28 protein-coding genes are annotated in these 42364 nt (G+C 64.6%); 8 read left to right on the forward strand and 20 right to left on the reverse strand.

What is annotated here, in order from left to right:
- The 8 genes from ACM6UT_RS21155 to ACM6UT_RS21190 form a co-directional block, all read right to left on the reverse strand.
- Positions 1-917, reverse strand: a 917-nt coding sequence (locus ACM6UT_RS21155; protein ID WP_416799315.1) for a DUF2493 domain-containing protein, incomplete at its 3' end; no start/stop codon positions are given.
- Between the two features lie 306 nt (positions 918-1223).
- On the reverse strand, positions 1224-2267 hold the full coding sequence (locus ACM6UT_RS21160; protein ID WP_107394281.1) for a DUF7146 domain-containing protein: 1044 nt from the start codon (positions 2265-2267) through the stop codon (positions 1224-1226).
- Positions 2268-6623, reverse strand: coding sequence for a strawberry notch-like NTP hydrolase domain-containing protein (locus tag ACM6UT_RS21165; RefSeq protein ID WP_416799316.1), 4356 nt, complete (start codon positions 6621-6623; stop codon positions 2268-2270).
- Positions 6624-6746: 123 nt separating this feature from the next.
- Positions 6747-7391 (reverse strand): antitoxin of toxin-antitoxin stability system, encoded by a 645-nt coding sequence (locus tag ACM6UT_RS21170; protein WP_107394283.1) that lies wholly within the window; start codon positions 7389-7391, stop codon positions 6747-6749.
- The gene (locus ACM6UT_RS21175; RefSeq protein ID WP_107394284.1) at positions 7375-7803 is read right to left on the reverse strand and encodes a hypothetical protein; all 429 of its coding nucleotides are present in this window, start codon (positions 7801-7803) and stop codon (positions 7375-7377) included. The genes ACM6UT_RS21170 and ACM6UT_RS21175 overlap by 17 nt, the downstream gene beginning before the upstream one ends.
- 115 nt (positions 7804-7918) lie before the next feature.
- On the reverse strand, positions 7919-10054 hold the full coding sequence (locus ACM6UT_RS21180; RefSeq protein WP_416799317.1) for a ParB/RepB/Spo0J family partition protein: 2136 nt from the start codon (positions 10052-10054) through the stop codon (positions 7919-7921).
- A 161-nt stretch (positions 10055-10215) separates the two neighbouring features.
- A complete protein-coding gene (locus tag ACM6UT_RS21185) occupies positions 10216-10743 on the reverse strand; it encodes a hypothetical protein (RefSeq protein WP_107394286.1) in 528 nt (175 codons plus the stop codon).
- The gene (locus ACM6UT_RS21190) at positions 10743-11705 is read right to left on the reverse strand and encodes an ArdC family protein (RefSeq protein ID WP_107394287.1); all 963 of its coding nucleotides are present in this window, start codon (positions 11703-11705) and stop codon (positions 10743-10745) included. The genes ACM6UT_RS21185 and ACM6UT_RS21190 overlap by 1 nt, the downstream gene beginning before the upstream one ends.
- A gap of 356 nt (positions 11706-12061) precedes the next feature.
- Between ACM6UT_RS21190 and ACM6UT_RS21195 the strand changes: the two genes are divergently transcribed.
- The gene (locus ACM6UT_RS21195; RefSeq protein ID WP_416799318.1) at positions 12062-12436 is read left to right on the forward strand and encodes a thermonuclease family protein; all 375 of its coding nucleotides are present in this window, start codon (positions 12062-12064) and stop codon (positions 12434-12436) included.
- Between the two features lie 4 nt (positions 12437-12440).
- Here the strand turns inward: ACM6UT_RS21195 and ACM6UT_RS21200 are convergent, their stop codons facing one another.
- From ACM6UT_RS21200 to ACM6UT_RS21240, 9 genes are all read right to left on the reverse strand, one after another.
- Positions 12441-12623: a hypothetical protein gene (locus tag ACM6UT_RS21200; protein ID WP_129609364.1), complete on the reverse strand. Its 183-nt coding sequence runs from the start codon at positions 12621-12623 to the stop codon at positions 12441-12443.
- A gap of 21 nt (positions 12624-12644) precedes the next feature.
- Positions 12645-13877 (reverse strand): patatin-like phospholipase family protein, encoded by a 1233-nt coding sequence (locus ACM6UT_RS21205; RefSeq protein ID WP_129609363.1) that lies wholly within the window; start codon positions 13875-13877, stop codon positions 12645-12647.
- Positions 13874-15967, reverse strand: a complete 2094-nt coding sequence (locus ACM6UT_RS21210) for a ThiF family adenylyltransferase (RefSeq protein ID WP_416799319.1) — start codon at positions 15965-15967, stop codon at positions 13874-13876. The genes ACM6UT_RS21205 and ACM6UT_RS21210 overlap by 4 nt, the downstream gene beginning before the upstream one ends.
- Before the next feature lie 174 nt (positions 15968-16141).
- Positions 16142-17275, reverse strand: coding sequence for a ComEC/Rec2 family competence protein (locus tag ACM6UT_RS21215; protein WP_416799320.1), 1134 nt, complete (start codon positions 17273-17275; stop codon positions 16142-16144).
- Between the two features lie 144 nt (positions 17276-17419).
- Positions 17420-17983: a hypothetical protein gene (locus ACM6UT_RS21220; protein ID WP_107394291.1), complete on the reverse strand. Its 564-nt coding sequence runs from the start codon at positions 17981-17983 to the stop codon at positions 17420-17422.
- 22 nt (positions 17984-18005) lie between these two features.
- Complete coding sequence (locus tag ACM6UT_RS21225) at positions 18006-18920, reverse strand: sensor histidine kinase (protein WP_129609361.1); 915 nt, start codon at positions 18918-18920, stop codon at positions 18006-18008.
- Positions 18921-19061: 141 nt separating this feature from the next.
- Positions 19062-22484 (reverse strand): UvrD-helicase domain-containing protein, encoded by a 3423-nt coding sequence (locus tag ACM6UT_RS21230; protein WP_416799321.1) that lies wholly within the window; start codon positions 22482-22484, stop codon positions 19062-19064.
- A complete protein-coding gene (locus ACM6UT_RS21235) occupies positions 22484-25141 on the reverse strand; it encodes a PD-(D/E)XK nuclease family protein (RefSeq protein WP_416799322.1) in 2658 nt (885 codons plus the stop codon). The genes ACM6UT_RS21230 and ACM6UT_RS21235 overlap by 1 nt, the downstream gene beginning before the upstream one ends.
- Before the next feature lie 22 nt (positions 25142-25163).
- On the reverse strand, positions 25164-25307 hold the full coding sequence (locus ACM6UT_RS21240) for a hypothetical protein (protein WP_416799323.1): 144 nt from the start codon (positions 25305-25307) through the stop codon (positions 25164-25166).
- Between the two features lie 129 nt (positions 25308-25436).
- Between ACM6UT_RS21240 and ACM6UT_RS21245 the strand changes: the two genes are divergently transcribed.
- The 7 genes from ACM6UT_RS21245 (at position 25437) to brxL (ending at position 38960) form a co-directional block, all read left to right on the forward strand.
- Positions 25437-26318, forward strand: coding sequence for a WYL domain-containing protein (locus tag ACM6UT_RS21245; protein ID WP_107394295.1), 882 nt, complete (start codon positions 25437-25439; stop codon positions 26316-26318).
- A gap of 135 nt (positions 26319-26453) precedes the next feature.
- The gene (locus ACM6UT_RS21250) at positions 26454-27296 is read left to right on the forward strand and encodes a hypothetical protein (protein WP_129609359.1); all 843 of its coding nucleotides are present in this window, start codon (positions 26454-26456) and stop codon (positions 27294-27296) included.
- On the forward strand, positions 27283-27828 hold the full coding sequence (locus ACM6UT_RS21255; RefSeq protein WP_107394297.1) for a DUF1788 domain-containing protein: 546 nt from the start codon (positions 27283-27285) through the stop codon (positions 27826-27828). The genes ACM6UT_RS21250 and ACM6UT_RS21255 overlap by 14 nt, the downstream gene beginning before the upstream one ends.
- Before the next feature lie 11 nt (positions 27829-27839).
- Complete coding sequence (gene brxC, locus ACM6UT_RS21260) at positions 27840-31262, forward strand: BREX system P-loop protein BrxC (protein ID WP_416799324.1); 3423 nt, start codon at positions 27840-27842, stop codon at positions 31260-31262.
- A gap of 3 nt (positions 31263-31265) precedes the next feature.
- On the forward strand, positions 31266-34640 hold the full coding sequence (locus ACM6UT_RS21265; RefSeq protein WP_416799325.1) for an Eco57I restriction-modification methylase domain-containing protein: 3375 nt from the start codon (positions 31266-31268) through the stop codon (positions 34638-34640).
- On the forward strand, positions 34637-36910 hold the full coding sequence (gene pglZ, locus ACM6UT_RS21270; RefSeq protein ID WP_416799326.1) for a BREX-1 system phosphatase PglZ type B: 2274 nt from the start codon (positions 34637-34639) through the stop codon (positions 36908-36910). The genes ACM6UT_RS21265 and pglZ overlap by 4 nt, the downstream gene beginning before the upstream one ends.
- 1 nt (position 36911) lies before the next feature.
- A complete protein-coding gene (brxL, locus tag ACM6UT_RS21275; RefSeq protein ID WP_416799327.1) occupies positions 36912-38960 on the forward strand; it encodes a protease Lon-related BREX system protein BrxL in 2049 nt (682 codons plus the stop codon).
- Positions 38961-38992: 32 nt separating this feature from the next.
- Here brxL and ACM6UT_RS21280 read toward each other — a convergent pair whose 3' ends face one another.
- The 3 genes from ACM6UT_RS21280 to ACM6UT_RS21290 all read right to left on the reverse strand — a co-directional run bounded on the left by ACM6UT_RS21280 (position 38993) and on the right by ACM6UT_RS21290 (position 42146).
- The gene (locus ACM6UT_RS21280) at positions 38993-40036 is read right to left on the reverse strand and encodes a nucleotidyl transferase AbiEii/AbiGii toxin family protein (RefSeq protein WP_107394302.1); all 1044 of its coding nucleotides are present in this window, start codon (positions 40034-40036) and stop codon (positions 38993-38995) included.
- Positions 40033-40701 (reverse strand): DUF6088 family protein, encoded by a 669-nt coding sequence (locus ACM6UT_RS21285; protein ID WP_416799328.1) that lies wholly within the window; start codon positions 40699-40701, stop codon positions 40033-40035. Before ACM6UT_RS21285 ends, ACM6UT_RS21280 begins: the two co-directional genes overlap by 4 nt.
- A gap of 116 nt (positions 40702-40817) precedes the next feature.
- The gene (locus ACM6UT_RS21290) at positions 40818-42146 is read right to left on the reverse strand and encodes a tyrosine-type recombinase/integrase (protein WP_107396120.1); all 1329 of its coding nucleotides are present in this window, start codon (positions 42144-42146) and stop codon (positions 40818-40820) included.
- Between the last annotated feature and the right edge of the window lie 218 nt (positions 42147-42364).

The raw sequence follows: 42364 nt of genomic DNA on the forward strand, positions 1-42364 counted from the left end.
CCGCCGAACCTGCAGACCGGGATACCGAGCTTCTTCGCCTTGTCGGCGAGATTGTCCTGGATGCCGGTGCCGGGGAAGACCATCACGCCGATCGGCAGCACTTCGAGCATCTGATCGTTGCGCTTGAAAGGCGCGGCGCGACCGTGTTTCGTCCAGTCGGGCGCGAAACCGATCTGCGGCACGCCGCGGTGGTCGGCCCAGCGGGAGGCGATCTTCTCGGCACCCTTCGGCGATTTGCCGTGCATCAGAACCATGTCGGGATGCTTGGCGTGGACCTGGTCGAGCTTCGCCCAGATCAGCCGGTGATCGTTGAATTCGAGCCCGCCCGTGACTGCGATCTTCGGACCGGGTGGCAGGAGAACTTCTTGCTCGGCGCGCTTTCTGGCGGCGAGGAAGTCGCGGCTGTCGATCATCGCCGAGGTGAGATTGCGGTGGTTGACCTTCGAGCCGTTGCGCGGGAGCCAGGGTTTGCCGGCGTGACGCTCGTAGTGCTCGCCGGCCTGGTCTCGCATCAGCTCGAACGCATCCTGCCGCTCGACCAGCGTCCTGCCTTCCGCGATGAGGCGCTCGAGTTCGACCGATTTGACCTCGGTGCCATCCTGCTCCCGCTGGGACCGGCGCTGCGCCTGCTCATTGTCGTCGAGGTCGCGGGCAATCCGCTCGGCGGCGCGGTGGAAGACGTTGACGGTAGACCAGAGGAGATCGTCCAGGTCGGGCTCGAGGCGGGTGTCGCCCAAGGTGACGATCAGGGCGTCAAAGATGTCGGCGATGGCGCCGGCGACGATATTGCCCTCGGGGAGCGGTCGCGGATCGGGTTCGTCCGCGAAGGGACGGTAGCCGTAGAGCTGGAGTTCGGTCAGGACGTGGTCGGTCGAGGAAGAGGTGTGGTGCGGTTCATGGTCGTCATGCTCGCTCATGGGATGCTCCGTCGGTTGGACCGCGACCGTCGCGGCCTTCATGGCGACGAAGCCGTCGGGCGGGCCGGACTGGCACCCGGAGCGACAGCGCAGGGCCGAAGCGCAGCGGAGGGCCGAAGGGGCCGACTATTTTGGCTCGCGATGGAAAGGCCCGAAGGGCCGCCGGAAAATAGTCGGCTCCAAGGTTGCCTGGCCGGACCGTTTGACGGCCGATCGCCCTCTCGAAGGCCGAGGCGCGGTCCTCTTTCGATGGGTGAGCATCCGGCGACGCGGTTGACGGCGGGTCGCCCCGCACCCCCGTTCCGGCTACGCTGCCAGCCCCATGAAGCGGGCGACGTCCTGCGGCGCGATCTGGAGGCGGATTCCTGCCTGCAGCGCATCGATGCCGAGCACCCGCAGATCCTCGTTGAAGTCCCCGAGCGCTGGCGAGAGCACGATCGCCTCGATCCCGGCCTGTTCGGCTCGGTCGATCAATGCCGCCATCGCGCCGTCGCCCGCCGGATCGTCGTCGCGCGCGATGTAGAGCCGGCGCAGGATGTCCGGAAAGAGGATGGCTGAGAGATGGGCGGCCGAGAGCGCGGCCACCATCGGCATGGTCGGCAGGACGCATCTGAGCGACAGCATGGTCTCGATGCCTTCACCTGCCGCCATCACGTCCTGCGTCACGCCGAACCGGACCGCATGGCCGAGAAGGTCGCCCATTGCCCGCCTCGGCGTGTCGATCGGCGCCTTGCCGTCGCCATCGGGAGAAAGCCAGGTGCGATGCGCTCCGGTGATCCGGCCTGCGAGGTCGGTGACGGAGGCGATCATCGCCGGCCAGGTCTCGGTCGGCAAATACTCGTCGGGCCGATAGTAGCAGCGCGGGTGGAAGCGGAGTGATCCGGTTCCGTGCAAAGCCGTGATGCCGCGTTTCCGTAAGTACGCTTCTGCGACTGTGCCCGTAATCGGCTGCGACATGGCGAAGAGCCGTCGCGCGGCCTCCGACGATCCGGTGGGCGCCGTCGTTGGCCGCCGTTGACGGTCCGGTTCGGGTTCGGGACGCGGCAGGCTCAGGAAGGCCCTGGCCTCATCGGCAACGTCTTTGAAATCGGTGAGACCGCAGCTTTCTCGGATGACGTCGAGCAGGTCGCCATGTTCCGCGCTTGCGGCATCGGTCCATTTCCCCGCCGCGCCCTTGCCGGACTCCGGCCCGGTGAGTCGGACGAACATGGAGCGGCCGGGCGTGTTGCGCACATCGCCGACCAGCCAGTAGCGGCCCTCGCGATGACCGGCGGGCAGATAGTGCCGGCACACCGCCTCGGCCTGGCGGGCAAGTCGTCGCGCCAGTTCGGATGCGTCGTGGCGAGCCATTTACGCAGCCTCCCGTTCGGAGACGCGCTCGACCGGGTAGCGCTCCAGCACCTTCGCCAGCACAACGGCGCCGCTCGCATCGGTCGGTACGAACATGCGCAGCTTCCACGAAATGATCTCGTGGAACAGGCCGTATGCGCCGAGCCGGTCACGCATGGTGTCGGTGAAGCCCGACAACTCGATGCGATGGGCGCCCATGACGCGAACCCGGCGCAGTTGAAGTCCTTCAGCAAGGTCGAGGATCGTCCTGCCGTCGATCAGGGCCGCGAAGGCATCGTCCGGCGTCAGCGTCGTGGCGCCGGTGGCGGTCGCTTCCGCAACCCATGCCGGTGAAACCCGGCGGCCGACGATGCGCTCGCCGTCATCGGTCTGAAGCCGATAGACGCGCGTCGACTCGTGCGGCAGGCGCTTCCAGATCGGCAACAGCAGGCCGGCGACGACATGGATGGTGCTGTCGGAGAATTCCGGCACCTCGGCCAGCTCAGCGTTCCAGGCCTTTGCGAACGTGACTTCATCGGCCTCGATCCAGTGCGTCTCGCCCATCATCTTCACCGGGATGTTGTGCGCCTCCATCGGCCGGATCAGGCGGACGCGCCGTTCGATCTCGCCATCGTCGAGCATCACGCTGCTGGTCGGGATCCGAACGGCCGCCCGGCCCGAACGCTCGTTGACGAGCAGCACGGCGCGACGATCCGAGAGATGGGCCAGGGCCTGGTCGAGCGCGACCGGCCGGTTGCGTTCGCGCTGGGTGATGGTCAGCAGCCGGGTTTCCGCGCCGGTGCCGGGATGGACATGGATGGTGCGCCGGCCGGTGACGACGAAGCTCTCGGCCTTGAGCGTCTCCAGCCCCATGTCATAGGTGCCAGATGCAATGGCGCCTTCGATCCTGGCATTCAGAAGCTGCTCGAATGCTGTGAACAGGATGCCCTGAAGTTCGATGGTCAGCGCCAGCAGGCGATTGAGGAAGGTGGTGATCGGCGGTAATTCGTCCTTGATGCCGTTCGCGTCCATGAGCGAGAGGCCGGTGGCATCCTCGAACATCTGAAGCGAACAGCCCTCGACCTTGCCACGCACCAGCAGCAGGTAGAGCTGCCGCAGCGCGTCGCGCGCATAGGGGCTTTCCAGATTGTCCTCGGGCCGGAACAGGCCCTGGCCGCCGGTCTGGCGCTGGCCGCGCGTGATCGCGCCGAGGGTGTCGAGCCGCCGCGCGATCGTCGACAGGAAGCGCTTCTCGGCCTTCACGTCGGTGGCGATCGGCCGGAAGAGGGGCGGCTGCGCCTGGTTGGTGCGGTTGGTCCGCCCCAGGCCCTGGATGGCGGCGTCGGCCTTCCAGCCCGGCTCGAGCAGATAATGGACCCGCAGCCGCTGGTTCCGCGCCGACAACTCGGCATGGTAGCTGCGGCCCGTTCCGCCCGCGTCGGAGAAGACGAGCACACGCTTCTGGTCGTCCATGAAGGCGGCCACATCGGCAAGCGAGGCCGAAGCGGCGCGATTCTCGACCATCAGGCGGTCGATACCGTTTGCGCCGGTCTTGCGCACGATGCGGCGGGAGCGGCCGGTGACTTCCGCCACCGTGTCGGTGCCGAAATGCTGTACGACCTGGTCGAGCGCGCCGGGAACGGGCGGCAGGGAGGCGAGCTTCTCGATCAGGCGATCGCGGCGGGCGACAGCCTCGCGGCTTTCAACCGGCTGGCCGTCACGGAAAACCGGCCGGGACGACAGGTTGCCCTCGCTGTCGGTGAAGGGTTCATAGAGCTGCACCGGGAAGCTGTGCTGCAGGTACGACAGAACATATTCGCGAGGCGTGATGTCGACCCGGACGTCGTTCCATTCCTCGGTCGGAATTTCCGCAAGGCGCCGTTCCATCAGCGCCTCGCCGGTCGAGACGATCTGGATGACCGCGGCGTGACCCTGTTCGAGATCGCGCTCGATCGAGCGGATCAGCGTCGGCGTCTTCATCGAGGTCAGCAGATGGCCAAAGAAGCGCTGCTTGGTGGATTCGAAGGCGGAGCGCGCCGCCGACTTCGCCTGCCGGTTCAGCGTGCCATGCTCGCCGGTGATGTTGGCGGCCCGCATCGCCGCATCCAGATTGTTGTGGATGATGGCGAAAGCCCCGGCATAGGCGTCATAGATGCGCGTCTGCTCCGGCGTGAGCTGGTGCTCGACCAGCTCATATTCGATGCCGTCATAAGAAAGCGACCGGGCCGTGTAGAGACCGAGCGCCTTGAGATCGCGCGCCAGAACTTCCATCGCCGCCACGCCGCCGGCCTCGATCGCCTCGACGAACTCGGTCCGGGTCGTGAAGGGGAAATCCTCTCCGCCCCAGAGGCCGAGCCGCTGCGCATAGGCGAGATTGTGGACGGTGGTCGCGCCCGTGGCGGATACATAGACCACACGGGCATTGGGCAGCGCGTGCTGGAGGCGAAGGCCCGCACGTCCCTGCTGCGAGGCGGCCTGTTCGCCGCGGTCGCCCTTGCCGCCGGCGGCGTTCTGCATGGCGTGGCTTTCGTCGAAAATGATCACTCCGTCGAAGTCGGAGCCCAACCATTCGACGATCTGCCGGACTCGCGAAAGCTTCTCGCCGCGCTCGTCGGACCGCAGCGTGGAATAGGTGGTGAATAGGACGCCTTCCTGGAGCATGATGGGCTTGCCCTGCGGGAAGCGGGACAGCGGCGTCACCAGCAGCCGCTCCATGCCGAGCGCCGACCAGTCGCGCCGCGCGTCCTCGATGAGATCGGCCTTGGAGATCCAGACCGCCTTGCGACGCCCTTGCATCCAGTTGTCGAGGATGATGCCGGCCGACTGGCGCCCCTTGCCGGCGCCGGTCCCGTCGCCGAGCATGAAGCCGCGCCGGAATCGCACGGCATTCGGCGCATCGTCACGCGCGGCCGAGACCATGTCGAAGGTCTCGTCCACGGTCCAGGACCCGGCGAGGAATTCGCCATGGGCCTCGCCGGCATAGATCACGGTCTCGAGCTGGGCGTCCGACAGGAGACCATCGGTGACGATGTTGGCCGGCAGGCGCGGCCGATAGCTGGGCTTGGGCGGCGCGACCGAGGCCATCGCGGCCGACTGCACCAGCTTGGTCGGATGGACCTGAGAGCCGGGAATACGGATCGACTGAAGAGCGTATTCCTCATAGATCGCGTCCGTCAGCCGGGCGCCCTCGGCCGGCGTCCAGTCCACCGTCTCATAGTCGAGCTCGACGCCGTCGGGCTCGGCAAGGCTGGTCGGAACGGGAGTGGATGGCCGTGCGGCATATCCCCGAACGATGCGCGGAGCGGTGGTATTCGTGATGGAGGGAATGGCGGAAACGCCTGAGGAAGCGGCGACCGCCAGCCGTGCCGGAACATGCGTGTCGATCCAGCCAAGCAGCGTGGCGACGTCGGGCGCGACGCCTGGCGGGACCGGGAACACCGCCGGATCATCGGCAGGCAGCTTGTCGATGACGGTCAGGCGCGTGTCGATGGTGGTGCCGTGCCTGGCATAGACCGAGCCGTCGATGGCGGCGGTGAACACCACGCGCCCGCGTGCCTGCAGGCGAATGAACGCCGCCACCCAGGCCGGGTTGTCGGGAGAAAAGTTTGCGCCGGTGATCGCGACCAGCCGCCCGCCGTCGGCCAGGCGCGCCAGTGCCGAGGCGACATGACGACAGGCGGCATCGGCCATCCGGCCCGAGACGTTCGCCATCGCCGAGAATGGCGGGTTCATCAGCACGACGGACGGCACGACGGCCGCATCCAGATGATCGTCGATCTGCGCGGCATCGAAACGGGTGACGGGATTGGCCGGAAAGAGGTGGGAGAGGAGACCGGCGCGGGTCTCGGCCAGCTCGTTCAGGATCAGCGATGCGCCCGCGATCTCAGCCAGGATGGCGAGCAGGCCGGTGCCGGCAGAGGGCTCCAGCACGCAGTCGGCGGCGGTGATCGACGCGGCGGTCGCAGCTGCGAGGCCGAGCGGGATCGGAGTGGAAAATTGCTGGAAGGTCTCGCTCTCGGCCGAACGGCGCGTGTGGGTGGGAAGAAGGCCGGCGATCTTCGCCAGCATCGGCAGCATGGCAGCCGGAGAGCCGGCTTTGCGGGAAAGCGCCTTTCCGTATTTGCGCAGGAACAGCACGGTCGCCGCCTCGCAGGCGTCATAGGCGGTCTTCCAGTCCCAGGCGCCGGTCGCATCGGAGGCGCCGAAGGCCGTCTCCATGGCGGTGCGCAGGACGCCCGCGTCGATGCGCTGGCCGCGTTCGAGATGGGGGAGAAGAAGCCGCGCCGCCTCGGCCATGCGAGCGGCCGGATCGGTGACAGGGGCGAGCGGGATAGACGTGGCCGCAAGGGCGGCCGCGGATGCGGAGACAGTGGTCATGGAGGGAACCTCGAGGAGAGCGGGACGGGACGAACCGGCTGGCGCTCTCTCTCGACCGCACCGGCTCGAACCCGTCCCGGCGGCCCTCTTCCTCTGACCGGACCGATGATGGACCGTTGGCGCTTAGCCGAAGCGTCGCCCGGAAGCGGTGAAGGTGTAACCGTTGGCGATGATCGCCTCGTCGACCACGGCGTCCGAGGTCTGGTATTCATATTCCCGTTCGAGCTGGCGGTAGAGCCAGCGGGCGAGATCGCGCAGCGCCTCCGTCACGGCCTCCCCCGCATCGGCGGTCATGTCCTGGCAGGTCGGACTATCGCGCTCGACCGAGATCGCCATGCAGTATTCGTGATAGTAGTGGCCGCGATGGGTGGCATCGGCGCGAAGCTGATAGAAGTTCCGCTTCTGGACCGCCTGCAAGGCGTCCGCTATCCGGTGAAGCTCGCCATCTTGCGGCGCGTGCGCCCTGATCGTGTGAGCGGCGCCTTTCACATGGGAATAGAAGGCCTCGAAGCAGGCGCCATCGCCCTGCGACCAGAAACCGCGAAAATAAACGCACGGCTTCTGCCGCGTGCCGCCGCCATCGAGGCGCACGGCGCGGGTCTTGAGCCGGACCCCAAGAATGGCGCAGATCGCCTCGAAGTCCTCGTAGACAAATTCGTACCAACCATCGGTGTCCATGCTTTCGCGGAACCAGGCGCGCGCCTTCTCCTGCGCCTCCACGGACAGCTCGCCGAGCTGATAGACGGTGGTTTCAACGATCCTCGGCATCGTCCGACCCTCCCCCCACGAGCATGTCGGCGAGCCATCCGTGCGTGCCAATCCACGCGACGGACTGGCCGGCGCCGAGATCGAGCACATGCGCGCCGCCGCCGAAGGCATCGGTGCGCGGACGCGAGCAGGTGTTGGCGTATTGGAAACCCCAGCGGCCGGTGAGGCCGAAGGTTTTCGCACAGAGCAGCACGAAGTCGATGACGCGCTGCGGGTCGCCGGTCACGTCATCGCGGATCCAGAGCTGGGTGCCGCCATGTTCGGGCTGGATCGAAAGCTGGAAGCCGTCGGAGGGCGGGTCTTCCGCCACGCCGTCGTCGGACAGCCTGTTGTAGAGGTCGAGCGCGCGGGCTGCGTTCTGCGGCGTGCCGACATCAAGCAGGCATGAGAAATGAGTGAAATAGTCGGCCATGCGAGGCTCCTGAAGCGAGAGGAGCCCGGCTGTTTCCCGTTGCGGAGGGCCGGGCTCGGATAAGCGGATGGGGTGAAGGGATGCGAGGCGGCCGGGGCCGCCCCGCCTGGTTCGGCTATTCCGCTGCGATCATGCGGGCCGGGTCATCCTCGCCGTCGGCGCTGGTGGAAGACTCGTCGTCATCGTCGGAGAGGAAGTCCGGCAACGCCTCGGTTTCTCCCTCCGTCGTCGCCACGTCAGGAGCCAGCTCGGCACCGGCAAGGCGCAGCGGCTCGGGCAGCCAGCCGGTGTCGGCGAGCAGCCGCTCGGCTTCCTTCGCCATATCGCCCTTCTTCAGATGGTCGATGAGCTGCGCGGCCCGTTCGCCCGCGCCTTCGCGCACGGCTTCGAGGATGCGCGCCTTGGTGACGCGGCCGAGATAATTGCCGACGGTCGGACGCCAGCCCGCCACGGCCATGTCGAGGCCGGTGGCCCGGGCAAGGTGATCGGCCTCGGCAAGGCGCAACTGAACCCCATGCGCGGAGATCGCGCCGCCACCATAGCGGTCGGCCCGCTCATAGAGCGCATTGACGCCGAACGATGCGCAATGGGCGAACAGTTCGGCCTGCTCGGTGCCGGCGAGCGCGGTAAGCGCATCCCAGAGGTCGGCGACGTCAGCCGGCAGGCGCGCTTCCCAATCCTTGTGGCGCGCTTCGATCGCACGCGCATAGGGCATGTCCCGCAGTTCCGGCGACTGCGCCTGAAACACCGTGCCGCGTACCGCGACTTCCATCGCGACGCTGTGGGCGCTGTAGCGCGAGAAGACGTCGCGGCAGAACTTGTGCAGCACGGCCAGGAAGGCGGTCGCCGGGTCGCCCGCAAGCTTGTCCCTGAGCGCCAGCGTGCGCTCGGCGGTCAGCTCCATCACGAGACGGTCCGGCAGGGGCTTGATGGCGTCTTCCTCCTCGTCATCCGCCTCGATGGGCTGTCCGCCGATGCTAATGATCGTCCGCTGGCTGGAACCGTCCCCGTCGGGATCGCCCGCCGTCTTGCCGTCACCATCCTCGCCACCATCGGTGGCCGGAGCCTCGTCCTCGGGCTTCACATAGCCGCGGTCGACGAGCAGCGAGCCGTCGGAATCGATGCTGACGAAAACGCCGGCGCGCGCGATATCGGCCGGATCGTAGCGGACGGGACGGGTTTCCAGGGCGTCGATGGCGGTCTCGATCTCGCCCAGGCGCTCATCGACCTCTTCCGGCAGCTCGTCCGCGTCCTCATATTCGGCCTGGAGCTTGTCATACTCGGCGCGCAGGGCATCGAGGGTCGCCTGTTCCTCGGTCGTGCGATCGATCGGCGTGCCTTCCAGTTCGCGCAGGCCGTGGGTCACGCCATAGGGGAAGCTGACGGCAACCTCGATCCACTTCCAGCCTTCATTGGCGATCTCGTCGGCCATGACCTTCAGCTTCTCGGCGGCCAACCGGTCGAGCAGCGCCGCATCCTGCAGCCATCCGCCATCGTCGGACTGGAACAGGTCGCGCAGGACGATGCCGCCAGCCGCCTCATAGGCGTCGATGCCGACGAAGACGGCGCGCTTGTCGGAAGCGCGCACCGTCGATTCCGTCAGCATGCGGCGGATCTGATAGGGCTCCTTCGACCAGCTACTGCGGAGCGCCTCCCAGACCTGTTCCTGGCGGCTATGGTCGGGGGAGACGGTGAAGGCCATCAACTGCTCGAGCGACATGCCGTCCTCGGCATAGGTTTCGAGCAGCGCCGGCGAAACGGACGCGAGCCGCAGCCGCTGCTTGACGACGTTGACGGGCACGAAGAAGGCGGCTGCGATTTCCTCCTCGGACTGGCCCTTCTCGCGAAGGGTCTGGAAGGCGCGAAACTGGTCGAGCGGATGAAGCGGGGCGCGCTGGCAGTTTTCAGCGAGCGAATCGTCCTCGGCGAGGATGCCGGAGGCTGGATCGCGCACCACACAGGGCACGGGCGCGGTCTTCGTCAGGCGCTTCTGCTTGACCAACCGTTCGAGCGCGCGGTAGCGGCGGCCGCCGGCCGGGATCTCGAACATGCCGGTTTCCTTGCCTTCGGCGTCGAGCACGGGGCGGACGTTGAGGCCCTGAAGCAGGCCGCGCCGGGCAATGTCCTCGGCCAACTCCTCGATCGAGACGCCGGCCTTCACGCGCCGGACGTTCGACTGGCTGAGCACCAGCTTGTTGAAGGGGATGTCGCGCGAGGACGACAGGGTGATCTTCTGAACGGCAGTAGCCATCGGGATTTTCTCCGCGACGGGCGGCCGAAAGCCTCTCTCCCGGCCTCCAACCCGTCACGAAAATCCCCTCGGCCCTCTTCCTCTCGCGGCGGCGAAAGCGAAGGCCGAGGGGTGAAGGAGGAAGGAACCGCAGCCCGTGCGCTACAGACACCGGCATCCGGTCAGCCCTTGGGACGGGGACGCTCCGCCACGGCGGCCAGGACATCGTCGAGCAGTCCCTCGGCCGCCCGCAGCGCCCGTTCGGGCGAGATCGGCGCCGGGTTGCGCTTCGCCAGCTCGCGGATGCGATGACAGCGATAGTAGGGCGACAAGATCCGCGTCAGCATCCGCACCTCCGGGTGGCGCCGATGCAATCCGAGCCGTTCCGCGGCGGCCAATGCCTTGACCAGATCGTGCCGGACCTCATGGCGGCACCGGTCATCGTTCCACCCCCGGAAATGCAGGTAGGATTTCAGCGACAGTTCGACGGCGCATCCGATGAGATGAAAAAGGACCTCGCGCGAATGGGAATCGCCCGCCGCACGCAGGCGATGCGCCCCGGCGAGGAACTCAGCCGCATTGTCGAAGAGATATTTCCCTCGCCAGCGTGTCGATGGCTTGCGCGCCCGCGCGGATGCATCACCGGCCGCGGGGGATGACGCAGCCTTCTGCCGGTGGCCTCGCCGGCGCGATGGAGACGGCGCGCGCATCAGGCTGCCTCCCGCTCGTCGGCGTCGGCGGGCACTGGAGCAGGCCGCCCATCTTCGGGCACAAACTTTAGCAGCCAGTCGGCCGCCTTGCTGGCCTGCGACGCCGCACGGACGATGGCGCGATTGTCCTCGCGCAGGACCTCGGCCCAGGAGCCGATGTAGTCGGCGTGGCGCACGGTCGGCACGATGCCGAGCGCAGCACAGCAAAATGCCGCTGAAATCTCGGCTATCATCTCCTCGAAGGCGTACTTCTTCGTGCCAAAGGAACCGGAAAGGTCGCGATTCAGGCGATGCGGCGCCCCGCTGGCATGGGAGCATTCGTGCAGGGCCGTCCGATGCCAGTTGATGGGCTCGAAGAAGGCCTGGGGCGGCGGGACCATCACATAATCGTGCGCCGGCACATAGAAAGCACGGTTACCTCCGATACGGAAATCGATCCCGCTCGCCTTGATCAGCGCCTCCACCTTCGGCTCGATCAGGCCGGGTTCGGGCGGCGGCGCGACAATGGCGAGGTCGTCGGGCAGGCCCTCGCATTGCGACAGGTTGAAAACCGTGAAGCGCTTCAGGAACGGGATCGCCTGGGCTTCTTCGCCGGTCTCCCGCGACCGCTTCTTCTCGTCGTCGGGAATGAATCGATCAGCATAGACAACCGTCGTTCCGCGCTCACCTTTACGCACATTCCCGCCGAGAGAGAGGGCCTGACGGAAAGTCAGCCAGCTCTGGCCGGGGAAGCCACGCTCGATCACAGCACCCCAGAGGATCAGCACATTGATGCCGGAATAAGCTCGGCTGGTGGCGGCGTTTTTCGGCATGGCGAGCGGCGCTTTCGCCGCTGCCGTGCCCCAGGGCTGGATCCAGGGTAGCCGGCCGGCCTCCAGCTCGGCGAGGATCTTTCCGGTGATTTCGTCATAGAGGCTCGTCCGGTCGGAGCCGGAACGGGCGCGAACAGCATGTCTGGACATCGCAGGTCTCCGCGACGGGCGCCGGAGGCCTCTCCTCCAGCCCTCAACCCGTCACGGCAAACCCGGTCCGCACTCTCACTCTCGCCCGTTCAAAGGCGTAGAGACGCAGAAACGTATTCGCGGCATTTACGACTTGCCCCTATTCTCGCGTCAGGGATGGAAGCCCGGAGGGGGAAGACCCGCTTGTCGGGGCTTCAGCTTTGCCGACAGCCCGGCCCGAAGGGCGACGTCCACCCCCTCATGGTGGGGCGCTCGACGAGGCGAACGGAATTGTCTTCGCAGCTTGAACCGACTATCCGGATCAATCCGGCGGATCGGTCGGGATCGTGTCGGTCGGTGTTCCGCAAACTCTGCAGATGATGATGAACAGCCACATTGTCATTCAAGTCATGCTTTGCGTGCTGTCCTGCGAGCCGGCGGAAATCCGGGTCTGGGACGGAGATTCTATACGGCTGGGGCCGACCAGCCGGGCGGAGTCCGTGCGCATTTTCAACATCGACGCTCCTGAGATCGACGGTCAATGCACTTACGAATCCGAACTGGCCCAGCAGGCGAAGCATAGGCTCGCCGAGATCATGGAAGGTAGGCGCGTCGAGCTGTTCCGGCAGGGGAACGATCGATACGGCCGCACGCTTGCGGTGATTCAGGTCGACGGCGCGGACGTCGGCGACCAACTGGTTCGAGAAGGTCTCGCCCGGACATGGAGCGGCAGGCGAGAGGCGTGGTGTTAGCTCCTCAATAGGCTGCCGCAAGGCTGCCGCAGCAGCCGGACCCCTTGCGATCGATTGCCAGTTTCATGTCAATGATGGCTCGCTCGACGCAGGTCGGATCCGACGGGGCAAAGTTGATCGTCGTAATCTTGCCATTCAGCACTTCAGCAACTGTCGGACGGCAACTGCATTTCGCGCTGAAGATCATCTAGTCCCTTGATTGTGAAACTCATGGGTTTCCTGCCCGCGAAACGTTGCGACCGCCTTTCTGTCCGGAGTACTGTGCCAGATTCGCTGCATCGATGTTTGCGGCGGGCGCTTTCGTTACAAGACCTGCAGCGCGCAGGCTGGCATCGGCCCCGGCGTAGCCGACCTTTAGCAACAGTTCGATTTCGGAAGGAGAAAAGGGATTGAGGCGGGTCCGCAGGCGGGCTGCCAGCAATGCGGCGTCGTCCGGAAGCGAAACCGCATCCTCGAGGCCGTAGGCGCTGATCGGGGTCTCGATGCTCCAGAAGGCAACATGACGCTGTTTGAGATTGTGAACGCCAAAGAGCAGGCGCTTGCGGGAGTTTTCCGCCTGCTGCTGGACGATGTTAAGGACCCGATAGACTTGGCCGAACCAACGGCCCGTCGGTGAGCCAAGTTCAGGCATGGTGGCGCCGGCATTGCTGACCAGAACGGTGCGGCAGCGGCGCCAGATGCGTTCCAGACCGAGATTGTCGTACACGCCGCCGTCGGTCAGCACGGCCTGCTGCGTGAAAGGTGCCTTGTGTAGATCGGCCCCGTCCATCGGTTTGACGCTGCCGCTCTCAAAGTTGAGCCGGACGGGCGATAGGAACGGCGGAAACGCGGACGATGCAGCAATGACGCAGGATAGAGCCAGACGCGGATGGTCGATCCGACCGACGCGGTGATCAGCGGCGTAGTCCTTGGCAAACCTCCATCCGCTTCCGGTCTGAAGATTGGTTGCCATGAACGTGAAGCGCGGCTTATCGGGGAGGTCCTGCAGGGTCGCTCCACCGAACAGGTGGCGGTCATAGGCTTTGGCCACTTCGCCTGCTGCGGTGAAGCTTGGAAGGAGACCCAGAAGAATCGCCTTCACATCGACGCCGACGGTCGCAAAGCGGGCGATCGGACCGATGACCTGTTCATCCAGGTTCATCGCGCGACCATTCGCGTCAAAGTTCAGCCGGGACCATGCCGTGCCGAGTACGCCTGCCGTGATGGAGCCGCCCGAGACGCTCGCGATCTCACGCAGGCGCGGCAGGAAGCCGAACTCATTGAGCCGCACCAACGCGCCCGCGTGATAGAGCATGGCACGGTAGCCGCCGCCGGACAGGCACAGACCGATGACATCCTCGACTTTGCCTCCGGTCAGAAAATCGTTGCGTCCGGCCTGGGCCTCGAAAAGGCCCTGAAGATCACTACGCTGTGGTGTCGCCGGAGCATCCGCTCCTGTCACGACGCGCCTCCAGCATCCGTGAGACCTGCACCGCTGACGGCAAACGTAAAATGCCCATCCTGCGCCGCAATCGCCATGAGCCCCGGCAGACCTTCGTTCTCCAGTTCCTGCCCGAGCCAGAGAAGCTGGACGATGTCGGTGCTGCTGGGCATGGCTGACGCGCGGTCGGGGTGCGAATGCCATTCCCCGACATAGCGAAGTTGATACAAGGTCGCGGCAACCGCCGCGCTGACCTGTCCGGCTAGATCGGCGACGCCGCGTTCAAATCCGGTTTGCGAGGCGCGGCTGTCCTCCGGGGCCGGGAGCGCGTGTGCGATGTGGACCGATTGACGGCTCATATCCGCGATTCCCAGGAGAACCCCGCCCGTTTCATTCGGCAGCTTCGCGTGCCGCATGGTGGCAAGACGATCAAGGAGGTCTGCGTCATAGGAGACGGTCCATGCACCGAAGGAGACACGGGTGACTGCCGCGCCCTTTCGCTGAACACGCTGGACTTCCCCCGTGGTGGACAGAGTCCAGATGGTGATGGCGGCACCATCGTCCGCCAGCGCTGACGCGATACCCTTGGCCGCGAGCGCGCTCAGGATGGCGGCATTGCTTGCCGGAATGCGGTTGGTCAGAGCTCGGCAGGATCCGGTGTAGCGCACGCCGGGACCGTCTGTGCCGAGATGTCTCGCCAGAGACGGCTCCGTCAGTATGAACCGGTGATACTGTGCCTCCAGATCGCGCAGGGTGAGCGCGCGGTCAGCGCTTTCGGCGAGAAGGACGACTGCGGTTCCGGCGGGATTGAAGAAAGCGCAGACGCGGCGCGCCGTCACATCCGGCAGATCGGACAAGTGCCGGGAGACCGCAACGGACGCGGAAGCATCAATGATAATATCGGCGTCCTTCAGTGCGGCCGCGAACTTGGGCGCAGCCTGGTCATCCGGCTTCAGCACGTTGCAGGCAATGGCCGCCACAGGTTCGCCGAGGAGCCCCGAAAGCCGGTGTGCGAGCGCGGCGGCCTTTGGTGCGCCGATATCTGTGGCAAATAGGGCGTGGCGCACGAGATTGTGCGGCAGGAGATGATCCTCATCGATGATCGTCCATTCAAACGCGCCCTCGCGCGCGAGATCGGCAGAGAGCTGAGAGCCGAGAGAACCTGCACCGATCAGGACCGCACGACGGCGGTCGGGCCCTGCGTGACCCGCAACGGCTGCGGCGAGATCGCGGTTCAGCGCGAAATGCACCTGAGCCGGCTCGATGCGTGACGGGTCGGAGCTGGCTGCTCCTTCCGGAAAGGCCAGCATGTAGCCGCGCTTATCACCGACGCCGGTATTGTTGGCATAGAGCACGCCGAGCGCGACCCCGATGTCCCCGGCGGTGTCGTAGGTCAGGAACGCGCGGACGTCATTGACGCCGGGCCGCTCTCCGACAGCGATCGGAAAGGCGACCACAATGGCGAGCCGCGTTGAAAGGCGGCGCACATGGTCCGGACCAAGGCCTTTCCATGTCTTCAGGCGCGATTTCAGTTGGTCAATGAGGCGGATGCCGTGCGGCTCAAGCTCGGCAGCAAGTGCCGTGAGCGTGTCCGGCGCATGACGAAGCCGGGCCATGGCCTGCGGCTCGGCCTGAAACGCCAGCACCGTGAAGGCTGGGGGATGAGGATCATTCGGCACGGCGGGGCGCGAGATGATAAGGTTCTCGTTGTCGGGCCGTATCATGCCCGCTAGTTCGATAGGCTCCTGTCCTTCGATCAGCGCGGCGGCAGGAAGTATCAGGCCGATTTGCGAGCTGAAGAACAACGGATCGGGTGGTTGCGCCGGGTCGTGCAATTCGCCCCGCGCTGCCCTGGCGAGCCAAAGCTGAATACGACGCGCGATGTCCTGGGCGGACACAGTCAGTCGGGCTTCAGCCCATGGGCGGTCATCTATGCACAGGGCACAAGGGCCGCCCGGCGGCGACCAGTTCTGATGCAGCGTATCGGGGAAGTCCGGACGCAGCGATACAACGCTGAACGGACCCTCGGTGAAGGGGAATACGACGGCAACGGGTTCAACGGCCTTGATCGGGTAGGCCAGGTCCTGTGGACGTTCGACATCGACATCCAAGGCTACTGCGGCGTGGCCGCTTTCGGATGACTGTCGCAGGCCAGCAAGGGTGATACCGGGCAGCGATCCCTGCACGGCGAGGGACGCCAGTTCTCTTGAGAGAACCGGCGTCAGTTCACCGATGTCGGCGACTTCAGCACCGAAGCTGGTCCACCACGCGTGCAAGGTCATGCGCTAGCCCGCCCGCGCCGGGGTCGAGATCACGCTGGCCGCACCGACCGTTGCCGACACCGACAGCAGCGTCGCGCCCCGCTCGGTGATTTCGATGGTCGAGGGCTTGGGCTTGCTTGATGAGGGCAGGTCCATCGTGACCTTGAAGGCTCCGTCCTTCATATTGGCCACACGCTTGTAGTAGTTGGCCGCTTCTCGGTGCGGCGGCTGCACATCTTTGTCTTCAGCGCTGCCCTTCACCGGGATCGACTTGCTGGTGGACATCATCGTGCAGCGCGGCTGACCCTGTGCTTCGTACAGCCATTTCACGTCGGGGGTGGGCTTGGTCTCGTCCTCACCTTTCTCGGGGCCAATTGACAGGTACGAGCAGTGATGCGGGATCTTGAAGATATCCCAGCGCAGCCGATCTTCCCGCTTGTGACGCCTTGTGGTCTGCACGATTTGATCGATGGAATCGTAGTTGATGTCGGACATGAACAGCGCGTGAGTTTCACGCGAACCTTCAAGGAAGGTCGCCTGGAACACGACGCTGTCCTGGTTGCGGTCGACGATTCCGTTATCATCCTGCCGCCAGCCGAACGGGCTGTGGATGAAGAACTGCACCCGCTCCGGCCCGGCAGTCGAGAACCCCGGCACGAGCTGCCCTGCATCGGTGATAAGATGCGCGCGCGATTCCAAGGTCAGGCCGTTCTTCTCCAGCCACTCCTTCAGTTTCGCGGGTCGGGAGAACACGCGGATGCCGTAGCCCTCCTTGAGGCGGTAGCGGGCCTCCTGCCGGATGATGCGCGCGCTGTCCTGGCAACCTTCTTCGAGGATGGCGGCAGCAGGGACCCACAATTCCCGGATTTTGATGCGGCCTTCACCCTGATACTTGGCGGCATGGTCAAGCCAGAAGAAATCCCCGGACCCGCAGCAATGATCGTCGTCGAGGTGGGTAAACAGCACGACATCGTAGTAGTCGCGCTTGGCAGCGCGCAGGTCAGACTTCAATTCGGTCGGCAGATCGATGCGCCGATCCCATGGGTCTTCGGGGTTGCGCATGTCGGCATAATCCACAAGCAGCTTTCGGCCGTCGGCAAGATCGAAGCGCGTGCAGTCGGCATTGCCGAGCGGATGAAATGTGAGTTTAGCGGTCATGGGGTCCTTCTTCCTGCTCTGCCCTTGCGGGCGTTGTGATGCGCCGCCTGGGCTTGCGCTTGTGCGGCTCGGTTGTGTTTGGCATTTGCATCGTCCTCCCTTTCGATCTCGTTCAATGAATCTGTTTAACGGCTCTCAAAAAAATTACCCGACAGGGCAGTAGACAAATTCGACGCCGCCAGTGTCGGCGGCGCTTTCGCGCCTGAGAAGAAAGCCCTGTTCCCAGAGTTGCTTGAACTTCATGCTGGCATTCGCGATCGAGAGGTTCCTTTGCGCCGCAAATTCTGCCGCGCGTGTCTGCGGACGGCTCATCGCGAACTGAAACGCCTCACGCGTGCCTTCACTCGGCTGAAGGCCAATCAGTGTTGCGTTCTTTCCCTGCCACACCAGCACTGGCTGTTCCTTCTTTTCGCCTGCCGCATCGATATTCTCGATCATGTCGGGATCAGTCAGATCGACTAGGCAGAACCCCTTGGTACGGCGAAATCGCCGGGCCAGTTCGATGATGGTTTCGGACGCGAAGGATATGTCCACGCGCTTTACATCCTTCATCGATACGCGGAAGACGACCGTGCCGGCGTGGTCTTCCACAAAGCCGAGCAGACGCTGATAGACTTCTCGTCCCTGGCTGCGCCCCCATCCTTCAGGGCGGTCCATGTATGAAATCAGGGGAAGCACCCGCGTCGTCACCTCGTTCATCGGGTTCATTTAATCAGATTCGGGTGAGACGTCAAGCACCCAGCCCAAAGGCAAAGGCAATATGTGTGCCCCACAGCAGCGGCAGGCCTTCGTAGCAATAGGCGCGGTTTGGTTCATAAGCGCCACGGGCTGGCTTTAGCAGGACGCGCTGGTTTGGAAGGCGCACGTCCAGCGACGCATCGAATTTGATCGCTTTGGCAGCGCAGCCCTTCAACCCGCAACCCCGGTCGGCCCCATGACGGGAAAGCCCTTGGCGGAAGACCTCCACAAGCAGGTCCGTATCCGAGAGCTGTGCCAGCTTGGGGAACTCGGTGCGCAAGGACGGTCGCAGCGTCTGCATGATGCCTAGGCCGCTGTCGGAGACGGCCACAGAAAGACGGTTGCCGCCCGAGTAAACTTGAAGAGCCGCATAGCCGTCCAGTTGCGTGGCACTGTGCGAGAAAATGTTGTCGATAAGTTCGGCGAAGATCGTCCAGGTGGCGCCTTTGAGTTCCTCCACGTCTAGACGGCTGCTGCATGCATAGGAAATGGCGTCGCTCAAGCGGGTCGGTAACTCCTCGTCGCGCTCATCCTTGTTGATTCGGGCGATCTCGACCAACATGCTGTTACCGCCCCGATGAAGGCGCGCCCCGGAATAGAACGGCCTTGAAGGCAGGATTTCGACATCGGTTGAGAGGTGATCGAAGAAGCCCATCCGGTTCAGGTAGCCCATGGTTCCGGATTCGCCCTCTTCGAAATTCAGGCGCACGCGGCGTGTCGTGTAGGCGAGCTGGTTGGCAAGTGAAAGCAGACGGATCGCGCCATCGACCATGATCTTGCAACCGACAGGAAACGCGAAAACGACCTCTGTCGTGTTGTTGTTGTGTGGTCCGCACGAATCCCGCAGCGCCGCTTCAAATCGTGAGGCATTGATCCAGTTTGCGGGGAAACTCACCGTGCAGAGCATACAACACCTTTCGCGAGTCACATGATCGAAAGATCGCCTGCTGCCAGATTAGGCTGGTCCCTTCGGTAGAAATATATACGGCCAACGTTGTTCAAAAAGGGCTGTCGGTCTTTCGAGCTGGAGCTGAAGGAAACAGGCTCACTAGGCACCTGAGGTCTGCTGTCGGGCGTCAATGACCATTGTTGGAGCCGAGGGCGCGACGGTGATCACGGCGCCCGCGGTCATCAGCACGATCAGCCCGCGCTCGGCGCCGGTCATGTCGAGATAGGCGCGAACTTGCGAGCGATAGTGATCGAGCGTCTGCGGATCGGGGTTCACGTCGCTCTTCCAGTCGACGACGACGCCGGGGCGACCCTCGGCAGTCAAGGTCAGCGCGTCCGCGATGCCAGCGGTCGCGGTCTCCTCGCCATCATCCGCGCGGGCGGCGTAAACGGGAAACTCGGCTAGCAGTGCCGGGCGCAATGCCGCGATCTCGGGCAGAGCCAGGGTCCGCATGACACAGCCCGCCAGTTCCTCGGCCGAAAGACCTGTCGCCGGATCGGCAACCGGCGAACGGCCGAGCGCCCGAATGAGCACGTTGGCGCGTTCGGTGAAGGCCGGCGTGACCGCATCGGTTTCTCCGGTCAGGACTTCCTCCATGAGCTTATGGAGGATCAGCCCGCGCTCGCGGCCGCCCTGGACCGCGACTGCCGCTTCAAGTTCACGCGGCTGGTCATCGCCCGAGCCCATCCAGATTCCGGCCTCTTCCTCCTGGAGCAGGGCGCCGGACGTGCTCTCGTCGCGGCTCGGCGCCAGCCAGGTGAGGCGCGTCTGCCGGGCGGCGATGGCCGCAGCCTCGGCCGCGAAGGTGTCGCGCGTCTGGGTATTGCCCGCGCCAGCGCCGGCGACTGCCTCCCCGAGCGGCAGATGCGAGACATCGAGGCCGGGCAGATCGGCAAGCGACAGATCGACGAGACCAATCCAGGCCGATCTCGAGGGCGTTGTATCGAGCCGGGGCAGAACGAGGAGCTCGCGGGCACGCGTCGCCGCGACATACCAGAGCCGGATGCGTTCGCAATCCAACTCGTCCTTTTCCGCCTGGCGCGCGGTCTCATACCCCTCAGGCGCGACGCCGAGAACCGGGCAATAGAACGTGTCGGTCTGACGGTCGATCACCGCGCTGTCGGGCGCCATGACGCCCGTCATGGTGTTGACGGGGATGACGATTGGCCATTCGAGGCCCTTGGCCGCGTGCATGGTGAAGAGCGCGACGGCTTCTTCCTGCGCGTCGGGCCGGCCTTCCACGGCGCGCGCCTCGTCGGTCCAGGCTGCGGTCATCGCTTCGGCGAAGGCGCGAAGCCCGCGCACGGCGTAGCCCGTCGACAGGCTCAGATAGAGATCGACATTGGCGAGCGCGCGTTCGGCCTGACCGCGATGGCGCTCGAGAAGGATGGGACGAACCCGCATCACGTCTACGGCCTGCGAGAGAAGCTCGTGCGGCGTCGTGCTGTTGCTGCGGCGGTAGAGCGTCTGCAGCTTTTCGATGATCTCGCGTGCGAGCGGATGAGCGACGGTGGTGGGATCGACGCCGAGATCGAGACGGGGAATCCTATCAGGCTGTTCCTCGGAGCGCGGCAGCGTCCAAACGATATCCAGGAGCTCCTCTTCGGTGAGGCCGACCAGCGGGCCGCGCAGCAGCGCGCCGAGCGCCAGCGTATCGCGCCGGTCGGCGAGAACGCGGGTCAGCGCGATTAGGTCCTGGACCTCCTGGCGGCGGAACAGCCCCTTGCCGGCCTGTGTCGCCACCGGAATGCCGCGACGCTCCAGCGCCTCCTCATAGCGCCACAGTTCGGCGCCGGTCGGCGCCAGCAAGGCAATGTCGCCCGGCTGGCAAAGTCGTTCCGCACCACTGCGCCGGTCGATGATGGGCTGGCTGCCGATCAAGCGCGCGCACAGTTCGGCCACGGCGCCGGCTTCGGCGTCGCGCTGCTGCTCGGCGCTGGCCTTGCCGTTTTCGTCGGCAACAGCGATGTCGAGCGCCGCGACGCACAGGCCGTCGCCCGGGTCGTCGTGGAACGGGTCGAGGGCCGTGAATCCGGGTTGGCCATCCGCCGACAGCACGGTCTCGAAGCGCTCGTTGACGAAAGTGAGGATCGACGCGCAGGAGCGGAAATTGGTGGAGATCGACAGCAGGCTGTCGGGATCCTGAGCGTGAAAGGCCTCGCGCGCCTGCACATAGGCGCTGACGTCGGCGCCGCGGAAGCGATAGATCGCCTGCTTGGGGTCGCCGACCAGGAAAAGCGCGCCCGGCCGGATCAGGAACCGGGTCCAGTCAGGATCGCCATCGACCGGATCGCCGCACAGCCGCCAGAAGATTTCGGTTTGCAGGGGATCGGTGTCCTGGAACTCATCAACCAGGACGCGCGCAAAGCGCTGTCCGAGTGCGCGGCGGACATCATCATGGTCGCACAGCAGATCGCGCGCGGCAAAGACTAGATCATCGAAGTCGAGCTGGGCGCTCGCGCGCTTGTGGTCGCGATAGCGCTGCAGGATCGGACGCGCCTCCTCGATCAGCGCCGCCAGAACCTGGCTGGCCGCCGCCTGAAGAAGCGAAGTCCAGGCATCGCAGCAGGCGGTGTAGTGGCCTTCGGCGGCGATGTTCAGCCGCTCGCCATCTGCCTTGGAGAGGCCCGCGTGCTTCGCCGCCTCGGTCCATTTGCCCTTCTTGCGATAGGAAGCGAAGGTGCCTGCCTTGGTGCAAAGGTCCGGGTGCGGACGCGAGGTCAGAAGCCCAACCAAGCCCGAGGGTGTCGTGGGATCGGGACCGGCCGCGAGCGCGGTCGCCATCTCGGCCAGCCGCTCGACGATCACGACAGTTTCCGGCTCGGTCGCCGCCGCTCCACTCATGAAGGCCGCGAAATCCGCTGTCGCCTGCCGGAACGCCGCCAGATGACCGTCGAGCGGGGAGACGGGCGGCGCCGCGAGGGTGCGGCGGCGCCGCATATTCTCGGCGATCTTATGGACGAGCGCCACGGTTTCACCGGGGCTGTGCAACACCATTTCGGCAAGGATGCCGCCTTGGTCGCCGGACAGACGCTCCCGCAGCCAGCCATCGACGATCTCAAGGAAGGTGAGATCGGCTTGATTGCGGTCCATGACGCCGGCGCCGGGATCGATGTCGGCTTCGGCTGGGTAGGGCTTGATCAGGCGCTGGCAGAAGCCGTGAATGGTCGAGCAGGTGATTTCGTCGATCGCGGCGCTCGCGGTCGCGAGATTGTCGCGCTGCGCCTGCGACAGGCCTTCGGGCAGCGCCACGCGCAGCTCGGTCGCGACGTCGCCGGCCGAGAGGTCGGCGACAATTTCGCGGACGCGCGAGAGAAGCTCGCTGGCCGCCAGCTCGGTGAAGGTGACGGCGGCGATGGCCCGCGGAGCGACGCCCTCGGCGAGCATGACGGCGATGCGTCCGGCCATGACGGCGGTCTTGCCAGAGCCCGCACCGGCTTCGACGAGGATCGACCGATCATGGAGGCTGATCGCGTCGCGGCGCGCGCCGTCATCCTTGAGGGCCTTTGACACGCTGCTCATCATTCCGCCTCCCAGATTTGAGCGACTTGACCGAGCCGTTCGGTCGCAGCCGGCAGCTTGCGTTTGCAGTAAGTGGCGCTGGCGTTCGCCGGCAGGGCGAAGGCGAGGTCGTCATAGTCGCCGCCCGTGTCGGGGCCTGGCAGTGCGGCGCCGCCGGCGAAACTGATCCTGGCCGCACTCAAATAGCCGGTGATCTCAGCGAGCACCGCCTCGGGATCGTCGAGCTGGAGGTCGACCTGTTCGCGCGGGAACAGCAGTGAGGCGCTGATCGCGATGTCATCGCCCAGCAGCGCCTTCACCGCGAAGGCGTAGAGGCAGCGCTGAAGCTCCCGTCCGCCGTTCAGCCGGATCGCGGCCCGGGGAGCCCGGCCCGTCTTGTAGTCGCGAACGAGCGCGCGCTTGCCGTCGCCCGCGATGTCGAGCCGGTCGATATAGCCGGCGATATTGAACCCGGTATCGGGGATCGTGACTGGTACGCCAGGATCCCACGGGGTCGCCGCGTCCGACTTGGGCTCGGCCCCGCCGAAGGGCACCTCGCCATAGGAGCGGGCACCCGGCAGATGCGCATCGCCATATGCAAGAGCCCGGCCTGCCAACAGCCGGGCATCATCCAGGGTGCGCCCCCAGATGACGGCCGGCGGGACCGCGCGTTCGCTCTCCCAATCGGCGGCGACAACCCCTGCGGCCCGGTCCACAGCCGCCGTGACCTTTTCGGCGTCGGCGGATGCCAATCCACCGGCGCTTTCCAGGTCGTGCAAAGCGCGGTCGAGAACCACGTGAACCAGATCGCCGACGCCTAGCGCATCGAGCACGAGCGGCTCGGCGCTGCTTTCGGGCACGCGCCAGCCAAAGGCATAGACCCAGGTGAAGCTCAGCGGATTGCGCAGCAGACGCCGGAGCGAGCTGGCCGACTGGGTGCGGGCCAGGATTGCCAGAATGAGCGGATGATCGGGCCGGATGAGCCCGTCATGCGCCGTGATCTCGGTGCGCCGCCAGTCGCGCCAGCAGCCTTGCGCGCTGACCGCCTGCGGATCGGCGCTGAACTCCTGCGGCCGGGCCATGAGGCGGTCGGTTTCGCTGAAGGCGTGGGCCGGCACGGCGTTGCGGCGGAGATAGACCTCCTCGCCATGCCCGGCGAGCAGCGGGCTGCGTCCCAGCAGGCGCCCGTCGCTGTCGCGCCGGGCGCGCGAGAGGACGACTTCGCCGTCCGTGGTCGCCAGGATCGTCTCGAAATCGCGGCGATCGGCGAGGCTCACCGGCAGCGGGTCGAGCTCGGCGGTCGGGATGATATGGTCCGGGATCAGCCGGTCTTCGGCGATTCCGCGCGGCCAGCGCGAGGAGTTGAGGCCGATCAGCCGCACGAAGCGGCGCGGCGAGGCCGCGAGCGCACTGGCCGGCATCCAGGCGACGGACACGCACGCCTCCAGCCCGTCGTCCTGCTTCAGGGTTTCGAGGGTGGCGTCGATCGAGGCCGCCGGCCCGGCGAGAAGGGCCTTGCGCCAGATGGCGAGCGCGCGGCCAGTGAGGAAGGCCTCACCGATCTCGGGCGCTGTGTCCGGCCCCTTGTCGAGCAGGTCGATGGCTGCGCGCAAGGCCGGGGTGTGATCAGCGCCATCCGGCCAGTCCTCGGACTTCAATCGCCCCAGCAAGCGGTTCCAGGCGTTCGGCGTCGACATCGGCGCATCGGCCGGCAGGACGCGCAGCCAGCCTTCGGGAAGCGACTCAAACGGCGCGGAGTCCCGACACAGGGCGGCGAGGCGGCGGAGCCGGGACTGCGACAGGCCGCGAACCGCGATATCGGCCAGCGCGGCGGCCGCCTGGCCTTCACGGGTGGTGACGGCCCTGACGCCATGGACGAAGTGCAGGTCGATATTGGCGTCCGCGCGCAGGGCGAGAAAGTGATCGTCATAGTCGGCGGGCGAGGCAGTGGCGATCGCGATGTCAGACGGCGCCGCCCGCCCGGAGGCGAGGAGCGACCGCGCCCAGCGCATGGCCTCGATGGCTTCGTGATAGGCCGTCGCGGCGCTGACCGCGCTGACCTCCGGGGTTTCCGAGGGTGCGCGCAACACCGCGACACCGGTGCCTTCCAGCCAGGCTGGCGCCGGCCGCGGCCCGGCCGTCCATTGCACGGGAATATGCGCGGTGAGCGCCCCAAGGAGCGGCCGCCAGATGGGCGAGAGCTCGGTGAGGCCGGCGATCTCCATGGGGCCGAGAACGGCGGGCGCATGGGCGATACGGCTGGTCGCGGCGGCGACGATGTCGATGGGCCGGATCACGCCGGCGGGAAGCTGCGCCAGGACTGCCGCCTCCAACCGCGCGATGGCCTCGAGTCGCGGATGCTCGTCCGCGCGCGCCGCAAGGTTGATACCGGCGCGCCAGGCCTTGTGCAGGGTGTCCGCGGCCGCATCAATCATGCCGGGCAGCGACTTGATGCCTTCGAGCTCGCCCATCGGCGTCGTTGTCAGCACGGCCTGGATCGCCGCGCGCAGGCTTTCGTCATCGATCGGCCGGACAAAACCTCCGGCCAGCCGCACCGCCGCCTGCTCGAAGGACATGACCTGCAGGCCGTGGCGGCCGGCGCGCGCCGCCGCCAGGCGGCGTTCCCGCATGGCGAGGCGGCCGTGAACCACGAGGGTGGATCGACTCGCGACGGACATGGCCGCTTTCCTTTCCGGGGGGTTACTTCTTGTTCGGACGCTGGGTGAGCGCCGATGCGGCTGCTGTCTTTGCGGCCTTACTGCTCTTGGGATTCCGCAGCACCTTGGCGGCAGCGCTCGCCGCCCGCTTGCTGGTGACTTCGCCCTTTGAACCACGTTTCGGCATCGTCTTGCCCCCGTGAAATTCGCGCCGATCACCATTGACTGGCGCGGTAGATGGGAATAATAATTACACGGATCGCGTCGGTATGTCCATATACTTTTTATCCCCATCGACGCACGGAGACGAAAAGCAATGTTGGAAGGCGCCGCGGCGTTGAAATGGGGCGTGGAGCGCCGGCTCGAGTTCATCGAGTTCCGGCTGTTCTGGGAGGGCGGCGTCAACCGCTCCGACATCATCGAGATGTTCGACGTGTCCGTGCCCCAGGCGTCGAAGGACCTGACGCTCTATCAGGAGCGCGCGCCTCAGAATGCCATTTATGATAAGAGTGCCAAGCGTTACGTCGCCAGCGATAAGTTTACGCCCTGCTTCCTGAAGCCCGACCCCCATGGCTATCTCAATCAGCTTCGCTCGATCGCTGACGGCATTCTTGATCCTTCCCATGCATGGCTCGGTCATCTTCCGTCATTCGGCGTCGCCCCAAGCCCTGCTCGGGGTATTAGGGCCGAAGTGCTGAGGTCGGTACTATCGGCGATACGCCAGCACGCGGCAGTGGAGATCCGGTATCAATCGCTGTCGAGTTCTAAACCCAGATGGCGCTGGATATCTCCGCACGCACTCGGTTTTGACGGTTTTCGATGGCATGCTCGCGCGTTTTGTGGTGCCGATCGGAGCTTCAAGGATTTCCTCCTGTCTCGCATCTTAGAGACGCGGGCCTCGAAACCCTGCGAAGCTGACGCAAGCGAAGACAAGGATTGGCAACAAGAGATCACGCTGGAGATTGGACCACACCCCGGGCTTTCTGATACGCAGAAGAAGGTTATCGCGCTCGACTACGGCATGCGTGACGGGAAAGCGCATGTAAGGGTTCGTAAGGCTCTTCTTTATTACACGCTGAAGCGCTTGGGCTTGGATGTTGATCCAAGCACACGTGCCCCACAAGACCAACAGATCGTCCTTCTGGCGTCGCCGACGTCTGCTGAAGGTCAATCGCGAAATGCTGAAGGAGCCGTCTGATGCCCGACTCGAATCTGAAACAGGAGCTTAGGCGGCGATTGTTCAAAGGGATATTTGTTAATATTGCCCATGAAGTGAATACGGGCGTGGTGTGGGTTGGATTGCATTATGCTCGCGCTTCGAACTAGGACTGATATGGCGAGCAATGGCGGATCGCTCACCCGAACTGAACAAAAGACTACACTTTGGTGCGGCGCACGTGCCGAAGACGCTAAGCTTTCCTTGTTCGGCATGAAGCTCTCAGGGGGCGGAGCGCATCAATCCAAGACGATGATGTTCCGCGAACTCGAAGCCCTGATCGGCACTGGCGCATCGACGCCGGAAGAGTTTCGATCGGCCGCTATCGATGAGAACGCAATCGGCAAGGCGACGAGCAACACAAGGCGGCTGACTTTTAGGCATTTGGCCTCGCTCTATGGGCTCGTTGATCAGCCGCCTTTGACGAAGGCGCTCATGAGGACGTGGAAAGGCGACATTCAGGGCCGCCGCTTGCGGGCATTGCTCGTTGCTTTGGCGCGTGACCCGCTGCTGCGGGAGACAGCACCTGTCGTCATGACAGGTTCCGTGGGGCAAAGCCTGCAACGGCCATTGTTTGAAGAGGCATTCGTCGCAGCCTTTCCCGAACGCTTCAGCGAAAAGATGCTGCGGTCTCTCGCTCAGAACTGTGCCTCGTCATGGACCCAGAGTGGGCATCTGAAGGGCGCTGTCAAGAAACTACGGCAGCGAGTGACGCCCACTCCAACGACAGTCGCTTTGGCCGCACTCATTGCGACTGCATCCGGCTTCGGCGGGCCGGCTATCCTGAGCTCCGGCTGGATGATGGTTCTGGACCTGTCGCCGGAACAAGCTCTTGACGCATTGCGGCGAGCCGAAGCTATCGGGCTAGCTCGCGTCCGCTCAGCCGGCGATGTGACCGAAATATCCGTCCGCCAGCCGATGGCGACCGCATTGGGGGTGCCGGAACTTGAATACGTTTGACGACATCCTCGCCGCCTACAGCAAGCAAGTCAGGCTACCTTGGGCCGAAGACGCGCCTCCCGCGGGCCGCGTCTGGATCGTCTGGTACGACAAGTCGCTCCAACGTCGTTTCACGGGTCGTCTTGCGGAGTTCGAGCATGCGACGCTCAAGGCCGGGCACGGTTGGCGACAAGTCTCCCTCTCGGGCTGGTTCGGTTCCTGGATTGGGCAGCACGAATTCTTCGATGCGCTGGTCGAGCAACCTGCTGAAATCCGAGGGCTCCTGCCTGAAATTGAGAACAGTCTCGTTAACGAACTGAAGGATGCCCTGCGCTCCTGCACCGCGAATGACATCCTGGCCGTGGACGGCTGCGGTGCGCTGTTCGGTGTCGCGCGGGTCTCGACTTTGATCAGCCGTGTCGCGGACTCCATCTCTGGGCGGCTTCTTGTCGGATTCCCCGGCAAACACTCCGCCGGCGTGTACCGTCTGCTCGATGCACGGGACGGATGGAATTATCACGCCATCCCGATCCCGGCTGACAACGCATTGTGAGGGGCGACGCCATGCTTAACCGTGAAACTTTCCATACCGATCCGGCAGAATACAGACTGGCCAATCAGGGTGTCGCCAAGATTTCGTTCCCGCCGGCTTCGGAAGCTCTGGAAACGCTGCGCGGAGAGCTCACTACCTTTGTATGCGACGGCGCTTATGCCAACGGCCTCGCTCGAATCCTGGAGGCATTCCTGGGGTCCGTTGGCCGAGGCGGCAGCGCGCCGGCGGTATGGATTTCCGGGTTCTATGGCTCCGGCAAGTCCCACCTTGCGAGCATGCTCGCCGCATTGTGGACGAACCTGGAGTTTCCCGACGGTGCCACGGCCGAAGGGCTGATCCATCATTTACCGCCAGAGGTGGCAGCACCGTTGAAAGAGTTGCGCATCGCGGCGAAGCGGGCGGGCGGTGTTGTGGCAGCGGGCGATACGCTCGGCACAGGTCCCTCGGATCCGGCCGAGGCCACGCTTGGCATCGTGCTGCGGGCAGTTGGGTTGCCAAGCGATCTTCGCGCGGCCCAGGTCGCGTTCTGGCTGGCCGATCTCGGCATACTGGACAGTGTTCGCAAGGCGCTGGGCAGCACGTTTGATACCGACATTCGCAACTTCATTCTGTCGCCCCGCTTCGGCGCCGCAGTGCTGAAAGAGAAACCGGATCTCGCGGGCTCGCCAAAGGACCTAAGCGGACTGCTCCGTTCGCAGTTCCCCGAGCCGCCAGCGGTCACCGTCGATCTCCTCGAAACGATGGTTCGGCAAGCCCTCATGCTGGGTCGAACCGAGTTGCCATTGACCTTGATCGTGCTCGACGAAGTGCAGCAATTCATCCGGCAAGACCCTGGTCTGACGCTGAAGATTCAGACGATAGCTGAACGGCTGGCCGGTCGGTTCGACGGCCGCGTGCTTCTCGTCGCGACCGGTCAACAGGCTCTGAGCGACGTTCAGGATTTGCAAAAGCTTCTCGACCGGTTCCCGGTGCAGATCGCGCTCGGCGAAGCGGATGTCGATGCGGTCATCCGAAAAACCGTCCTGCGAAAGAAAACGGGCGCCGAAAAGCCCATTCGCGGCATGCTGAACGCTAATGCGGGCGAGATCAGCCGGCACCTGCGCGGCAGCCGTCTGGCGCACACGGTGCAGGACGACGACGACGCAGTGCTCGACTGGCCGCTGCTTCCTTCTCGTCGTCGGGTCTGGGAGCGCATCCTGCGCGAACTCGACCGCACCGGTCTTGGCGGAACGCTGCGGGGGCAACTGCGGACCACGCTCGACGCGGCGCGCACCTATGGCGATAAGCCGCTCGGTCACGCGGTGCCGGTCGACTTCCTCTACGGACGGTTCTCGACCGAGGCGTACAACGCCGGGCTTTTGCCGGGCGAGACGCGGAATCGCATTGAATCCCTGCGCAGTGGACCGGACAAGGATCAGCTAAAGGCGCGCATCCTCATGCTGGTCTACATGCTCGGCCGCATCGCGCCGGAGGCGGACCACCATGGCGTCCGTGCGAAAGCGGAGACCATCGCCGACCTTCTGATCGTCGACCTCGCCGGAGAAGACGAACTGCGCCGCAAAGTGCCCGACTTGTTGCATGAACTTCAAGCCGACGGGGCGGTGATCGAGGTCGGCGGTGAATGGCGCTTGCAGACGAAAGAGAGCGCGGAATGGGAATCCGCGTATCGCAGCGAAGAGAAGGCCATTCTGGCCGATCAGTCGGGACTCACCCGGTCACGACGCGAGCTGCTCGAGGAGGCGATCGAGACCGCCTTGGCAGGCGCCGCTGGCGTGACGCACGGCTCCAGCCGTCAGCAACGGCGCATCCACCGACTGCGTCCCGACGACAAGGCTCCGGCAGATGGCATCCCATTGCGGCTGAGGAGCGGGTGGAACGAAGACCTGACGACGGTGGAGAAAGACATCGCGGCGGCATCGACATCGGATCCTTCCGTTCATCTGCTTATCCCGCGTCATCCGACACGCGACAACGAACTAACGACGGCGCTCACGACTTGGCGCGCCGCTGAGCACGTCCTGCAAGTGCGCGGGGTGCCGCAGACCGACGCTGGGCGCGAGGCCCAATCCGCCATGCAATCCCGTGCGAACAAGGCGCAGGCCGTCGCCAAGGAAATTGTCCGCGAAGCGGTGGCGCAGGCCCGTGTCTATCAGGCGGGCGGCAAGCTGATTGCCGGCGCGCCGGGCGAGGCGGTGAAGGAAGGGGCGACCAACGCGCTTGCCCGCCTTTACCCGCAGTTTGCCGACGGCGATCACCCCGGCTGGGACAAGGTGCGCGACCGGGCGATGCGCAAGGACCCGGACGCCATGAAGGCGGTGGATCACGCCGGCGCGCCGGAAAACCACCCCGTGTGCAAGGCGCTGCTGGCCGAGCTCGGCCCCGGCCGGAAAGGCTCGGACCTGCGCTCGAAGTTCACCAGCCCGCCCTATGGCTGGTCGCAGGACACCGTCGACGGTGCGCTCATCGTCCTGGCCAACGCGGGGCTGGTCCGCGTCACCGGTGACGATGGGAAGCCCGCTTCGCTTCCCGATCTGCCGCGCCAGAAGCTCGGCACCTGCACTTTCCGCGGCGAGACGACGATCATCACCATCGCGCAACGTATGCCGGTACGTGGCCTGCTGACCGACGCGGGCATCGCGTTCGAGAACAACCAGGAACACTTGGTGCTGACGGCGCTTCTCGAACGCCTCGAAACGGCCGCCCGACAGTCCGGTGGCGAGCCGCCCGCGCCGGAGCCGGAGACGGTGCCGAACATTGCCTCCTACAAGGGGCTCTCCGGCAATGACCTCCTTGCCGCCCTCGCGGCGGACGCGGCAACGTTGCGCGACAAGCTGAAGGCATGGAAGGCGGCCGCCCAGAAGATCGGCGACCGGTTGCCCAACTGGCGCCTGGCGGAACGTCTGGTCGCCCTGGGCGCCACGGAACAACAGGGTGATCTCGACGACCTGCGGGACGGACGGCGGTTGCTCGCCGACCCCGATCCGGTGCCGCCCTTGATCTCTGCGGCGGCGGACACGTTGCGGGCGAAGCTGAACGCCGCTCATGCGGCCTGGGAGGCGGCGTGGCAGAAGGGCGAGCAGCGGCTCGCCGACGATCCGACCTGGGCGAAGCTATCCCCGGAACAGAAGCACAGCATCCGTCAGGAATGCGGGCTGCTGATAGTGGACAAGCCCGCGGTTGACACGCCGCAGGCAATCGCCGAGGCGCTGTCGCGACGTGGCCTCTCGGAGTGGGAGAACATGGTGAAGGCGCTGCCGGCGCGTATCGAGGATGCGCTGGCCGCCGCCGCCGCGTTGCTGGAGCCCAAGGCGCGCGCCGTGAACCTGCCGGGCGCACTGCTGAAGAGCGAGGCGGAGCTGGACGACTGGCTCGCCAAGGTCCGCGAGCGGATCGCCAAGTCGCTGGGCGACGGTCCCGTGATCCCGAAGGTGTGACGCATGACGAACCGCTACCTCCCCACCGCTCTGCGCCGGACACTCGAAAAGACGGTCAAGGACGCACGCATCATCGCCGAGGAAGGCGCGGGCGATGCAATCCAGCGCCTCGGCGTGGCGGCCGGCAAGGCGCCCGCCTACCTGAACGATGCCGAGAAGGAACTGCGCCGCCGCCTGCGCGCCCATGCCCGTGCGCTGGGCGACGCATTCAATAAGTCGGACGAGACGCAGGAAACGAAGCGGCTGGTCGAAGCGGCCGCCTACGCGCACTGGCACCGTATGCTCTTCGCCCGGTTTCTGGCCGAGCGCGGGCTGCTACGGAATCCGGAGTATGACGTGCCGGTTTCGCTGGAGGACTGCCGGGAGCTCGCCGAGGCCGAGGGCCTCACGGACCCTTGGGTGATCGCCGAGCGCTATGCGGCCGCGATGCTGCCGGCGGTCTTCCGCATCGACGATCCGGTCCTCGCGATAGAGCTCGACCCGGTCCACCCGCAGAAATTGCACCGCCTCGTCACGGGGCTCGATGCCGAAGTCTTTCAAGCCGAGGACAGTCTTGGCTGGACCTATCAGTTTTGGCGCGCGGCCGAGAAGGATGCTGTCAACAAATCGGGCGTGAAGATCGGGGCCGACGAGCTGCCTGCGGTCACGCAGCTGTTCACCGAGCCCTACATGGTGCGTTTCCTGCTGCACAACACGCTGGGGGCGTGGTGGGCGGCCAAGGTACTCGCCGCCGATACGGCTCTTGCGCAAACCGCCGCAGACGAGGACACCTTGCGCGCGGCGTGTTCCCTGCCCGACTACAGCTTCGACATGCTGCGCTTTGTGCGTGAGGACAAGGACAGCCCTTGGCGACCCGCAGCGGGCACCTTCCCCGGCTGGCCCAAGGAAGCCAAGGCGATCACAATGCTCGACCCGTGCTGTGGGTCCGGGCACTTCCTTACCGAGGCACTGGCGATCCTAGCGGCGCTACGGCAGGCCGAAGAACATCTGTCGCCGCACGATGCGGTCGCGGCGGTGCTGCGCGACAACCTTCATGGGCTGGAGATCGACGGACGATGCGTGCAGATCGCGGCGTTTGCAGTGGCATTAACAGCTTGGCGAATTGGAGGATGGCAAACTTTGCCGCTCCCACACATTGCTTGGGTCGGCGCACCGCCGCCGTTGCCAAAGCGAGAATTCGTTGCGCTTGCGGATGGCAACGAAGAACTCGGGTACGCGTTGGCTGCACTGCATCATCTCTTCGCCAAGGCGCCAATACTGGGAAGTTTAATCGAGCCTTCCGGCGGAGATTTGTTCGAAGCAGAGAGAATGCGGGAAATCGAGCGTTTGCTGTCGCCACTGCTTGAAAAAACAAGAAGTGCGGAACCTGACCAACGAGAAGGCGTCATTGCGGCGAGAGGCATGTCGGATGCCGCGGCCATGCTGTACAAACGGTTTTGGCTTCAGGTGACAAATGTCCCCTATCTTTCCAGGGTTAAGCAATCATCCGATCTGGCGACTTATCTAGAAGCTCGCTTCAAGAATGCGAAACCGGATCTCGCCACTGCAATGCTTGAGCGCATGCGGCGGCTTGCAATGCCAGATGGATCAATTTGCGGCGTGACGCCTCAGAATTGGCTATACCAAGCATATTATAAAAAATTTCGCGGAGACATCCTGTCGAAGAGTCAAATTAACATGGTCTCGGCGCTCGGCTCTCGGGCATTTGAAACAATCAGTGGGGAAGTCGTTAATACTACGCTGATTTCATTCTCAAATTCAAAGCCGGCTCAATCTTCACATTACGCAGCTGTTGATGCAAACCCCGGCGGCGACTCCAAAGAAAAGGAAGAAATACTCAAGAGAGGTTCGTTCTCTGCCGTTAGTCAGGCTTTGCAGCTTGGGGACAGCGAGAAGAAGATTGGAGTTGAGGCGCGCTCAAGTAAACCAAAGCTCTCGAAGATCGCTTTCTTTAAACTTGGGATATGCACAGGTGACTATGAAAGGTTCGGTAGAGATTTCTGGGAGCTAGATCAGCCATCGGGAAGATGGTCGCTGCAACAAACGACGATTAAGTCTACAGATGAATTCAGGGGCTATCAAAAGGCATTGCTCTGGGATTCTGGAAATGGGGAGCTTCTCGCATTTGTAGACGAGCGCCTTGATGGGAATGTTTCATCGTGGATTCGGGGTGAAGACGCCTGGGGAAGGCGTGGAGTTCTTGTAAGTGCTATGGGTGATTTGCCCGTCAGTCTGTATGATGGGAACCTTTACGACAGCAACTCTGTTGCAGTCATCCCTATCGATGAAAACGATCTACCAGCACTTTGGACTTTTTTGAGTGACGAGGCGTATCGCAAAGAGGTACGCAAGATATCTAAGGCACTGAAGGTCCAGGGAGATCTAATTCAGGTACCATTCGACCCTGAATATTGGAAGTCTGAGGCGTTAATTCGGTATCCGTCCGGGGTGCCTTTACCTTCTTCCATAGAGCCCACGGAATGGCTCTTCCATGGACATCCTGCGAATACAAAATCGTCGACTGCCGTCCACGTCGCACTTGCTCGGCTCGTCGGATATCGGTGGCCAGCGGAGGATGATAGAAAAATACGACTGTCCAATGAGGCGCGGGATTGGATCGCGAGAACAGCAGTTTTACCTTCCGGCGATAATGACGGCCTGCTTGGTGTTCCGCCAGTCGCCGGTGAAAAGCCGATTGCCGACCGCCTACGGGCCTATCTTGCAGCCGCATTCGGCGCTCAATGGTCCGATGCCCTGGAGCGCCGCCTTGTCGCCGAGGCTGACGAGGCGCTGGACAAGAAAGTTGCGCGTGATGGCTCGCTCGAAGCCTGGGTCCGCGACCGCGCCTTCCGCCAGCATTGTGCCCTCTTCGGCCAGCGACCCTTCCTCTGGCACATCTCGGACGGGCTGAAGGACGGCTTCTCGGTCTTCGTTCACTACCACCGCTTCGACCAGGCCAATCTGCGCAAGCTGACCTACACTCTGCTCGGCGACTGGCTTGCCCGCGCCAAGGCCGAGAACAACACGCTGCGCTACGAGAAAGGACGCGAGCTTCAGCAGAAGCTGGAGAAGATCCTGGAGGGCGAAAAGCCCTTCGACATCTTCGTCCGCTGGAAGTCGCTCGCCCAGCTGCCGCTGGGCTGGGACCCGGACCTCGACGACGGCGTCCGCCAGAACATCCGCCCCTTCATCAAGGCGGGCGTGCTCACGCACGACCTGTCGAAGATCTTGAAGGACAAGGATCGCGGCAACGACGTGCCATCAGCGCCCTGGTACGACGTGTTCAAGGGTGAGCGCCGCAACGACCATCATACCACCTTGGCCGAGAAGCGCGCCGCGCGTGAGGCCGCTGCGAAACGGATGGAGGCGGTGAAGTGACGACGCCTCTCGATGCCCTCGTCAGCGCCCTGCACGACGCCGCAAGCTACAACGCCGCGGCCGAGGCGCCGCCGGAAGCGGTAGTGTGGTGCGACGCCAATCGGGAGTTCGAGCCCCTTCTGCCGGCGCTGCGCGAGCGGCTTCCGGAGCTGCTGACTTACGGCGAGTTCGATGCGGCGACACGAACGGGGCCGGCCGTTTGGCTGCGCGCTGCAGTTGCCGGAGCCGTTCCCGCCGTTCTCATCCAGGAGGAGAGCACGCCCATCCTCTATCTGCCCGGCGTCGCTCGCGAGACGCTGAAGGGCGCTGACGATTGCCCGGCTCTCCTACAGCCGCTGGTCTGGTTCACGGTGGCAGGCACCGTGTTCGGGCACGTCAACGGTAAAGACTGGACGCTGCGCGGCTTCCTCACCTCCGAACGCGGACCGCTCAAGCTCAGCATCGCCGACGACAATGCGACCCGCACAGCGCTTTCCCACGCGGCGCTGCGCATCTGCACGCGCCCCGTCGAGGAGTTGCGCGGCCAACGCTGGAACGCGGACCAGTTCAACGCGCTGCTCGCGCCCGACCTAGCCGCCGACATGCTCGAGTGGATCGACGGAGCCTTCACCGAGTTGGGCGATCCCGCGCGGTTCGCGGCCTTCGCCAACATTGCCGAAAAGCAGCTGAAGTTCGATCCGCGCAAGCTGTCCCCGCAGGACGCTACGCGGCGCTTGGCCAAGCGCGAAGGGCGCTGGGCGGAGGTATGGGCGCGTTTCGCCGCCTCTACCGGTTTTGAGAAGGTCGTGACCTATCTCAGCCTCGAAGAGCCGGGAACGCTATTCGAGCACCAGGATTCGTACCCCCGCTTGAATGCTCGGGACGAAAAGGACCTGCGCCAACAACTCCGCGAACTGGCAGAGCTTTCGCCAGAGACCGCCAAGGCCAGAATTGGTGAGTTGGAAGCGAAGCACGCTTGGCGGCGAGAGACAGTCTGGGCGCGGCGCGGCGAAGCACCCTTGGCGCAGGCTCTCGCCTTCATCGCGAACATCGCCGCCGCCGAGCCGCTGCCGAGTCATGACGGCAACGCGCTGGCCGAAGCCTATGTTGCGGCAGGCGCCGATGTGGACTGGGCCGCGATGCGCGCGCTGGCGGTCGCGCCGCGCGAGCTCGACCGCGAGGCCGTCGCCGCAGCGCTACGTGCGGTCTATCTGCCCTGGATGGATCAGGGCGCCCTCGCGCTCCAGGAGCTGATCCGGGTCGGCAAAGTGAAGCTCGCTGCTCCGCCCGAGACTGGTCACGACGCCACCACGATTCTGTTCGTAGACGGCTTGCGCATGGACCTTGCCCGTGAGCTGGTCCGCCGCCTGGAGGATGAGGGTGTAAAGGTCTCGCTGGGCTGGATGTGGTCCGGGTTCCCCACCGTCACGGCGACATGCAAGCCGATGGTCTCACCAGTGGCGTCCCTGCTCAACGGTCCGCCTACCACATCCGACGTTCTGCCGCTCTCCCCGGAGGGCAAGCCGGCAACGAAACCCGTGCTCTTCAAGCTGATGGAAGCGGATGGCTGGGAGACAGGTAACGCCCTCCTTCCCGACGTGAAGCTCTGGGCGGAGACAGGGCGCTTCGACGAAGAAGGGCACGCGCTGGGTGCGCGCCTTGCCGAGCGGCTCTCGGCCGGCATCCGCGATGCGGCCGACCGCATCCTTCAGTTGGTGCGGTCCGGGCGGAGCCTTCGCATCGTCACCGACCATGGCTGGCTGCTGATGCCGGACGGATTACCCCACGCGGCACTTGATGTCGGTCTGGTGGAGCCCAACGGCAAGCGAACACGCTGCGCCTTGGTTAAAGCGAAGGCGCAAACGTCCTATCTCCAGGTTCCGTGGACCTGGAACCCCGAGGTCTCGGTAGCGACGGCGACAGGGGCGCGGTCCTTTTATGCGGGCTATGAGTACGCGCATGGCGGCGTCAGCCCGCAGGAATGCATCCTGCCCGTCCTGGAGGTGGCGAGCGATGGCGCAAAGCGGGCAGTCAATGTTGGGCAAACCAGATGGGAGGGACTGCGCCTGCGCGTCGAAGTCACCGGCGGTGCCGACCTCCGCATCGATCTGCGCCTCGGTTCGGAGACCAGCGGACCGAGCCTGATCAAGGGCGGCCGGGTCTTGGACGAGCGCGGCCGCACGTCCTTCCTGGTCAGCGACGAACACGAGCGTGAAGCCGCATGCCTTGTCGTGCTGGATGATGACGGTCGGGTATTGGCCCACCGTACACTGACGGTCGGGGAGGATTGACGTGATCGAACTCGACGACCTTGATCGCAAGGCGGCGGAAGCCTTCCCGGGCCACATCGTACGCAAGGATCTGGTGCGCCGTTTTCGCGGCCAGTTCCCCGTGCCGACCTATGTTGTCGAGTTTATGCTCGGCCGCTACTGCGCCAGCACCGTGCCCGAGGAGATCGAGGAAGGTCTCCAGATGGTGCAGTCGCAACTCTCCGACCGGACGGTGCGCGCGGGCGAAGAGGAGCTATTCAAGTCTAAGGCGCGCGACCGCGGCTCCGTCCGCATCATCGACATCATCACTGCCCGGCTCGACGCCAAGACCGACAGCTATCTGGCAACGCTGCCTAGCCTCCGCCTGAACGACGTGCGCATCTCGGACAAGATCGTCCTGGATCATGAGCGGATGCTGACGGGCGGCTTCTATGCCGAGATCGAACTCGGCTACGACGCGAGTATCGCGCAAGAGAAGGGCGGCAGGCCGTTTGAAGTCCTCAGCCTCCGTGAAATTCAGCTATCGACACGCGACATTCTGGAGAAGATCGCCGCTGGCCGCGGCCAACTGACCACACGCGAGTGGAAGGACTTCCTCCTGCGTAGCATCGGCCTAGAGCCCGCTGCTCTGAGCACCCGCGCCCAAGACGCGACGCTGCTCCGCATGATCCCGTTCGTGGAGCGGAACTACAATCTCATCGAACTCGGCCCGCGCGGCACAGGCAAGAGCCATCTCTTCCAACAGGTCTCTCCTTATGCGCACCTCGTTTCCGGCGGAAAGGCCACGGTCGCGCGCATGTTCGTTAACATGGCGAATGGGCAGCGCGGCCTTGTCTGCCAGTACGACGTCGTCTGCTTCGATGAGGTGTCGGGCATTTCCTTCGATCAGAAGGACGGCGTCAACATCATGAAGGGCTACATGGAGTCGGGCGAGTTTTCACGCGGCCGGGAGAGCATCCGCGCCGAAGGCAGTATCGTCATGGTCGGCAATTTCGATGTGGACGTGCAGCACCAGCAGCGGGTGGGGCACCTGTTCGGACCTATGCCGCCGGAGATGCGGAACGACACGGCCTTCATGGACCGCATCCACTGCTACCTGCCGGGATGGGACGTGCCCAAGATAAGCAAGGAGCTGTTCACCGACCGCTTCGGCCTCGTCAGCGATGTTCTCGCGGAGTGCTTCTCGGGCCTTCGCTCGCGAAGCCGCGTCAACGTGCTCCAGGGGCGCGTGCATTTCGGCGGCGCCCTTTCCGGCCGCGATCAGAATGCGGTCAATAAGACCGTCTCCGGCCTGTTGAAGCTTCTCTATCCCGATCCGACCGTCGCCGTGCCGGACGACGATTTGGAATGGGCAGTACGTCTCGCCCTGGAAGTTCGCCGTCGCGTGAAGGAGCAGCAGAAGCGCATCGGCTCGGCCGAGTTTCGCAACACGCAATTCAGCTACGTGATCGGCTTGGACGGGGTGGAGAAGTTCGTCTCGACTCCGGAGTTGCAGAGTGAGGACAGCATCGGCTCCGACCCTCTACCTGCCGGCCAGGTCTGGGCGATCAGCCCGGGCGGCCAGGATGAAAGTACGGGATTGTTCCGTATCGAAGTGACCGAAAGCCCCGGCGGTGGCGTTCGCATCCTGAACCAGTCTCCCCCCGGCCCGTTCCGGGAAAGCGCGCGCATCGCGGAGCAGAACCTCTATGCAAGGTCACGGGAACTCGTCGGCGAGCGCAATCCACGCGAGCACGAATTTGCTCTCCAGCTTCGATCCTTCGACGCCGCGAAGAGCGGCGAGCAACTTGGCGTCGGCGTCCTCGTCGGGCTTTGCTCCGCCTTGCTCGGCAAGCCCTTGAAGGGTGGCTTGGTCATCGCCGGCGGAATTACCCTGGGCGGCTCTATCGAACCGATCCACAACCCGATCGACGTAATCGAGCTCGCAATGGAGAAAGGCGCCAACGCCGTCCTCGTGCCCGTATCCAGTCGCAGGGCCTTGATCGACTTGTCGGACGATGTAGCCACCAAGGTTCAAGTTCTCTTCTACGCCGACGCGCCGGATGCCCTGCGCAAAGCACTGCATGACTGATATCTTCGCAGGTTGTAGTGCAATCGGTTTGACTAAACGCGGCTGTTTATGACCCGCTCAATTTGGAAGGCGGAAGCCGATATCTGCGCGAATCCAGGAGCGACCCCAAAGATCATGGCCGTGGTGTTTGCATAGTCGCGACTGAGCGCCTCGACCATTCCGTTGATAGGTGCGATAGCGAATGAGCCCGGGGTGGCGGAGGCCAGATCATAGTCGGGGCGGTCGAAGAACATGCGCGCGTGGCGCACGCAGTCTGCGCCAAGATCGCGATCTGCAAGCGCCGCTTTTCCGACCTCCGAGCCAAGCAGGCAGTGGAGGTCGTAATAGTGTCGCGACACGCGCTGGCCTTCCTGCCGGAGAACACCGCGCCGTTCGTACCAGCGGCGCAAGCCATGGGCAATCACCACCTTGTCCCAGAAGGTGCGGGTGGCTTCGATCGTGGTGACGCCGGCGACGGTTAGGTCGAGTCCATCAGCCTCCTCGCTGACATAGGGTCGAATCGTAGTGGGACGGTTGGGATCGAGCGCTGACTTTGCGCCGGATTCGATGCGCACGGCCGGTCGCACATAGGTGCCGTCGCGCGGCTCGACTTCGGGATACCAGACGAGCAATGTCTGTCCGTCTGGATCGGCTTCGTCGATCTCGACGCGCCCGGCGCCATTGGTTGCCTCGGCGAGCCGCGCGCTAAGAAGTTCGTGGAGCGGGCCTGTGATATAGGCACGGCACGCGTCCCGGATAGCATCGAGCCTGGCGCGACGTTTCTTGTTCGACAGAGCCTCCAGTTCCTCGACCGAAGCGGCCTCATTGAGGTCGTCGCGGAAGACGGTGACGTCGATGTCCTCGGAAAAGCGCTCGATCAGGCCATAGGCTTTCGACAGCGATGTGCCGCCCTTGAATAGGAGGCGAGGTCCCCCAGCAGGTCGCTCGTGATAGAGCGCATTCAGCGTCCAGCAGACCCAGAAATCCTTCTCCACATTGCCGACCGGCGTGCCGAGCCGATTGGCGGTGGTGAGAAACAGATCGAGCCGGTCACCCGGCGACGCGGCGATGACCTGCCTGTACGCGGCGTCGGTCATGGCTGGCCCTCGTCCGCATCGGTTGCGCTGAGCAGGCCTCGCAGGAACTCCTGCATCCAGATCGGCAGCGCCGATAGTCCGGCGCGCAGATCGTCGCGGATAGGCTGCCCGTGCTTCGGGTCGGCAAGAAGGCGGCGCAGCGCGGTCCGGACGCGGGCGCGCTCGTCGTCCTGCGCAAGCATGTCCTGCATCCAGTGCAGTGCCTGGACAACGCGCATGGCCGGCCGGCCTGCCCAATAGAGGCGGCTGGGTGCGGCGAACTTGAAATGAATTTCCTGCTTGCCGAGCTTGATCGGCTTCAGGCGTGCATCAACCAACACCTCGATGCGCGCGGGCACGGCGGTGGTGAGGCCGAGATCGTTGGCGGCGGTCATGCCGTCCACCACGGCGCGCGCCTGGTCGCGGCGGGTGACGGCGCGGATGACGGCGCGATAATCGGGCACGGCGGGGCGGCCAGTCAGCTCATTCTTGCGGGGCTGATCGTAGAGACCGCGGTCGATCCGACGCAGATCGCCTGCGGCGGCGAGGCGTTGCAGGGTCTTGTCGACTGCGGCGCGGCTGCCAAGGTCGGCAAAATCGCCGGGCGTCCAGACCTCGTTCGGGCTGGAGGCGATCCGGGCGAGCAGCCGGGAGCGAAGGTCGGTATCATGCGCTAAGGTCGTCATGTCCGAAATATGATACATTTTTCGGACAAAGGCAAGATCGTGTCCGAAAAGTGCTACATTCTTCGGACAAACAGGGCTTGCTTTGGTGTCCGAAGTTTGCCGCAAACTTCGGACACTCATGCCCCGGTCGCCTCCAGCGTCTGCTTCTGCTGGGACCGATCACGCCGTCCGGAGCGAGAACGCGATGGCGTCGCCCGCCCATCGAGCAGGTCGGCCATTTCGTCGGCCACCCGGTCAGCCGTCATCCTGAGCGCTTCGTCGATGTGGACATAGCGCTGTGTGACGCCCCTGGCGGAATGGCCGAGCAGCGCCGCGATCGTCAGCTCGGAGAAGCCGAGATCGCCCGCGAGGCTCGCAAAGGTGTGGCGCAACGTGTGCGGGGTGATGTCCGCCAGCCCGGCCTTCTGACAGACGCGATCGAGAACACGCACCACGCCGATGAAATGCCCTTCGCCCCAATCGGCCGGAAAGAAGAAGGGGGACTTGGTTTTGGGCTGATCGAGAAGCAGATCGATGGCGGCCTGGCCGATCACACGAATCTGCGCGCCGCTTTTGGTATCCGGAAAGCGGATGGCGCATTCCTCTTCGTCCAGCCAGGTGCGCTGCAGCCCGAGCGCTTCCATGCGCCGAAAGCCGGCCAGGAGGAGGAAGCGAATGGCGGCGAGCCCCGTCGGATGCTCGCCCTCCTCCGCGGCCGCCCGCAGCGTCTTGCCCAGCCGTTCGATCTCGCTCCGGCTGAGCCGGCGCTCGCGCGGTGCGCTGGCGAGCCTGCGCACACCCTTCGCGGGATTGGCTTCGATCTTCCCGAGGCGAACCGCATGCTCAAAAATGGAATGCAGCGTCGACATGGTCCTCGCGGCCACGCCTTCGCCGCCGGTGGTGGCGCCGCCGCGGCTGCCCGCGCGAGGCTTCGAGGTCTTGCCGGCCGCAATGTCCGCCTGCGCACCTTCGACATCGCCAAGCTTGAGGGATGCGACCTGGCGGCGACCGAGGAGCGGCTTGATGTGCGCCTCGATGCGGCTGCGGTCCATCGCCAGCGTGGACGGCTTGATCGGCCGCCGACGGCGGCCGAGGATCCGCCCGGCTTCCGCCTCGGCCAGATACCAGTCGCAGACTTCGGCGACGGTGAGCAGGCCCGCTGCCTTGGCTTCCTCGGCGACCGGATCGACACCCTTGGAAACCGCCACCAGCTTCTCATGGGCGAGCTTGCGAGCTTCTTCGACCGTCATCAGCCCATAGCGCCCGATGACGGCTCTCCGGTTCCTCCCTTCCGGGGTGCGATACTGGATGACGAAGCTCTTGAGACCCGACGGCATGACCTGCACGCCGAACCCGCGCAGCTCGCGATCCCACACGAAATGCTCCCGAACCTTGACCCCATCTCTGGAAGGTTTCGGAGCCTTGAGCGCGTCCACGATCCGCTTTGTGATCTTTTCCGTCGCCATATCAACACCTTGTCGAATTTTTGCTTAGAATCGCCCTACCATACCCTCTATCGAAGCCAATTCCAAGCATTTCGAAGCAAGTCGGCGGCTACCTCCCGGATAGGTTCGGCGGGACTGATGTCGATTAACATATTGATCTATAGCGTTAAATCGTGCCGCAGCGTGGAGCTGGATAGGGTGGCGTAAGCGCGTCGGGCACCTTGCCAAGGTTGGGGTCG

It is taken from the genome of Ciceribacter azotifigens (genome assembly GCF_048159625.1).
GTDB classification, from domain to species: Bacteria; Pseudomonadota; Alphaproteobacteria; order Rhizobiales; family Rhizobiaceae; genus Allorhizobium; species Allorhizobium azotifigens.

Excerpts from the sequence above, each read along its gene's own strand:
- ACM6UT_RS21160 (WP_107394281.1), bottom strand. The coding sequence starts at position 2,267 with ATGGCTCGCCACGACGCATCCGAACTGGCGCGACGACTTGCCCGCCAG.
- ACM6UT_RS21165 (WP_416799316.1), bottom strand. The coding sequence starts at position 6,623 with ATGACCACTGTCTCCGCATCCGCGGCCGCCCTTGCGGCCACGTCTATC.
- ACM6UT_RS21170 (WP_107394283.1), bottom strand. The coding sequence starts at position 7,391 with ATGCCGAGGATCGTTGAAACCACCGTCTATCAGCTCGGCGAGCTGTCC.
- ACM6UT_RS21175 (WP_107394284.1), bottom strand. The coding sequence starts at position 7,803 with ATGGCCGACTATTTCACTCATTTCTCATGCCTGCTTGATGTCGGCACG.
- ACM6UT_RS21180 (WP_416799317.1), bottom strand. The coding sequence starts at position 10,054 with ATGGCTACTGCCGTTCAGAAGATCACCCTGTCGTCCTCGCGCGACATC.
- ACM6UT_RS21185 (WP_107394286.1), bottom strand. The coding sequence starts at position 10,743 with ATGCGCGCGCCGTCTCCATCGCGCCGGCGAGGCCACCGGCAGAAGGCT.
- ACM6UT_RS21190 (WP_107394287.1), bottom strand. The coding sequence starts at position 11,705 with ATGTCCAGACATGCTGTTCGCGCCCGTTCCGGCTCCGACCGGACGAGC.
- ACM6UT_RS21195 (WP_416799318.1), top strand. The coding sequence starts at position 12,062 with ATGATGATGAACAGCCACATTGTCATTCAAGTCATGCTTTGCGTGCTG.
- ACM6UT_RS21200 (WP_129609364.1), bottom strand. The coding sequence starts at position 12,623 with ATGATCTTCAGCGCGAAATGCAGTTGCCGTCCGACAGTTGCTGAAGTG.
- ACM6UT_RS21215 (WP_416799320.1), bottom strand. The coding sequence starts at position 17,275 with ATGACCGCTAAACTCACATTTCATCCGCTCGGCAATGCCGACTGCACG.
- ACM6UT_RS21220 (WP_107394291.1), bottom strand. The coding sequence starts at position 17,983 with ATGAACCCGATGAACGAGGTGACGACGCGGGTGCTTCCCCTGATTTCA.
- ACM6UT_RS21225 (WP_129609361.1), bottom strand. The coding sequence starts at position 18,920 with ATGCTCTGCACGGTGAGTTTCCCCGCAAACTGGATCAATGCCTCACGA.
- ACM6UT_RS21230 (WP_416799321.1), bottom strand. The coding sequence starts at position 22,484 with ATGAGCAGCGTGTCAAAGGCCCTCAAGGATGACGGCGCGCGCCGCGAC.
- ACM6UT_RS21235 (WP_416799322.1), bottom strand. The coding sequence starts at position 25,141 with ATGTCCGTCGCGAGTCGATCCACCCTCGTGGTTCACGGCCGCCTCGCC.
- ACM6UT_RS21240 (WP_416799323.1), bottom strand. The coding sequence starts at position 25,307 with ATGCCGAAACGTGGTTCAAAGGGCGAAGTCACCAGCAAGCGGGCGGCG.
- ACM6UT_RS21245 (WP_107394295.1), top strand. The coding sequence starts at position 25,437 with ATGTTGGAAGGCGCCGCGGCGTTGAAATGGGGCGTGGAGCGCCGGCTC.
- ACM6UT_RS21250 (WP_129609359.1), top strand. The coding sequence starts at position 26,454 with ATGGCGAGCAATGGCGGATCGCTCACCCGAACTGAACAAAAGACTACA.
- brxC (WP_416799324.1), top strand. The coding sequence starts at position 27,840 with ATGCTTAACCGTGAAACTTTCCATACCGATCCGGCAGAATACAGACTG.
- ACM6UT_RS21265 (WP_416799325.1), top strand. The coding sequence starts at position 31,266 with ATGACGAACCGCTACCTCCCCACCGCTCTGCGCCGGACACTCGAAAAG.
- ACM6UT_RS21280 (WP_107394302.1), bottom strand. The coding sequence starts at position 40,036 with ATGACCGACGCCGCGTACAGGCAGGTCATCGCCGCGTCGCCGGGTGAC.
- ACM6UT_RS21285 (WP_416799328.1), bottom strand. The coding sequence starts at position 40,701 with ATGACGACCTTAGCGCATGATACCGACCTTCGCTCCCGGCTGCTCGCC.
- ACM6UT_RS21290 (WP_107396120.1), bottom strand. The coding sequence starts at position 42,146 with ATGGCGACGGAAAAGATCACAAAGCGGATCGTGGACGCGCTCAAGGCT.